Annotated in this window: 47 protein-coding genes and 3 tRNA genes; 16 read left to right on the forward strand and 34 right to left on the reverse strand. The window is 52.4% G+C overall.

Going from position 1 to position 57,671, the window contains the following annotated elements; translation table 11 throughout:
• Positions 1-225, forward strand: a 225-nt coding sequence (locus QMN38_RS18200) for a hypothetical protein (protein ID WP_323605544.1), incomplete at its 5' end; no start/stop codon positions are given.
• A gap of 362 nt (positions 226-587) precedes the next feature.
• On the opposite strand, the gene QMN38_RS18205 is transcribed toward QMN38_RS18200, so the two are convergent.
• From QMN38_RS18205 to syd, 8 genes are all read right to left on the reverse strand, one after another.
• Positions 588-1,730, reverse strand: a complete 1,143-nt coding sequence (locus tag QMN38_RS18205; protein WP_271449523.1) for a glycerate kinase — start codon at positions 1,728-1,730, stop codon at positions 588-590.
• Positions 1,731-1,808: 78 nt separating this feature from the next.
• The gene (gudD, locus tag QMN38_RS18210) at positions 1,809-3,149 is read right to left on the reverse strand and encodes a glucarate dehydratase (protein ID WP_202037889.1); all 1,341 of its coding nucleotides are present in this window, start codon (positions 3,147-3,149) and stop codon (positions 1,809-1,811) included.
• A 20-nt stretch (positions 3,150-3,169) separates the two neighbouring features.
• The gene (locus tag QMN38_RS18215) at positions 3,170-4,510 is read right to left on the reverse strand and encodes an enolase C-terminal domain-like protein (RefSeq protein WP_271456121.1); all 1,341 of its coding nucleotides are present in this window, start codon (positions 4,508-4,510) and stop codon (positions 3,170-3,172) included.
• Positions 4,511-4,512: 2 nt separating this feature from the next.
• Complete coding sequence (gudP, locus tag QMN38_RS18220; RefSeq protein WP_271441044.1) at positions 4,513-5,865, reverse strand: galactarate/glucarate/glycerate transporter GudP; 1,353 nt, start codon at positions 5,863-5,865, stop codon at positions 4,513-4,515.
• Positions 5,866-6,207: 342 nt separating this feature from the next.
• Complete coding sequence (locus QMN38_RS18225; RefSeq protein WP_271441045.1) at positions 6,208-6,657, reverse strand: flavodoxin; 450 nt, start codon at positions 6,655-6,657, stop codon at positions 6,208-6,210.
• 19 nt (positions 6,658-6,676) lie between these two features.
• Positions 6,677-7,459, reverse strand: a complete 783-nt coding sequence (gene truC, locus QMN38_RS18230; protein WP_271441046.1) for a tRNA pseudouridine(65) synthase TruC — start codon at positions 7,457-7,459, stop codon at positions 6,677-6,679.
• A complete protein-coding gene (locus QMN38_RS18235; RefSeq protein WP_149692202.1) occupies positions 7,459-7,788 on the reverse strand; it encodes a YqcC family protein in 330 nt (109 codons plus the stop codon). Before QMN38_RS18235 ends, truC begins: the two co-directional genes overlap by 1 nt.
• A 634-nt stretch (positions 7,789-8,422) precedes the next feature.
• Positions 8,423-8,968, reverse strand: coding sequence for a SecY-interacting protein (gene syd, locus QMN38_RS18240; protein ID WP_271441047.1), 546 nt, complete (start codon positions 8,966-8,968; stop codon positions 8,423-8,425).
• 68 nt (positions 8,969-9,036) lie between these two features.
• Here syd and queF point away from each other — a divergent pair, with 68 nt between their 5' ends.
• The 5 genes from queF (at position 9,037) to xni (ending at position 15,559) form a co-directional block, all read left to right on the forward strand.
• A complete protein-coding gene (gene queF / locus QMN38_RS18245) occupies positions 9,037-9,885 on the forward strand; it encodes an NADPH-dependent 7-cyano-7-deazaguanine reductase QueF (protein ID WP_323605546.1) in 849 nt (282 codons plus the stop codon).
• Between the two features lie 113 nt (positions 9,886-9,998).
• Entirely contained in the window at positions 9,999-11,363 is a 1,365-nt protein-coding gene (gene ppnN, locus QMN38_RS18250; protein ID WP_005130941.1) for a nucleotide 5'-monophosphate nucleosidase PpnN, read from the forward strand.
• 560 nt (positions 11,364-11,923) lie between these two features.
• Complete coding sequence (locus QMN38_RS18255; RefSeq protein WP_005130942.1) at positions 11,924-13,213, forward strand: HAAAP family serine/threonine permease; 1,290 nt, start codon at positions 11,924-11,926, stop codon at positions 13,211-13,213.
• Positions 13,214-13,266: 53 nt separating this feature from the next.
• Positions 13,267-14,634 (forward strand): L-serine ammonia-lyase, encoded by a 1,368-nt coding sequence (locus QMN38_RS18260; RefSeq protein ID WP_271441049.1) that lies wholly within the window; start codon positions 13,267-13,269, stop codon positions 14,632-14,634.
• A gap of 169 nt (positions 14,635-14,803) precedes the next feature.
• Positions 14,804-15,559, forward strand: a complete 756-nt coding sequence (xni, locus tag QMN38_RS18265) for a flap endonuclease Xni (RefSeq protein ID WP_271441050.1) — start codon at positions 14,804-14,806, stop codon at positions 15,557-15,559.
• Between the two features lie 94 nt (positions 15,560-15,653).
• Here the strand turns inward: xni and fucO are convergent, their stop codons facing one another.
• The 7 genes from fucO to QMN38_RS18300 form a co-directional block, all read right to left on the reverse strand.
• The gene (gene fucO / locus QMN38_RS18270) at positions 15,654-16,802 is read right to left on the reverse strand and encodes a lactaldehyde reductase (RefSeq protein WP_048213086.1); all 1,149 of its coding nucleotides are present in this window, start codon (positions 16,800-16,802) and stop codon (positions 15,654-15,656) included.
• Between the two features lie 27 nt (positions 16,803-16,829).
• Positions 16,830-17,477: an L-fuculose-phosphate aldolase gene (fucA, locus tag QMN38_RS18275; RefSeq protein WP_005130946.1), complete on the reverse strand. Its 648-nt coding sequence runs from the start codon at positions 17,475-17,477 to the stop codon at positions 16,830-16,832.
• 142 nt (positions 17,478-17,619) lie between these two features.
• Entirely contained in the window at positions 17,620-18,618 is a 999-nt protein-coding gene (locus tag QMN38_RS18280) for a LacI family DNA-binding transcriptional regulator (RefSeq protein WP_271449520.1), read from the reverse strand.
• A gap of 66 nt (positions 18,619-18,684) precedes the next feature.
• Positions 18,685-20,265: an FGGY-family carbohydrate kinase gene (locus QMN38_RS18285; protein WP_323605548.1), complete on the reverse strand. Its 1,581-nt coding sequence runs from the start codon at positions 20,263-20,265 to the stop codon at positions 18,685-18,687.
• Between the two features lie 53 nt (positions 20,266-20,318).
• On the reverse strand, positions 20,319-21,269 hold the full coding sequence (locus tag QMN38_RS18290; protein ID WP_061068495.1) for an ABC transporter substrate-binding protein: 951 nt from the start codon (positions 21,267-21,269) through the stop codon (positions 20,319-20,321).
• 73 nt (positions 21,270-21,342) lie between these two features.
• Positions 21,343-22,326, reverse strand: a complete 984-nt coding sequence (locus QMN38_RS18295; RefSeq protein WP_271449519.1) for an ABC transporter permease — start codon at positions 22,324-22,326, stop codon at positions 21,343-21,345.
• A 3-nt stretch (positions 22,327-22,329) separates the two neighbouring features.
• Complete coding sequence (locus tag QMN38_RS18300; RefSeq protein ID WP_271441054.1) at positions 22,330-23,829, reverse strand: sugar ABC transporter ATP-binding protein; 1,500 nt, start codon at positions 23,827-23,829, stop codon at positions 22,330-22,332.
• 464 nt (positions 23,830-24,293) lie between these two features.
• Between QMN38_RS18300 and fucI the strand changes: the two genes are divergently transcribed.
• From fucI to fucR, 4 genes are all read left to right on the forward strand, one after another.
• The gene (gene fucI / locus QMN38_RS18305; RefSeq protein ID WP_061068497.1) at positions 24,294-26,069 is read left to right on the forward strand and encodes an L-fucose isomerase; all 1,776 of its coding nucleotides are present in this window, start codon (positions 24,294-24,296) and stop codon (positions 26,067-26,069) included.
• A gap of 104 nt (positions 26,070-26,173) precedes the next feature.
• Complete coding sequence (fucK, locus tag QMN38_RS18310) at positions 26,174-27,592, forward strand: L-fuculokinase (RefSeq protein ID WP_323605549.1); 1,419 nt, start codon at positions 26,174-26,176, stop codon at positions 27,590-27,592.
• 1 nt (position 27,593) lies between these two features.
• The gene (gene fucU / locus QMN38_RS18315; protein WP_271454872.1) at positions 27,594-28,016 is read left to right on the forward strand and encodes an L-fucose mutarotase; all 423 of its coding nucleotides are present in this window, start codon (positions 27,594-27,596) and stop codon (positions 28,014-28,016) included.
• A 58-nt stretch (positions 28,017-28,074) separates the two neighbouring features.
• Positions 28,075-28,803, forward strand: a complete 729-nt coding sequence (fucR, locus tag QMN38_RS18320) for an L-fucose operon activator (protein ID WP_323605550.1) — start codon at positions 28,075-28,077, stop codon at positions 28,801-28,803.
• 31 nt (positions 28,804-28,834) lie between these two features.
• On the opposite strand, the gene rlmM is transcribed toward fucR, so the two are convergent.
• The 4 genes from rlmM to QMN38_RS18340 form a co-directional block, all read right to left on the reverse strand.
• Entirely contained in the window at positions 28,835-29,935 is a 1,101-nt protein-coding gene (rlmM, locus tag QMN38_RS18325; RefSeq protein ID WP_271441058.1) for a 23S rRNA (cytidine(2498)-2'-O)-methyltransferase RlmM, read from the reverse strand.
• On the reverse strand, positions 29,928-30,323 hold the full coding sequence (locus QMN38_RS18330; protein ID WP_005130969.1) for a DUF423 domain-containing protein: 396 nt from the start codon (positions 30,321-30,323) through the stop codon (positions 29,928-29,930). Before QMN38_RS18330 ends, rlmM begins: the two co-directional genes overlap by 8 nt.
• An 18-nt stretch (positions 30,324-30,341) precedes the next feature.
• The gene (gene gcvA / locus QMN38_RS18335) at positions 30,342-31,259 is read right to left on the reverse strand and encodes a glycine cleavage system transcriptional regulator GcvA (protein WP_101741626.1); all 918 of its coding nucleotides are present in this window, start codon (positions 31,257-31,259) and stop codon (positions 30,342-30,344) included.
• A gap of 362 nt (positions 31,260-31,621) precedes the next feature.
• The gene (locus QMN38_RS18340; protein ID WP_202037874.1) at positions 31,622-31,849 is read right to left on the reverse strand and encodes a YgdI/YgdR family lipoprotein; all 228 of its coding nucleotides are present in this window, start codon (positions 31,847-31,849) and stop codon (positions 31,622-31,624) included.
• Between the two features lie 192 nt (positions 31,850-32,041).
• Here QMN38_RS18340 and csdA point away from each other — a divergent pair, with 192 nt between their 5' ends.
• Both csdA and csdE read left to right on the forward strand, forming a co-directional pair.
• The gene (csdA, locus tag QMN38_RS18345; RefSeq protein ID WP_323605552.1) at positions 32,042-33,247 is read left to right on the forward strand and encodes a cysteine desulfurase CsdA; all 1,206 of its coding nucleotides are present in this window, start codon (positions 32,042-32,044) and stop codon (positions 33,245-33,247) included.
• On the forward strand, positions 33,247-33,690 hold the full coding sequence (csdE, locus tag QMN38_RS18350) for a cysteine desulfurase sulfur acceptor subunit CsdE (protein WP_271441060.1): 444 nt from the start codon (positions 33,247-33,249) through the stop codon (positions 33,688-33,690). Before csdA ends, csdE begins: the two co-directional genes overlap by 1 nt.
• A 68-nt stretch (positions 33,691-33,758) precedes the next feature.
• Here csdE and tcdA read toward each other — a convergent pair whose 3' ends face one another.
• Both tcdA and mltA read right to left on the reverse strand, forming a co-directional pair.
• A complete protein-coding gene (gene tcdA, locus QMN38_RS18355) occupies positions 33,759-34,565 on the reverse strand; it encodes a tRNA cyclic N6-threonylcarbamoyladenosine(37) synthase TcdA (protein WP_271441061.1) in 807 nt (268 codons plus the stop codon).
• A 108-nt stretch (positions 34,566-34,673) separates the two neighbouring features.
• On the reverse strand, positions 34,674-35,771 hold the full coding sequence (gene mltA / locus QMN38_RS18360; RefSeq protein ID WP_048213098.1) for a murein transglycosylase A: 1,098 nt from the start codon (positions 35,769-35,771) through the stop codon (positions 34,674-34,676).
• A 205-nt stretch (positions 35,772-35,976) separates the two neighbouring features.
• Here mltA and QMN38_RS18365 point away from each other — a divergent pair.
• From QMN38_RS18365 to QMN38_RS18375, 3 genes are all read left to right on the forward strand, one after another.
• Positions 35,977-36,053 (forward strand) — tRNA-Met (locus tag QMN38_RS18365).
• 34 nt (positions 36,054-36,087) lie between these two features.
• Positions 36,088-36,164, forward strand: a tRNA-Met gene (locus QMN38_RS18370).
• A 33-nt stretch (positions 36,165-36,197) separates the two neighbouring features.
• A tRNA-Met gene (locus tag QMN38_RS18375) sits at positions 36,198-36,274 on the forward strand.
• 75 nt (positions 36,275-36,349) lie between these two features.
• Here QMN38_RS18375 and amiC read toward each other — a convergent pair.
• On the reverse strand, positions 36,350-37,603 hold the full coding sequence (amiC, locus tag QMN38_RS18380) for an N-acetylmuramoyl-L-alanine amidase AmiC (RefSeq protein WP_137382705.1): 1,254 nt from the start codon (positions 37,601-37,603) through the stop codon (positions 36,350-36,352).
• A gap of 234 nt (positions 37,604-37,837) precedes the next feature.
• Between amiC and argA the strand changes: the two genes are divergently transcribed.
• Complete coding sequence (argA, locus tag QMN38_RS18385) at positions 37,838-39,169, forward strand: amino-acid N-acetyltransferase (protein WP_323605556.1); 1,332 nt, start codon at positions 37,838-37,840, stop codon at positions 39,167-39,169.
• Positions 39,170-39,254: 85 nt separating this feature from the next.
• On the opposite strand, the gene recD is transcribed toward argA, so the two are convergent.
• The 12 genes from recD to rppH form a co-directional block, all read right to left on the reverse strand.
• Positions 39,255-41,090, reverse strand: a complete 1,836-nt coding sequence (gene recD / locus QMN38_RS18390) for an exodeoxyribonuclease V subunit alpha (protein ID WP_323605557.1) — start codon at positions 41,088-41,090, stop codon at positions 39,255-39,257.
• The gene (gene recB / locus QMN38_RS18395) at positions 41,087-44,632 is read right to left on the reverse strand and encodes an exodeoxyribonuclease V subunit beta (protein WP_323605558.1); all 3,546 of its coding nucleotides are present in this window, start codon (positions 44,630-44,632) and stop codon (positions 41,087-41,089) included. The genes recD and recB overlap by 4 nt, the downstream gene beginning before the upstream one ends.
• Positions 44,625-47,513, reverse strand: coding sequence for a pitrilysin (gene ptrA, locus QMN38_RS18400; RefSeq protein WP_323605560.1), 2,889 nt, complete (start codon positions 47,511-47,513; stop codon positions 44,625-44,627). The genes recB and ptrA overlap by 8 nt, the downstream gene beginning before the upstream one ends.
• 178 nt (positions 47,514-47,691) lie before the next feature.
• Positions 47,692-51,060 (reverse strand): exodeoxyribonuclease V subunit gamma, encoded by a 3,369-nt coding sequence (recC, locus tag QMN38_RS18405; RefSeq protein WP_271456132.1) that lies wholly within the window; start codon positions 51,058-51,060, stop codon positions 47,692-47,694.
• Positions 51,061-51,072: 12 nt separating this feature from the next.
• Entirely contained in the window at positions 51,073-51,396 is a 324-nt protein-coding gene (locus QMN38_RS18410; RefSeq protein WP_137382699.1) for a prepilin-type N-terminal cleavage/methylation domain-containing protein, read from the reverse strand.
• Positions 51,381-51,788 carry a DUF2509 family protein gene (locus tag QMN38_RS18415; RefSeq protein ID WP_271449498.1) on the reverse strand — a complete coding sequence of 136 codons (408 nt, stop codon included), beginning with the start codon at positions 51,786-51,788 and terminating at the stop codon, positions 51,381-51,383. The genes QMN38_RS18410 and QMN38_RS18415 overlap by 16 nt, the downstream gene beginning before the upstream one ends.
• Complete coding sequence (locus QMN38_RS18420; protein ID WP_271456134.1) at positions 51,785-52,348, reverse strand: prepilin peptidase-dependent protein; 564 nt, start codon at positions 52,346-52,348, stop codon at positions 51,785-51,787. The genes QMN38_RS18415 and QMN38_RS18420 overlap by 4 nt, the downstream gene beginning before the upstream one ends.
• Positions 52,339-52,809, reverse strand: coding sequence for a prepilin peptidase-dependent protein (locus tag QMN38_RS18425; protein ID WP_323605562.1), 471 nt, complete (start codon positions 52,807-52,809; stop codon positions 52,339-52,341). Before QMN38_RS18425 ends, QMN38_RS18420 begins: the two co-directional genes overlap by 10 nt.
• A 183-nt stretch (positions 52,810-52,992) precedes the next feature.
• Complete coding sequence (gene thyA, locus QMN38_RS18430) at positions 52,993-53,787, reverse strand: thymidylate synthase (RefSeq protein WP_005123418.1); 795 nt, start codon at positions 53,785-53,787, stop codon at positions 52,993-52,995.
• 6 nt (positions 53,788-53,793) lie between these two features.
• Positions 53,794-54,669 (reverse strand): prolipoprotein diacylglyceryl transferase, encoded by an 876-nt coding sequence (gene lgt / locus QMN38_RS18435; RefSeq protein WP_048213109.1) that lies wholly within the window; start codon positions 54,667-54,669, stop codon positions 53,794-53,796.
• Between the two features lie 190 nt (positions 54,670-54,859).
• Entirely contained in the window at positions 54,860-57,106 is a 2,247-nt protein-coding gene (ptsP, locus tag QMN38_RS18440) for a phosphoenolpyruvate--protein phosphotransferase (RefSeq protein WP_323605563.1), read from the reverse strand.
• Between the two features lie 12 nt (positions 57,107-57,118).
• Positions 57,119-57,649 (reverse strand): RNA pyrophosphohydrolase, encoded by a 531-nt coding sequence (gene rppH / locus QMN38_RS18445; protein WP_003825602.1) that lies wholly within the window; start codon positions 57,647-57,649, stop codon positions 57,119-57,121.
• Positions 57,650-57,671 lie beyond the last annotated feature (22 nt).

Here is a 57,671-nt window from a genome sequence, read left to right on the forward strand (position 1 = left end):
ACCGTAGGCCCGATAAGCGCCGCACATCGGGCACATCGCCGGAGGCGGCATCAGCGTCTTTTCCGGCCTACAGGTTTCGCTGTATACCACAGGCCCGATAAGCGTCGCGCCATCGGGCACATCGCCGGATGCGGCGTAAACGCCTTATCCGGCCTACAGGTTTCGCTGTATACCACAGGCCCGATAAGCGTCGCGCCATCGGGCACATCGCTGGAGGCGGCGTAACCGCCTTTTCCGGCCTACAGGTTTTGCTGTTTACCGTAGGCCCGATAAGCGCCGCACATCGGGCACATCGCCGGAGGCGGCATCAGCGTCTTTTCCGGCCTACAGGTTTTGCTGTTTACCACAGGCCCGATAAGCGTCGCGCCATCAGGCACATCGCCGGAGGCGGCGTAACCGCCTTTTCCGGCCTACAGGTTTTGCTGTTTACCACAGATCCGATAAGCGCCGCACATCGGGCACATCGCCGGAGGCGGCGTAACCGCCTTTTCCGGCCTACAGGTTTTGCTGTTTACCACAGATCCGATAAGCGCCGCGCATCGGGCACATCGCCGGAGGCGGCGTCAGCGCTTTTTCCGGCCAACAACTCAGCGTAATTGCTGCCCTGCTTTAAGCGTTGCGGCCACGTTTCGTGCTGTCATCCGCACATTTTCACTCGCATTATCCAGCGCCTCATCCAGCGTGCAAATGGTATAAATCACGCTAAAAACGGCATCAATTCCATGCTCATGTACCACACCAACATCTGGCGTCAGGCTGCCTGCAATACCAATGACAGGCTTATTATATCGCTTTGCAACGTTCGCTACGCCAACCGGGACTTTGCCATGGATCGTCTGACTGTCAATACGCCCTTCCCCGGTCACAACTAAATCTGCATCCGCAACGCAGTCATCAAGGTGTAACGCATCCGTCACGATCTCGATACCACGGCGTAGCTGCGCGCCGCAAAACGCATACAGTGCAGCCCCCATGCCGCCAGCCGCGCCACCGCCCGCCAGTTCCAGCACGTTAACGTCCAGATCGCGGGCAATCAGTTGCGCATAGTGCGTCAGCGCATTATCCAGACGGGTAATCATCTCTGGCGTTGCCCCTTTTTGCGGACCAAATACTGCAGAAGCGCCCTCTTTACCGGTCAGCGGATTCGTGACATCGCAGGCCACTTCAATACGACAGGTAGCAAGGCGCTTATCTAACGCTGAAATATCTATCCTGGTGAGCGATTCCAGGCCGATCCCGCCTTGTGCAATCTGGTTATTCTGCGCATCCAGCAATTTGGCGCCCAGAGCCTGCACCATACCGGCACCACCATCATTAGTCGCGCTACCGCCAATCCCAATGATGATATGTTCTACACCCGCATTCAGCGCATGGCGAATCAACTCTCCGGTCCCCCATGAGGTGGTTTTCAGCGGGTCGCGCAACCCTGCCGGAACCCGCTCTAACCCACTGGCGGCCGCCATCTCGATAAACGCTGAGCGCTCATCTCCCGATAACCCATAAAATGCCCGTACCTTACTTCCCAGGGGACCCGTAACATCAACATGCACAAGGTGGCCCGCCGTAGCGGCAACCATCGCCTCGACCGTTCCTTCACCACCATCAGCAACCGGTATCTTTACGTAATCCGCATCAGGCCAGATCTCACGAAAACCCTGCTCAATGGCAGTTGCCACCTCAAGCGCACTCAAACTCTCTTTATAAGAATCCGGTGCAATTACTATTTTCATAAGCCGTCCTTACGCATGTTGATTCTGTTAATCATACACCTGGAGATGTGCCGGTTCCTGTCAGAACCGGCATAACGCTTAGCGCACCATGCATGGGCGTTTATTATCAAAGGTCCAGTTCGGGATCAGGTACTGCATTCCCATCGCGTCATCACGCGCCCCCAGGCCGTGCTGCTGGTACAGCTCGTGTGCTTTCATCACCTGATCCATATCCAGTTCTACACCCAGACCCGGCTTCGCTGGCACCTGTACCATGCCGCCTTTAATGTCGAACGGCTCTTTGGTCAGGCGTTGGTTACCTTCCTGCCAGATCCAGTGGGTATCAATGGCCGTAATTTTACCCGGTGCCGCTGCCGCGACATGAGTGAACATCGCCAGCGAAATATCAAAGTGGTTGTTAGAGTGTGAGCCCCAGGTAAGGCCAAACTCATGACACATCTGCGCCACGCGAACAGAGCCCTGCATAGTCCAGAAATGCGGGTCAGCCAGCGGAATATCCACAGACTGCAACGACAGCGTGTGCCCCATCTGACGCCAGTCGGTAGCGATCATATTGGTCGCCGTCGGCAGACCCGTAGCGCGGCGGAATTCCGCCATCACTTCACGCCCAGAGAACCCCTGCTCCGCGCCGCATGGATCTTCAGCATAAGCCAGCGATCCTTTCAGATACTTACCGATCTTGATCGCTTCATTCAACGACCAGGCACCGTTAGGATCGAGCGTTACGCGGGCCTGCGGGAAACGCTTCGCCAACGCGACGATAGATTCCGCTTCCTCTTCCCCTGCCAACACGCCACCTTTCAGTTTAAAGTCGTTAAAACCATATTTCTCATACGCTGCTTCAGCCAGGCGCACTACCGCATCCGGGGTCATGGCCTCTTCATGGCGCAGGCGATACCAGTCGCACTTCTCATCCGGCTGACTCTGATACGGCAGCGGCGTCGCTTTACGGTTGCCGACGAAGAACAGATACCCCAACATTTCCACTTCGCTACGCTGCTGACCATCACCTAACAGAGACGCGACATTCACCCCCAGGTGCTGGCCTAACAGATCCAACATTGCCGCTTCGATCCCGGTAACCACATGAATAGTGGTACGTAAATCGAAGGTCTGCAAACCACGCCCACCGGCATCCCGATCGGCAAAGGTATTGCGTACCGTATTCAGTACGTTTTTGTATTCACCTAACGTTTTGCCCACCACCAGCGGAATCGCATCTTCCAGAGTCTGACGAATTTTCTCGCCGCCGGGAATTTCGCCCACCCCGGTATGACCGGAATTATCTTTGATAATCACAATATTACGCGTGAAGAACGGGGCATGTGCGCCGCTCAGGTTCATCAGCATGCTGTCGTGGCCCGCAACCGGGATCACCTGCATAGCGGTCACTACTGGGGTAGAAAATTGTGCGCTCATTATCGTGTCCTTATTCAAAATCAGTGACGGCCGAAAACGGGACGTTTACGGTCAAAAGTCCATCCGGGGATCAGATACTGCATCGGTGCTGCATCATTACGCGCACCGCCGGGCAATGCCTTATAGGCTTCATGCGCTTTCTGTACCTGATCCCAGTCCAGTTCCACACCCAGACCGGGTGCATCTGGAACCGCAATTTTTCCGTTCTTTATTTCCAGCGGATTCTTCGTCAGACGGCAATCGCCCTCCTGCCAAATCCAGTGTGTGTCGATGGCTGTCGGATTGCCCGGCGCTGCCGCACCGACGTGAGTAAACATTGCCAGCGAAATATCAAAGTGGTTATTGGAATGGCATCCCCAGGTCAGGCCCCAGTCATCGCACAACTGTGCCACGCGCACTGCACCAGAAAGCGTCCAGAAGTGCGGATCGGCCAGCGGAATATCGACAGCATTCAGCATTACCGCGTGGCCCATTTCGCGCCAGTTGGTAGCAATCATGTTGGTCGCCACCGGCAAACCGGTCGCGCGGCGGAACTCAGTCATCACTTCACGCCCGGAAAATCCCTGTTCAGCGCCGCACGGATCTTCGGCGTAGGTCAGAACATCATTTAGCCCTTTGCACAAGGCGATCGCTTCATCCAGTAGCCAGGCACCGTTAGGGTCCACCGTAATACGTGCCTCCGGGAAGCATGCTTTCAGCGCACGGGCGGTTTCAATTTCTTGCTCACCCGGCAACACACCGCCCTTCAGTTTGAAATCTTTAAAGCCATAACGATCCTGTGACGCCTGCGCCAGACGCACCACCGCATCGCTGGTCATCGCTTGCTGGTGACGTAAGTGATACCACTCATGTTTACCCGGCGTACTTTCCAGATACGGCAGATCGGTTTTGGTGCGATCGCCTACATAGAACAGATAACCGAGCACGGTCACTGCATCACGCTGCTTACCCGGACCTAACAGCTCGCAGACCGGTACATTCAGCGCTTTGCCCAGCAGATCCAGCAGCGCGGCTTCCAGCGCCGCCACCGCATTGACGCGCAGCTCAAATGTCCAGGCACCATTGCCGAAGGTATCAAAGTCAGCAGCCTGATTGCCTTTATGCACCTGCTGGACCACCTTATTCAGGCGGGCTACTTCCTGGCCTAACACCTGCGGAATAGCGTCCACCAGCGTTTGATAGATCACTTCTCCGCCCGGCGCTTCACCCACACCGGTGTGTCCGGCGTTATCAGTAAGGACCACGATATTGCGGGTAAACCAAGCGTTATGCGCGCCACCAATATTGAGCAGCATGCTGTCATGACCAGCCACCGGAATGACTTTCATGTCGGTAATAACGGGACTCGATTGTGTTGTCATCATCATTGTCCTGCGACAGGTTTCAGTTCGATACGTTTAATATCGCCGACCAGCACCAGATAACTCACCACGGCAATCAGCGCATGCACTCCAACGTAAATCAAGGCACCATTAAACGACCCCGTCGTGCCCACAATGTAGCCGATAGCAATCGGTGTCACGATGCCGGAGATATTACCGAACATGTTGAACAGACCGCCGCTCAGGCCGCTAATCTCTTTAGGAGCCGTGTCCGCCATTACCGCCCAGCCCAGTGCACCAATACCTTTACCGAAGAAGGCCAGCGCCATAAAGCCGATAATCATCCATTCAACGTTGACGTAGTTACAGAACACCATCACCATTGACAGCAACATACCCAACACGATTGGCGTTTTACGGGCGATATTTAGCGAACCGGTGCGACGCATCAGCCAGTCGGAAATAATGCCGCCGAGCACGCCACCTGCGAATCCGCAAATAGCCGGGACCGACGCCACAAATCCCGCTTTCAGAATCGACATACCGCGCGCCTGTACCAGATAGACCGGGAACCAGGTGATAAAGAAGTAGGTCAGCGCGTTAATACAGTACTGGCCGATGTAGATACCGATCATCATGCGGGAACCCAACAACTGCTTGATTTGCCCCCATTTCACGCTGAACGGAACTTTAGCTTTAGCTGCTGCCTGATCCATGTTGATCAGTGCGCCACCTTCGGCAATGTAGTCCAGCTCTTTTTGGTTTACACCCGGATGCTGGTTCGGTTCGTGAATCACTTTCAGCCAGACAAAGCTGATGATGATCCCGAGTCCACCCATAAAGAAGAATACGTGTGACCAGCCCACTTCGTGGGTCAGCCAACCCATGATTGGCGCGAAGATAACAGTGGCGAAGTATTGCGCGGAGTTAAAAATTGCCACCGCGGTCCCCCTCTCCTGCGCCGGGAACCAGGCCGCAACAATGCGACTGTTGCCAGGGAACGAGGGTGACTCAGCTAAGCCCACGAGGAAACGCAAGGTAAACAGTGCGACGATGATTCCGAAGCCGCTAAAGATATCGACGAAGCCTTGCAGCAAGGTAAACATGGACCAGATAAAGATGGACCAGAAATAAACGCGCTTTGAACCAAAGCGGTCAAGCAACCAGCCGCCGGGGATCTGGCCGATAACATAGGCCCATGAAAAAGCAGAAAATACATACCCCATCCCGACCGCATCCAGACCAATGTCTTTGGCCATTTCTGAACCGGCAATGGATAAAGTGGCGCGATCGCCGTAGTTGAAGGATGTGACGATAAACAACATCACCACTATCCAGTAGCGAGCGTTAGTGCGTTTTTCCGCGCTGCTCGCCGCCTGACTTAATGAACTCATTGTTGCACTCCTGAATCTTGGCTTTCGCCAGTTCATTCTGTACAGCACCTGTAGGGTGATCAGAATGAGAGGTTAGTGTGTGGCAGTTTTGGTACAGCTCGGGGCCGTTTTATTCTGACTCGCTGCCTTTCCGGGAACTGACGGGAAAAGTATATGAAGGAGTGCCTCTTTCCCTCACCGTGCAGGAACACAACATTAGGGAGGCAGTAAGAAGTTGTTTGGGGCATAAGCCCAAAGCAGTGGAAGTTAGTTCACGTAATTGGGGTTTTATTGCCGGGTGGCGGCTTCGCCTGACCCGGCCTACGGTTCAAATGGGGGTTGCATGCCCGTGCGGGCGAGAGGTTATTTAAGCAAGGTTCCCCAGTTTTCTACCCAGGGATTAGATTCGCTTTCCGGTTCCGGATGTTCACCGGCATCAATCAGCAACATCTCACCCACTCGCTGGGCGCTCTGTTCTTGCAAAAGCGCATCAAACTGCTTACCGCCGCCGCAGAAATTGGCATATGAACTGTCACCGAGCGCAATAATGCCGTAGTGAACGTCAGGCTGGTAACCCAGTTGGTCTTTAATTCCCTGAAACAGCGGCACGATGCTGTCCGGCAGATCACCTTGTCCCGTCGTCGACGTTACGACCAGGATGTACTTGTCTTTGTATTTTTCCCAGTCAGCCAGTTCCGGATCTTCATAAACCGTGGCTTTATGCCCCTGATTTGCGAGGATAGCTTCGGCCTCTTCGGCAACCAGCAGCGCGTTTCCATACATTGTGCCGACAAAAATACCAATTTCCGCCATAACCTTTATCTCCAAGGACTTAAGAATCTGTCTGCTCATCCTGACCTGACAGCCCGCTGAACTCAACCCTTTCATTCTCAGGGAGAAGCCCACACCAGCCAAACTGTGATAGCGCTTGCATCCAGACGTTATCCAACCCGGCACGAATAACCAGTGGTTCACCGGTGAAGGGGTGCGTAAGTTCAAGCTGGCTGGCATGCAGCATCAGGCGCTGGCAGCCAAAATGCTCTGCGGCGCTGCGGTTTTGTCGCAAATCACCGTGCTTACTATCGCCAATAATCGGATGACGCAAATGCGCCAGGTGACGTCTGAGCTGATGTTTACGGCCAGTTTTAGGATCCAGCTCCACCAGCCCGTAACGGGTGGTTGGATAGCGACCGGTTGCCACGGGCATTTCTACCGTAGCCAGCCCGCGATAGTGGGTTACCGCAGGCTGTGGGCCTTTGTCGTCACGGGCAAATTTATCGGCAATCTTGTCCAGCTCTTCCACCAACGGATAATCCAGCACGGCGTCGTCCATCAGCCAGCCGCGCACAATGGCATGGTAGCGTTTTTGGATTTGATGCTGCTCAAACTGCTGTGCCAGCCGTCGTCCGGCCTCGCTGGACAGCCCCATCAACAGCACACCGGATGTTGGTCTGTCGAGTCGGTGGGCGGTAAAAACGTGCTGGCCAATCTGGTCACGCACGGTTTGCATTACCACCACTTTCTCATCGCGGTCGAGCCAGCTACGATGAACCAGCCAGCCCGAAGGTTTGTTGACTGCAACCAGCCATTGATCTTGATAGAGAATTTCCAGCATCAGGCGTCATCACGGGTAAATAGCGCATCCAGATCCTGCAGTGCAATCAGGATCACATCGCGCTGCGGATGATCGGCTGCCAGCGCCATTTCATAATATGGCGCAATAGCGAACGCTTCCGGAAGTGGCTGCGCATTATCAAGCAGCGCATGCATACGGGGAATCAACACCCACTGCAGCCATTCAACTGGCTCCATGGTATCCATACAAAAAGGCTGCGTGCTGGAAAACAGATGCGCTTCTGGCTCATCCATCCGCCAGTGATTATGTTCACGCAGCAGTGCTTCAAGCGCATGCAACTGCTCGCGCACACGGTCATGAGTCGTCATGAAATTAACCTCAATGATGAAAAATCTGGCGCGAAGAATAGCACTAGTAGAAGGGAAATAAAAAAAGGGAGCACTGTAAAAACAGTGCTCCCGGTTCGTTTCGCAGCATTCCAGCTACTTTTGGTGCTCCCTGCTCATCCGTGACAACTTTTCCTGTGGTCTTGCGACCTCGTTCATCCTGAACATTTGCATCCTGCTCACACCGCCCCCGATGTGAAAACTTCATCCTGAAGTGTCCCTGGCCATCCTGACCCGCCGAACATCCTGACCGGCTCTCGTTCTCCATCCTGGAGGTGTCCTTTAACGCTTCCCGCGTTTTCCTCTTTGCTTCATCCTGAAACCTGTCCTTGCAGCACCGTCCTGGTGTGTCCTGCCGAAGTGTCATCATCCTGATGTTCACTTCGTTGTGCGACTCCTTGTCGACGGAGATAGAATCGCCTGTTTCGCATTGTCTTACAAGACACTTACAGACATACCCTAATGATTATTTTCGTATGAAAGTTGACAATAAAACATTAACCGATTGAATTATAAATATTTAATATTATATCGGCCGATGAAGTCTTTACTGATCACCTGGCAATCTCCTACAGGGTTTGTAAGAGATCTCTCACACGCCCTAGGGCAAACTGGATTACAGAACAGGCTTAAGTTGAGTAAGAAATTCCGCAAGTGAGGCCGCCAGAACCGTTCGTTTACGGGTTCCCAGCGTTTCCTTGCAGACTTCCCCAGACAAGTTGCACACTGAAATAACATCAAGTTCATTGTCCAGTGTGGCAATAAAAAGCGTTGGAGAGAGCTTAAGGCGTTTTTGCGTAACCAGGTGGCCGATCAGGTTTTCCTGTACGCGTCTGAAGTCATCTTCAGACCAGGTTTGCAGAAGAGTAAGTTTTTCGTCCGCAAATTGTGCGTGCATGTCCCCGGCAAACTGGGTGGTATAAAACGCATGAACAGCGGGTTGTACCACAATATCAAAGGCACGTTCAACCGCGTTTACATTCGGCTCGCCTACAAAAGGCTGCGGTTGCCAGTACACCGCATCGTTCGTGGAGGAGATGATGCACGGAGACGGTACGCCATACAGCTCTTCACTCAGCGGCCAGCTGCTGTTTTTTTCATGCCATGCATCGCAATAACGCGTCGTAAAGGCTGTCAACGCCTGTGCGGTCAATTCGTCCACTGATTTCTCTCTTCACAAAAGCCAGGATACACTTGTCGCATAGTGTATCTGGTTTATGACGGTGAAACATGTCTTCTTATGAAAATCATCGGGCGCTTGACGGCCTGACTCTCGGAAAATCAACGGATTACCGAGATATTTACGACGCCAGCCTGCTGCAGGGTGTTCCGCGCAGCCTGAACCGCGACCCGCTGGATCTAAAAGCCGATAATCTGCCTTTTCACGGCGCGGATATCTGGACGCTGTATGAACTGTCATGGCTGAATGCCAACGGCTTACCGCAGGTTGCGGTCGGCCATGTAGAGCTGGATTACACCAGCGTTAATCTGATTGAATCAAAAAGTTTTAAGCTGTATCTGAACAGTTTTAATCAGACGCGTTTTGACTCATGGGAACACGTCCGTCAAACTCTGGAACACGATCTACGCACCTGCGCGCAGGGTGATGTCAGCGTGGCGATCTATCGTCTTGATGAACAGGAAGGGCAGCCGATAGCCCACTTCAATGGCACCTGTATCGACAATCAGGATATCGTCATTGATAACTACCAGTTCAGCACCGACTATCTGGAAAACGCCGTGAGCGGCGACAAGGCAGTAGAAGAGACGCTGGTCAGCCATCTGCTGAAATCCAACTGTCTGATCACCCATCAGCCTGACTGGGGTTCCATACAAATTCAGTATCGTGGACGCAAAATCGACAGGGAAAAGTTGCTACGCTATCTGGTCTCCTTCCGCCACCATAATGAATTTCACGAGCAGTGTGTGGAACGTATTTTCAATGACCTTCTGCGTTTCTGTCAGCCAGAGAAACTGAGCGTATATGCACGCTACACGCGACGCGGCGGCCTCGATATCAACCCATGGCGCACCAACACAGATTTCACCCCCGCAACAGGCAGACTGGTGCGTCAGTAATCTTTTTTCTCAATTTTGCGTGTCGGATTCCGCGCGCAAGGTTGTGAAAGGTCATAAGCCAGGGCTATTGTAATCAGTAGAGGATGATATCTCTCGTCCCGTAAGGAGTTTACTTGATTACACATATTAGCCCGCTTGGCTCAATGGACATGTTGTCGCAGCTGGAAGTCGATATGCTTAAACGCACGGCCAGCAGCGACCTGTATCAACTGTTTCGTAACTGTTCGCTTGCCGTTCTGAACTCCGGCAGTTTGACCGACAACAGCAAAGAGCTGCTGTCTCGTTTCGAAAGTTTCGACATTAACGTGCTGCGCCGTGAACGCGGTGTGAAGCTGGAACTGATCAACCCACCTGAAGACGCGTTTGTCGATGGGCGCATCATTCGCGCGCTGCAGGCCAACCTGTTTGCCGTCCTGCGCGACATTCTTTTCGTCAATGGCCAGATCCATAACGCGGGTCGTTTTCAGCATCTGGATCTCGAAAGCTCGGTTCACATCACCAACCTGGTGTTCTCCATTCTGCGTAATGCCCGGGCACTTCACGTCGGTGAAGCGCCGAACATGGTCGTCTGCTGGGGCGGTCACTCAATCAACGAGAACGAGTACTTGTATGCGCGTCGCGTGGGCACTCAGTTAGGCCTGCGTGAACTGAACATCTGCACCGGGTGTGGTCCGGGTGCGATGGAAGCACCAATGAAAGGTGCCGCGGTCGGCCACGCTCAGCAGCGCTACAAAGACAGCCGCTTTATCGGTATGACCGAGCCGTCAATTATCGCTGCGGAACCACCAAACCCGCTGGTTAACGAACTCATCATCATGCCGGACATTGAAAAACGTCTGGAAGCGTTCGTCCGTATCGCTCACGGCATTATCATCTTCCCCGGCGGCGTAGGAACGGCAGAAGAGCTGCTGTACCTGCTGGGTATCCTGATGAATCCGGCGAACAAAGATCAGGTTCTGCCATTGATCCTGACCGGGCCAAAAGAGAGCGCAGATTACTTCCGCGTACTGGATGAGTTTATCGTGCACACGCTGGGAGAAGAGGCGCGCCGTCACTATCGAATTATCATTGACGATGCAGCGGAAGTCGCTCGTCTGATGAAAAAAGCGATGCCGCTGGTGAAAGAGAACCGCCGGGACACCGGTGATGCCTACAGCTTTAACTGGTCAATTCGTATCGCGCCTGATTTGCAGATGCCGTTCGAACCGTCCCACGAAAACATGGCGAATCTGAAACTGTATCCAGACCAGCCTGTGGAAGTGCTGGCTGCAGACCTGCGTCGCGCATTCTCCGGTATTGTCGCGGGGAACGTGAAAGAAGTCGGCATTCGCGCCATTGAAGAGTTTGGCCCGTACAAAATCCACGGCGACCCTGAGATGATGCGCCGCATGGACGATCTCCTGCAGGGCTTTGTTGCACAACATCGTATGAAGTTGCCGGGCACTGCGTATATCCCTTGCTACGAAATCTGCGCATAACCTTCAACACCGGGTAGCTGATGCTACCCCGGTGACAGTTTTGTCCATATCAAAGCCGGATTTGGCGCATCAGCCAACCGGCTTTTTTAGTGATACCAGTCACATAGCTCACGCAATAACATAAATATCAATTATCTTTCGTCTGACAAGCCCCGAAACGCAAACGATTACCTTCCAAAGGAAACCGTGATTTATCACCGCAAATTATAATTAGTCGTCAGAATTCACTAAAAATAACAGTTTTTATAGCGCAACCCTCGTATCTTCGCGCCCTGCCTTTCATGCCATATGTCGTTAATGTTAGCCTTCACGCCCGTAAATTCGCTTTGACTATTTTTTAACAGATTAATGGTCCAAATTTATCCACATAAAAGGTGGATTATTGCATTTGAGATCACGATCACTGATACATTCATTACTTAAATGTATCTTTCCGCCCGAAAATTATTACGGCGAAAAATTATATAAAAATCGCTAAACGAATTTCGTTTTACAGTCGGGTATTTTTTCATTGGATTGAACCCAAACCCGACTTTTTAAGCTTCCTCCAGGAGAAACAGATGGAAAACACTCAAACCAGCACTATCGTTACGGGCCAGACCCGCAGCGCATGGCGCAAGACAGACACCATGTGGATGCTGGGCCTTTACGGCACGGCGATTGGCGCGGGTGTATTATTCCTGCCAATTAACGCAGGCGTTGGCGGTATGATCCCGCTGATCATCATGGCCATTCTTGCCTTCCCAATGACCTTCTTTGCTCACCGTGGTCTGACCCGCTTCGTGTTGTCCGGTAAAAATCCGGGTGAAGACATCACTGAAGTTGTAGAAGAGCACTTTGGCGTTGGCGCAGGTAAACTGATTACTCTGCTCTACTTCTTCGCTATCTACCCCATTCTGCTGGTTTACAGCGTTGCAATCACCAACACCGTTGAAAGCTTCCTGACTCACCAGTTGGCGATTACGCCGCCGCCGCGTGCAATCCTCTCTCTGATTCTGATTGTCGGCATGATGACCATCGTGCGCTTCGGTGAGCAGATGATCGTGAAGGCGATGAGCATCCTGGTATTCCCGTTTGTTGCGGCACTGATGCTGCTGGCACTGTACCTGATCCCGCAGTGGAGCGGTGCGATTCTGGAAACCTTGTCTTTTGACTCTGCGGCAACCACCGGCAACGGCCTGCTGCTGACCCTGTGGCTGGCAATTCCGGTAATGGTGTTCTCCTTCAACCACTCCCCGATCATCTCCTCCTTCGCCGTGGCGAAGCGTGAAGAGTACGGTGATGAAGCAGAGAAGAAATGCTCCAAGATTCTGGCATTCGCTCACATCATGATGGTACTGACCGTTATGTTCTTCGTCTTCAGCTGCGTATTCAGCCTGACTCCGGCGGATCTGGCTGCAGCTAAAGAGCAGAACATCTCTATCCTGTCTTACCTGGCGAACCACTTTAACGCACCGATTATTGCCTGGATGGCACCGATCATCGCGATTATTGCTATCACCAAGTCCTTCCTCGGCCACTACCTGGGTGCGCGTGAAGGTTTCAACGGTATGGTAATTAAGTCTCTGCGTGGCAAAGGCAAGTCCATCGAAATCAATAAACTGAACAAAATCACTGCACTGTTCATGCTGGTAACCACCTGGATTGTGGCGACGCTGAACCCGAGCATCCTCGGCATGATTGAGACCCTGGGTGGCCCGATCATCGCGATGATTCTGTTCCTGATGCCGATGTATGCGATTCAGAAAGTACCGGCAATGCGTAAATACAGCGGCCATATCAGCAACGTGTTCGTTGTGATTATGGGCCTGATCGCTATCTCCGCTATTTTCTACTCTCTGTTCAGTTAATTCCCCTGCGCCGCTCTTCGGGGCGGCGCACCTCGATACACAATGGACGCCTCATGATTAGCGTATTCGATATTTTCAAAATCGGCATTGGCCCTTCCAGCTCCCATACTGTTGGCCCGATGAAAGCAGGCAAACAATTCACGGATGACCTGATTGCACGCGGAATTCTCACTGACGTAACCCGCGTAGTGGTTGATGTCTATGGCTCTCTGTCCCTGACCGGGAAAGGTCACCATACCGACATCGCGATTATTATGGGCCTGGCGGGTAATCTGCCGGATACCGTAGACATTGATGCTATCCCGTCCTTTATCCAGGATGTGAATACCCATGGACGCTTGTTGCTGGCAGACGGTCAACATGAGGTCGAATTCCCGGTTGATAAGTGCATGAATTTCCATACGGACAATCTGTCCCTGCACGAAAACGGGATGCGCATTACCGCGCTGGCTGGCGAAAAAGCCATATACAGCCAGACGTACTATTCCATCGGCGGTGGATTTATCGTTGATGAAGAACACTTTGGTTTGCCGAATAACAATCCGGTAAGCGTGCCGTATCCGTATAAATCCGCAGCCGATTTACAACGACACTGTCAGGAAACCGGCCTGTCACTTTCCGGCCTGATGATGCAGAACGAGCTAGCTCTGCACAGCAAAGAAGAGCTGGAACAGCACTTTGCAAACGTCTGGGAAGTGATGCGTAGTGGAATTGAACGCGGTATCACCACCGAAGGTGTTCTGCCGGGCAAACTGCGCGTTCCGCGTCGTGCGGCAGCACTGCGTCGTATGCTGGTTAGCAGTGACAAAACCACGACTGACCCGATGGCAGTTGTAGATTGGATCAACATGTTTGCGCTGGCCGTGAACGAAGAGAACGCTGCCGGTGGACGTGTAGTTACCGCCCCGACGAACGGCGCATGCGGGATTGTTCCTGCGGTGTTGGCGTACTATGACAAGTTTATCCGCGAAGTGAACGCTAACTCACTGGCACGCTATATGCTGGTCGCGAGCGCTATCGGTTCCCTGTACAAGATGAATGCCTCAATTTCGGGTGCTGAAGTCGGCTGTCAGGGTGAAGTCGGTGTAGCGTGTTCTATGGCGGCAGCGGGCCTGGCAGAACTGCTGGGCGGTAGCCCGACGCAGGTATGTATCGCCGCAGAAATCGGTATGGAACACAACCTGGGTCTGACCTGCGACCCGGTTGCCGGACAAGTTCAGGTTCCGTGCATTGAGCGTAACGCCATTGCATCGGTGAAAGCGGTGAACGCGGCTCGTATGGCGCTGCGCCGCACCAGTGAGCCTCGTGTATGCCTCGATAAAGTTATCGAGACCATGTACGAGACAGGTAAAGATATGAACGCCAAATACCGCGAAACCTCTCGTGGTGGTCTGGCGATGAAGATTGTCACCTGCGATTAATGCTCAGCACATTTTAGGATCTGTAGGCCGGATAAGGCGCTCGCCGCATCCGGCTTTTATTGCCTGATGGCGCTGCGCTTATCAGGCCTACGGATAGCACTATTTCACAATGCTCGTCTCCACTCGTCGTGAATGTTACCCTACAGACTAATTTGTTAGGGAGAACACCGTGGCCGTCCATCTGCTCATTGTCGATGCACTCAATCTCATTCGTCGCATTCACGCCGTCCAGGGGTCGCCCTGTGTGGAGACATGCCAGCACGCACTCGATCAGTTGATTGTGCACAGCCAACCCACGCACGCCGTGGCGGTATTCGATGATGAGGCACGTAACAGCGGTTGGCGTCACCAACGGCTGCCTGACTACAAAGCAGGTCGTCCACCGATGCCCGACGAATTGCATCACGAAATGCCCGCCCTACGCGCCGCATTTGAACAGCGCGGCGTCTGTTGTTGGGTCTCGAGCGGGAATGAAGCCGATGATTTAGCCGCAACGCTGGCGGTGAAAGTCACCCAGGCGGGACATCAGGCCACCATCGTTTCGACAGACAAAGGTTATTGCCAGTTGCTCTCCCCAACATTACGCATTCGCGACTATTTCCAGAAGCGCTGGCTGGACGCGCCATTCATTGAGAAAGAATTCGGCGTAATGCCTCAGCAGTTGCCGGACTACTGGGGACTGGCCGGGATCAGCAGCTCAAAAGTGCCGGGCGTTGCAGGTATTGGTCCCAAGAGCGCAACGCAGCTACTCGTGCAGTTTCAGCATCTGGAAGGGATTTACGCACATCTGGAAGACGTGCCGGAAAAGTGGCGTAAGAAACTCGAAATACATAAAGAGATGGCGTTTCTGTGCCGTGATATCGCGCGGCTGCAAACGGACTTACATATTGACGGAAACCTCCAGCAGCTACGGCTGGCACGGTAGTTCTTTGGCGATAGCTCTGTTGCCGGATGGCGGTGTAAACACCTTATCCGGCCTACAAATCAATCACACTGTAGGCCGGATAAACGCCTGGTGATTACCAGGCAGTATGGTAAAGCTCGACGATATCGGCAATGCTTGCTTCACGCGGGTTACCGCCAGTGCAAACATCGTCAAATGCCGCCTGCGCCAGCGCAGGAATATCTTCCTTACGTACCCCAACATCACGTAAGTGCGGCGGGATCCCCACATCGCGGTTAAGCGCAAACACAGCATCTACCGCTGCCTTACGCGCCTCTTCCAGCGTCAAACCTTCCACTTTCACCCCCATCACCCGGGCGATATCGCGGAATTTCTCTCCGGTGTATTCGGCGTTATAGTGCATCACGTGCGGTAACAAAATGGCATTGGCGACGCCGTGTGGAGTGTTATAAAAGGCCCCCAGCGGGTGCGCCATCCCATGCACGAGTCCCAAACCGACGTTTGAAAATCCCATCCCGGCAACGTACTGACCCAGCGCCATTGCCTCACCGGACTGGCTGTCGCCATTAACAGAGCCGCGCAACGCCCCGGCAATGATCTCAATGGCTTTGATGTGCAACGCGTCAGTGAGTGCCCACGCCGCCCGCGTAATATAACCTTCAATAGCATGGGTCAACGCATCGACCCCGGTCGCCGCTTTTAACGCGGCAGGCATACCGTCCATCATATCGGCATCAATAAACGCCACCTGCGGGATGTCATGCGGATCGACACAGACAAATTTACGCCGATTTTCTTCATCCGTGATCACGTAGTTAATGGTCACTTCCGCCGCCGTCCCTGCCGTCGTAGGGATTGCCATCACCGGTACGCTCGCAGCACGTGTTGGCGATAACCCTTCAAGGCTGCGGACATCGGCAAACTCAGGGTTATTGTGGATAATGCCAATCGCTTTGCAGGTATCTTGCGGGGAGCCGCCGCCTATCGCTATCAGATAATCAGCACCACTTTGCTGAAAGACTCCCAATCCCTCCTTCACCACTGCAATTGTAGGATTCGGGATCACGCCGGAATAGATTTCCCACGGCAAACCGGCGGCATCCATACGGGATGTCACCTTATCGACAACGCCGCACTGTACCAGGTTTGCATCGGTGACAATCAAAGCCTTGCGATAACCCCGACGGATGACCTCGTCCGTTAATGCCCCAACAGCTCCCCGGCCAAACCATGCCGTTTCATTCAGAATCATTCTGTTCGCCATCGTATTTCTCCTTTTCGCTATGCGAAATTACTCTTCAATTCGTAATCCGTAAGATTTGAATTTCTCCAGCACAATGGCGATCTCTTCGTCATCCAGCACCGGCACCGGGTCGACAATCGCCAGGGTGCTCAGATACAGGCGGGCCAAAACTTCCACTTCATGCGCCAGCCATAGTGCTTTTTCCAGATTCGCTTCACAGGCAATCAACCCATGGTGCTGCAACAGCGTTGCCTTACGGCTTTTCAACGCGACGCTCACATGCTCTGACAGCTCTCGTGTACCAAACGTCGCATACGGCGCACACGGGATAGAGTTCCCCCCAGCCGCGGCAATCATGTAATGGATTGCCGGAATAGGACGGTTCAAAATTGACACGGCGGTGCAATGAATCGCATGGTTATGAACGACCGCATTGGCATCCGGACGCGTCTGATAAGCTGCCAGGTGAAAACGCCATTCACTGGAAGGTAATTGTCCTTTATCATATTTGCCGTCGTTATCTACGAACACGATCATGTTTTCAGTGAGTCTTTCGTAAGGGATACCGCTGGGTGTGATCAGCATTCCATTTTCATATCGCGCACTCACATTTCCGGCGGTTCCCTGGTTCAACCCAAGACGGGTCATTTCCAGGCAGGTTTCGATGATTTCACGTGATAAACGCATTCTTTCCATAATGATTCTCCGGGTACAGTTGCCCCTCGTCTTTATTGCGAAAAAATGCTGCCGCAGAGTAAGACGGGTCAGGTTTCAGATATGAGCAGCCACTGAACATATTTATTCAGATTCAGTTGGCCGATTTAGTTAGTGCGACGAATTATTGTTGTCTTACTCGCTTAATTAGTTTCATCTCAACTTTTACAGTTTCTTTAATTGGCTGGTCATCAATAGCACTCATCATCATAGCGAAGGCTTTTTCCGCCCAGACATTTTCATCCTGCTGCATTGACCAGACATTATTAGCGAGGAATCCCAGCATCGGATGTTCATCAAATGTCCCGATATTAATATCCGGTGGAATCACGCCAAAACGATTGCGAAGAGCAATGACGGCACCTTCCAGCACAGGTAATGATGAGGCAATAAACGCCTGCGGACAGCCCTGTTCGTTGATCAGTTTCTCCATCAACCGGTAGCCACCATCCGGCGTATTATCCGGACCTTCACGCACCCAGTCACGGTGAGCAATTCCATTATTGTTCAATGCGTTAAGATAACCTTTCAAACGATCACCAATACTGGGCAATCCGGTATCCCCGACTAAAAACCAGATCGGAGATTTTCCTGCATCAAACAAACTTTGCGTCAGCTTTTCACCACCTAAAATGTTATGACTTTCAACCAGTGCGTTATCGGTATACTTAAAATCCCTGTCGAGTAGCACCATCGGTTTTCTGACCTGACGCAAATGGTGTTGCTGATTCTCTAAGGTTGAGGGAACAATAAAAAGGCCATCAACATTACGAGCTATTAACGCTTTCGTTAATTTGTTTTCATAATCAACATCATCGTAGGTACAACTAATCGTTAATTGATATCCAGAGCGACGGCAACGTTGTTCAAGTTTTTCGGCAAGTGTGGCAAAAAAGACGTTAGATATATTGGGCACAATCAGCCCCAACGTATCTGTTTTATTCAGTTTCAGGCTGCGGGCTGAATGGTTTATGACATAACCATACCGTTCAACGTATTCATTAATACGCGTTTGGGTTTTGACACTGATACGATATTGCTCAGCCTTCCCGTTCAGCACCAGCCGCACTGTCGTCACCGATAAATTCAGATCGCTGGCTATCTGTTCTACTGTTTTAGCCATTTATATGTCCCAGTTCACATCCAAAAACGTCAATTCACAATCATAAAAGTATTTTAAACTTTTGTCTTACTGCATAACTTGGTTAAGCGCTTGCTGTTGATCCCACATCATCAGATATACCTGGAATTTACGGTCATAGAAGTCCTGTCGTGCCGGATTCGCTTTAATCACCCCGCCTGGGCGAACCATCGCCCGGCAGGCGGAGGGAACATCTGCCCACCCCCCGCAGGCTACCGCACCAGTAATAGCCGCACCTAACGTCACGGCATCTTCTTCCTGCAAAAGGTGAATATCGCATCCGGTGGCGTCTGCATACTCTCGCAACCACAGTGGATTATGTGTTGCACCACCACACAGCGTCAGTCGAGAAATGGTATGACCGTTTTCGCGCATCACTTCCATAATGTGTCGGGTGCCGCAGGCAATCGCCTGTAATGTCGCCAGATACAGACGAGCAACCTGCATCTCGCCTCGTTCAAGCGTCAAACCGCAAACGCTGCCTCGGGCATCAGGTCGCGCACGCGGGGAACGGTTACCGTGATGATCGGCCAGTACATGCAGATAACGACCAGGCTCTGACTCCTGTGCTTCCAATGCAGCCACCCATTCATTAACTAACACTATCGGATGACAACCTCGTGCCTCAGCCTTGTGATACAACTCAGCGCTGGCACCTGACTCCTGAAGCGTCCAGTCAACCAGCGCCCCGGCAGCGCTTTGTCCCCCTTCCGTCAGCCAGTAACCCGGCAGCATGGCGGACCAGTACGGCCCCCATACTCCCGGTGTATGAATTTCCTGCTCGCTGCACAACATATGGCAATTTGATGTTCCGCTGATCAACGCCAATGTTCCCGCAGGCTCGACACCAGCAAGCGCCACGCCCCCCGCATGCGCATCGATCATGCCACTGGCGACTACCACCGCAGTCGTCAGTCCCAGCGCTTGTGCCGCATCGGGGCTGAGCGTCCCAACGGCCGCGCCAGGGGGCAGGATCCGCGACGGAATTTTGCTCAACAAATCCGTTAATTCAACCGCATCCAGCAGGGAGTGGCTAAAGCGTTGTTCATGTGCCAGATAGTTCCATTTACAGGTTAAAGTACACAGACCTGCAACATCACAAGCGGTGGCTTGCCAGACCAAAAAATCCGCCAGATCGTAGAAGCGGTGTGCTCGCTGCCAGGTCGCAGGGAAATGGTTTTTTAGCCACAGCACTTTGGGCAGTTCCATTTCGACACTGACTTCACCCCCGACATAGCGCAACGCGGGGTCCTGTGTCGCGTTAATACGCTGTGTCTCCTGCACCGCACGATGATCCATCCACATGATGATGTTGTGATCTGACGGTTCACCAGGTGAAACCGCCAGACCCTGCCCCTGTTCATCCAGAGCCACTAACGAACAGGTGGCATCAAACCCCAACGAGCGGATCTCCTCAACGCAAACCCCGGCTGACGACACTGCCTCCTTCACGGCATGGCAAACCTGCTGCCAGATTTCGGCAGATGACTGCTCTACCCGCTCAGGGCCAGGTCGAAACTGCGAGATAGGGAATGTCGCAAAAGCCAGCCGTTTGCCACTGGCATCAAAAACACCCGCCCTGACACTGGCAGAACCGACATCCACTCCGAGGAAATATCCACTGCTCATAGTAGCTCCCTGACGCTGGCTAATAATGGGGCGAATGCACCGCCCCCGCGGTCTTATTTTTTACCGAATGGGTGCAACAGCTTGTCGATTTCCGGTGTATCAATGTTCTGCGCATTCACAAATTTCACCGGAATATCAATTTCTTTCGGTACTGACTGACCTGACACGGCCGCATTCAGCGTCTTAATACCCTGATAGCCAATCTGGTACGCGTCCTGTACAACAAAGCCCTGGATTACACCAGATTTCAGGAAGGCAATGATTGCTTCAGTGCTATCAAAACCAATCACCTTCACTTTACCTTTCAGGTTTTGGCTATCAATGGCGTTCGCCACACCCAGCGTTGAGCCTTCATTGGTGCCGTAGATCCCGGCAATATCGGGGTTTGCCTGGATCATATCGATGGTTTTATCCATCGCTTTTTGCGGATCGCCATCGCTGTACTGAACCGGCAGCACTTTGATATCCGGATATTTTTCCTTCATTCTGGCCACAAAACCTTCCGAACGTTCAATTGCGGAAGAGGTTCCAGCCACGTGCGCAATAATGCCGACTTTCCCTTTGCTACCCACCTGTGCAGCGAGAGCATCTGCCGCTTCAGCCCCTGCTTTACGGTTATTCGTTGCCACAAAGCTGACAGGAATGTCAGAATTTACGCCTGAGTCAAACGTCACCACCTTGATGCCGCGTGAATTCGCTGTTTCCACTAATGGTGCAAGCGCATTGGCGTCTAATGCTGCCAACAGCAATCCATTAGGCTTTTGCGCCATTGCGTTTTCAACCAACTGAATCTGCTCAGCAATCTGAGTTTCATCAGCAGGCCCAACATAGCTGGTCTTATCGCCCAACTCTTTCGCTGCTGCTTCGGTACCCATTTTTACGGTCTGCCAGAATTCATGCTGGAAACCTTTACTGACCACAGGAAGGTTCATATCTTTAGCCAGTGCGCTGGATGTCATGCAGGCCAGCAGGGATAACGCATAGACAAAATTCCTGGTTCTCATTGTTTTACTCCGTTCTGAGTGAGTCACCCTAAACGTCAGGGTTATGTTGTCCCGAGACTTCCGGGTGCGTAAATCAACGAATTTTTTTGCGTAACGTGTCGAGATAAACCGCGGCGATAACGACTACGCCCATGGCCACCATTTGCCAGAACTGCGAGACACCCATCAGGTTCAGACCGTTTTTCAACACGCTCATAATGAATGCGCCGATAATGGTGCCGCCAATAGTGCCAATCCCCCCCATCAGGCTCGTGCCGCCAATGACCACCGCAGCAATGGCTTCCAGTTCATAGCCCACGCCGACGGTCGGCTGGCCCGAGTTAAGGCGAGAAGCCAGAATGACCCCAGCAATCCCGGTCAGCAGACCACAAAATGCGTAGACAAAAATTTTCACGCGCTGGACTTTAATCCCGGAAAGATGTGCAGCAACCTCATTACTCCCCACGGCATAGACATAACGACCAATCACCGTTTTCTTGAGGATATAGGCGGCGATCAGTGCGACGACCACGAGGTAAAAAACGGGATAAGGCAGCACATCGAACAAGCGTCCCTGCGCCAGCATCTTGAAGGTGGGATAATCAGCAAAGTAAATTGCCCGGCCGTCAGTCATTACCATATTGATCCCCCGGACAGACATCATCAGACCCAGGGTGGCAATAAAGGGCGGAATAGTCATTTTAGTGACCAGCAAGCCATTGATATAGCCGCATAATCCACCAGCGAGTACGCCAGCCAGAATGCATATTGGCAAAGGCAAACCCAGGGTGGCGCAAATGCCTACTGCGACGCCAGAAAAGGCCACTACCGAACCGAGAGAAAGGTCAATTCCTGAGGTGATAATGACGAAAGTAACACCAATTGCCATGATGCCAATCACTGAGGTTTGCAGGGCAATTGTCATAATGTTTTCGGTGTTAAAGAAGAAAGGTGATCCAAAACTAAAAAATATCACCAGAATAATCAGACTCAAAAGCGGAGCCAGGCGCATTAAAAGCTCTTTGTTAATTTTTATTTTCTTATTATTGCTGTCTGAAGAGGTTACAGAGATAGTCATAAATTAGTCCTCTAACGTCGCATATTGCATGATTTTTTCTTGTGTGGCGTCATCAGAAGCTAACTCTCCGGTAATACGCCCATTACGCATAACTAAAATGCGATCGCACATACCCAGCACTTCCGGTAATTCAGAGGAAATCATGATAATTGATTTCCCTTTTGCCACCAGTCGATTCATTAATTCATAAATTTCAAGCTTGGCCCCCACATCAATACCGCGCGTGGGTTCATCAAAGATGAGAATGTCGGTGTCCTTGCATACCCATCTGGCAATAATAATTTTTTGCTGATTACCGCCGCTTAAATTCAACGCAGCCTGTTCCAGATGCGGCGTCTTAATACGCAGTGCTTTCACCTGCTCTTCGCTGGTTTGCTGACAGCGTTTGCTATCCACGTTGCCATATCGGTTAGAATACTCGGGGTAATTTCCTAGCATAATATTGCGTTCAACGGACAATCCTAATGCCAGGCCCTCTTTTTTTCTGTCCTCGGTTAAGTAGCTAATACCCTGCTGGATAGCATCAGGAATATCCTTGATTACCGTCTCTTTACCGTTCAGCTTGATGGTTCCACTGTCGATGGGATCGGCACCAAAGATCGCCCGCGCAAGCTCAGTACGCCCGGCCCCCATCAGCCCGGCAAAACCTAAGATTTCCCCCTGATGCAAGGTAAAATCGATATTGTTCAGTACGCCTTTGCGCGTCAGACCACTGACTTCCAGCACCGGTTTACGCTGGGGTTGCGGCTCCCGGCGGGGATAAATATTGCCAAGGTCGCGCCCAACCATCATGGCAATCAGGTCGCTGATTTTGACCGAGTCATAATCCACTGTGGCAATAAACTGCCCATCCCGCATGACGGTAGCGCGATCGGCAATCAGCGCCAACTCTTCCAGTCGGTGCGAGATATAAACGATGCCCGTTCCCTGTTCTTTAAGTAAGCGTGTAACCCGGAATAAACTGTCAATTTCAGTTTCCGTCAACGCTGCCGTTGGTTCATCCATAATAAGAATCTTGGCATTCACCGATATCGCTTTCGCAATCTCAACCATTTGTTGCTGAGCAACAGTAAGATCGGCAACCAGCGTGTCTGGGGAGATATTCAGGTTTAATTTTTGCAAAATATCGATAGCAGCCTGTCGCTGTTGTTTCTCATCCAGACGCCAGCGGTTATTTTTGCAAAACTCCCTGCCAATAAATATATTGTCTTCGACCGTCAGTTCAGGAAAAAGATTAAACTCCTGATGAATAATGGTGATACCTACGTTTTGTGCACTCAATGGGTTTGCAAACGAAACGGGTTGGCCCTCAAAAATAATATCCCCTTCATCAGGTTGATATACACCGGATAAAATTTTCATCAGGGTAGACTTTCCCGCGCCATTCTCCCCCAGCAGCGCATGAACCTCACCTTTGCGTAAAGTAAAATCCACATTACTCAACGCTAATACGCCGGGAAAGCGTTTCGTAATATGACTCATCTGTAAAAATGTTTCAGACATTGCTGCTTTCCTCAATATACAGAAACTGTAATCAGTGAATCAGGCGAAAAACAGCGTTGCCAGGAAGCCATCGTCACCGTTAATGCGAATGTGCCTACAAGATCATGTGCGTTTTATCAACGATGCTAACTCGAGTTAGCGATTGCCTTTTAAAGCTATTTTAGCTGCCAAAAATAGCCAAATCATTTGGTCTAAAACTGTGACACTGAACAGACAATTTATTTTATCTTATTAATTTAAAAAGAATTTAATGAAAAAATCTGTATTTGTTTATTTGACGCAGATCGAATTTTAACCACTTCTCGTGAGGTTTCTCACAGTTCCATAACAAAAAAGTTGTGCAAAAAACTCTCTAATACCTAAGCTAACTCGAGTTAGCAAAAATGGGTAATTCAGCCAACTGCGACAGTGGTGTCCAACATCCGCTTTTGCAGCACGGCATAAAGTGAGATGAGGAACCTCGAATGAAAAAAAATAGTTTACCGAAAATCGGTATTCGTCCGGTGATTGATGGGCGTCGTATGGGTGTACGCGAGTCGCTCGAAGAACAAACCATGAACATGGCAAAAGCCACTGCCGCACTGATTTCCGAGAAACTTCGTCATGCCTGCGGGGCACAGATCGAGTGCGTTATCGCAGACACCTGTATTGCCGGATTGGCTGAATCTGCCGCCTGTGAAGAAAAATTCAGTAGCCTGAACGTCGGCGTGACAATTACCGTCACGCCATGTTGGTGCTACGGCAGCGAAACTATCGATATGGACCCCATGCGCCCGAAAGCCATCTGGGGTTTCAACGGGACGGAGCGTCCGGGTGCCGTGTATCTGGCTGCAGCCCTGGCTGCACATAATCAAAAAGGGCTTCCCGCCTTCTCTATTTACGGTCATGACGTGCAGGATGCAGGTGATACCACTATCCCTGCCGATGTTGAAGAAAAACTGCTGCGTTTCACCCGGGCAGGTTTAGCCGTTGCCAGCATGAAAGGCAAAAGCTATCTGTCCGTCGGCGGCGTTTCAATGGGAATTGCAGGCTCTATTGTCGACCATAACTTCTTTGAATCCTGGCTGGGAATGAAGGTTCAACCTGTTGATATGACCGAATTACGTCGTCGTATTGACCAGAAAATCTATGACGAAGCGGAACTGGAAATTGCCCTGGCGTGGGCGGATAAACATTTCCGTTATGGCGAGGATCAGAACGCACAACAGTATAAGCGAAATGAAGAACAGAGCCGTGCAGTGCTGAAAGAGAGCCTGCTGATGGCAATGTGCATCCGCGACATGATGCAGGGTAACCAGAAACTGGCAGAGAAAGGCCGGGTTGAAGAGTCGATGGGGTACAACGCGATTGCCGCCGGCTTCCAGGGCCAGCGCCACTGGACGGATCAATATCCAAACGGTGACACCGCCGAAGCGTTGCTGAATAGCTCATTTGACTGGAATGGCGTGCGCGAACCGTATGTCGTCGCCACCGAGAACGACAGCCTGAACGGTGTCGCAATGTTGTTTGGCCACCAGCTCACCGGCACAGCGCAGGTCTTTGCTGATGTACGGACCTACTGGTCACCGGAAGCAGTAGAACGCGTCACAGGTAAACCGCTGACCGGTCTTGCTGAGCACGGCATTATTCACCTGATTAACTCCGGCTCTGCGGCACTGGATGGTTCCTGCAAACAGCGTGACAGCGAAGGCCAGCCCACCATGAAACCACATTGGGAGATCTCACAGCAGGAAGCCGATGATTGCCTGGCGGCGACCGAATGGTGTCCGGCGATCCACGAGTATTTCCGCGGCGGCGGCTACTCTTCCCGTTTTCTTACCGAAGGTGGCGTACCGTTCACCATGACCCGCATCAATATCATCAAAGGCCTGGGCCCGGTGCTACAAATTGCGGAAGGCTGGAGTGTGGAATTACCGAAGGAGGTGCATGCTCAGCTTGATGCTCGAACCAACTCTACCTGGCCAACAACCTGGTTTGCGCCGCGCTTAACCGGCAAAGGTCCGTTCAGCGATGTCTATTCCGTCATGGCTAACTGGGGTGCCAACCACGGAGTACTGACGATTGGTCACGTTGGTGCGGACTTTATTACGCTCGCCGCCATGCTGCGTATCCCAGTGTGTATGCACAACGTGGAAGAAGAGAAGATCTATCGCCCTTCCGCATGGGCAGCCCACGGCATGGACAGCGAAGGCCAGGATTATCGCGCCTGCCAAAACTACGGCCCGCTGTATAAACGTTAATGCGATTCAGCCCGGTGGCGCAAGCTTACCGGGCCTACGGTTGCACAACGTGTAGGCCGGATAAGGCGTTTACGCCGCCATCCGGCACCGTCTCGGGAGTGATTATGAAGAATGACGTCATCCTGGTTCTCGACTGCGGCGCGACCAACGTGCGAGCCATTGCGGTTAACCGCCAGGGAAAAATTGTCGCCCGCGCCTCAACCCCGAACGCCAGTGATACCGCCGTCGAGAACGCTGGCTGGCATCAGTGGTCCCTCGACGCCATTGTGCAGCGCTTTGCCGATTGCTGCCAACAACTCACCGCGGAACTGACCGCCTGTAACATTCGAGGGATAACGGTCACTACATTTGGCGTTGATGGCGCGCTGGTTGATGCGTATGGCAAACTGCTTTATCCGGTTATCAGTTGGAAATGTCCACGTACCGCCGCCGTCATGGCTTCTATCAGCCAACGGATATCACCTCAGAAATTACAGGATATATCAGGCGTTGGCGCGTTCAGTTTCAACACGCTGTACAAGCTGGTATGGCTTAAAGAGAATCACCCACAATTGCTGGAACAGGCACACGCCTGGTTATTTATTTCATCACTGCTCAACCATCGCCTCACCGGTGAGTTCACCACAGATATCACCATGGCCGGTACCAGCCAGATGCTGGATATTCATCAGCGCGATTTCAGTGCTGATATTTTGCAGGCTACCGGGATACCACGCCGACTGTTTCCACGTTTAGTTGAAGCGGGAGAGCAGATCGGAACGTTGAAAAATGACGCGGCAAAGCAACTTGGGCTCACAGCGGGGATTCCGGTTATCTCTGCCGGCCACGACACGCAGTTTGCGCTCTTTGGCGCAGGCGCACAGCCAGATGAACCCGTGCTCTCTTCCGGTACATGGGAAATACTGATGGTACGCAGCGCACAGGTGAATACGGCCTTACTCAGCGACTATGTGGGTTCTACTTGTGAACTGGACAGTCGGTCGGGACTCTATAACCCCGGTATGCAGTGGCTGGCATCCGGCGTGCTTGAGTGGGTACGTAAGTTGCTGTGGACACCCGACACCCCCTGGCAAACGCTCATTGATGAAGCGCAGGCCGTCCCGGCGGGCGCTGAAGGTATAACCATGCACTGCGACCTGCTTGCCAGTCCACGTGCAGGCTGGCAGGGCGTCACACTCAACAGTACCCGCGGACACTTTTACCGCGCTGCGCTGGAAGGATTGACGGCCCAGTTGCAGCACAATCTACACACACTAGAAACCATCGGTCATTTCAACGCGACAGAGCTACTTCTGGTTGGTGGAGGAAGTCGTAATGCACTATGGAATCAGATAAAAGCGAACGTTCTGGGTATTCCCATCAAAGTGCTGGATGATGCCGAAACGACGGTTGCCGGTGCTGCGATGTTTGCCTGGTCCGGTATCGGCGAATTTGCCTCTCCGGAGCAGGCTCGTGCGCAGGTGGACTATCAATATCGTTACTTCTACCCACAAACAGAACCCGTATTCACAGGAGTCGAGTGACATGCTCAAAACGATTTCCCCCTTAATTTCCCCTGACCTGTTAAAGGTACTGGCTGAAATGGGTCACGGTGATGAGATTATCTTTTCCGACGCCCACTTTCCGGCCCACAGTATGGGCCCGCAGGTTATCCGGGCCGATGGCCTGCAGGTCAGCGACCTGTTGCGGGCGATTATTCCGCTGTTTGAACTGGACAGTTACGCCTCACCACTGGTGATGATGGCCGCCGTCGAAGGAGACTCCCTCGACCCCGACGTAGAAGCGCGATATCGGCAGGCATTGTCATTACAAACACCTTGCCCGGACATCACGCGCATTGACCGTTATGCATTTTATGAACGCGCACAAAAAGTATTCGCAATCGTTATTACAGGGGAGCGGGCAAAGTACGGAAATATCCTGTTAAAAAAAGGGGTAACGCCATAATCTCTTACCTGAATGCCCGGCAGGTACGGGCATTCATCGCATGATGGGGGGAGAAAACATGAAAGCAGCACGCCTGCAAGCGATCCTGGATCTGTTGAGCAACCATAAAAGTCTGACGACTGAAACTTTATCCTCACAGCTTAATGTCAGTAAAGAAACTATCCGTCGCGATCTTACACAACTGCAGGCACAGGGTAAGGTACTGCGTAATCACGGGCGCGCCAAAGTGATACATCGGGTAAACCAGGACTGCGGCGAGCCGTTTCATATCAGACTGAAAAGCCATTATTCCCACAAAGCAGATATCGCCAGAGACGCGTTAACGTGGATAGAAGAAGGCATGGTGATCGCGCTGGATGCCAGTTCTACTTGCTGGTACCTGGCTCGTCTGTTGCCAGACATTAACATTCACGTATTTACGAATAGCCAACCGATTTGCCTCGAATTGGGAAAACGTGAAAATATTCAGCTGATCAGTTCCGGTGGTCGACTTGAGCGTAAATACGGTTGCTACGTTAATCCATCGCTCATCTCACAGCTAAAGTCACTTGATATCGATCTGTTTATCTTTTCCTGCGAGGGGATCGACCACGGCGGTACACTCTGGGATTCAAATGCGATTAACGCCGATTTTAAATCCATCCTGCTTAAGCGTGCGGCGCAGTCATTATTATTGATTGATAAGAGTAAATTTAATCGCTCGGGTGAGGCGCAGATTGGGCATCTGGAAAATGTGACGCATATTATTTCAGATACAGAAATGATTGAAACAATCCAGGCCGGATGAGGCGTTCACGCCGCCATCCGGCAAATAAGTATTATCGTTCGTCGCGGCGACCACCGACGGCAGCCCACAGACGACGCACGTGCACGGTGACTTCTTCACGGTCGTGATAAAGCTGACGCGCCTGAATCTGCGCATTCACGCCATGCTCATCGAGCTGTGCCTGAATATAAGCCAGGTTTTGCGACACTTCCTCGTAGCGCTTTTTCATCGGCAACTTAAGGTTAAAAATCGTCTCGCGGCACCAGCCGTTCACCAGCCATTGCGCCATCAGCGCTGCAACTTTGGCCGGTTTCTCCACCATATCGCAGACCATCCACGAGATGTTGTTACGATTCGGTCGATACTTAAATCCATCTTCCCGCAGCCAGGTGACCTGCCCGGTATCCATCAGGCTTTGCGCCATCGGACCATTATCCACCGAGTACACCCACATATTGCGTTTAACCAGTTGGTAGGTCCAACCGCCAGGACATGCGCCTAAATCAACGGCATACATTCCATTGGCCAGACGCTCATCCCACTCATCGGCAGGAATAAACACATGCAGCGCCTCTTCCAGCTTCAGCGTTGAACGGCTCGGCGCATCAGCCGGGAATTTCAGTCGCGGAATGCCCATATAGAACGGCGAGTTATTATCAGGCCAGGAGTAGCCCGTGTAGCAACAGCCAGGTGCAATAAAGAAGACGTGCACTACCGGACGTTTTGGCGTTTCATACTTTGCCAGCACACCCGCTTCACGCAGCGCAGCGCGCAGCGGTACGGTAAATTTGCGGCAAAATTTCACCAGCTCTTTGCTTTCATTCGTGTCGGCAACTTCGACACGCAAATCGCCGCCTTTCTCCACCACGCCCTGCAGCATACCGACGATCGGTGTGATGCGATCTTCCGGCGGCAAATATTGCAGTAGCTCGCCAACAACAAACATTTGGCGAGCAAAAATCAGCGAGCTAAACGGCAACTCTTTAACGAGCTTTTCCGCATCTTCCTGCTGATAGCATTCAAAGATGACATAACCCGCATTTTCTTTGACGCGGGCGAAACCAAAGATTTCGCGACGCCCTGCTTTATCCGTAATTTCTGCGGCGCACTCTTTTTCAAAACCCGGGCGACACAACAATACAACCTTATTCATGGCTTACGCCCTTACGTTTCAATCGAATAGCGCCCACTAACATCAGTGCCCAGCCTACAAGGAAGCTAAAACCACCGACAGGGGTAACAAACGCCCACAGGCGTAAATGAGAAAGCGCGAGGCAATACAGACTGCCGCTAAACAGCACGGTCCCTAATGCCAGAAACACGCTACTCCAGTAAAACCAAATGCTAATACGTCGCTGCATGGCGACGGCCAGACCAAAAATAGCCAGCGTATGAAATGCCTGATACTCAAGGCCAGTCTGGATCCACCCCATTTCAACAACGCCGAGGGTTTTACTCAGAACATGTGCCCCAAAGGCTCCCAGAGCTACAAAGATAAAGCCACTGATGGCGGCAAAAATCAGCATAAAACGGCTGGTCATGTTAATACCCTACGTAAATTATTGTTCATAACGAAAGCGGAATTTTTCTTGTTCCGTGGCCGCTTTCGCCAGTATCCACTGACGGAAGGCGGCTATTTTACCCAGTTCTGCCTGACTGTCATGACAAACCAGATAAAATGCGTTTTTGCTGACCAGAACATCATTAAAAGGACAAACCAGACGTCCGGCTTCAATTTCGGACTGCGCCATAACGTTATTGGCCAACGCAACGCCCTGCCCATGGATAGCGGCCTGTAGCACCATGGCGCTATGGCTGAAGATAGGTCCCTGCTGTACGTTGATATGATTCAGCCCGAGCTGGCGCGTATAAGCTTGCCAGTCACGCCGCGATGCATCGTGCAACAATGTGTGTTTTGCCAGATCATCCGGCGTCTTCAGTGGCTTATCACCGGTAAGTAGCAGCGGCGAGCAGACCGGCAATAAATATTCTGCGTACAATTTTTCAACGCGCAGGCCCGGCCAGTTGCCTCGTCCGTAGAAAATAGCCACATCGACATCGTCGGCCAGTTTGTCTTCCTGACGGTCCACGGCCTGGATCCTGACATCGATTCCCGGATAAGCTGAGTTAAAGCTAGAGAGTCTGGGCACCAGCCATTGAATCGCAAAACTGGGCAATAAACTGACGGTAAGCGCGCCTTTTGCACTGCGTGCCTGAAGTTTACGCGTCGCATCGGTTAATTGCGAAAAAATCTCTTTGATGTCGAGGAAATAGCTTTGACCTTCTTCCGTCAACAACAACGATCGATTGCGCCGACGAAACAGCTTCAGCCCCAAAAAATCCTCAAGTGACTTGATTTGGTGACTTACTGCGGCCTGCGTCACAAAAAGTTCTTCTGCTGCGCGCGTAAAGCTTAAATGGCGCGCGGCAGCATCAAAAACACGTAACGCATTTAAGGGTGGTAATCGTTTTGACATGACTTTTAGGCTTTGATGTTAAATGAATTTAACAATTACCTAACAGGCTGTAACCTATTAGTTTTTTTAATCTGAGCCATTATAAATTGTCCGTTGAGGTTCTACCAGCAAATACCTATAGTGGCGGCACTTCCTGAAGCCGGAACGAAAAGTTTTATCGGAATGCGTGTTCTGGTGGGCTTTTGGCTTACGGTTGTGATGTTGTGTTGTTGTGTTTGCAATTGGTCTGCGATTCAGACCATGGTAGCAAAGCTACCCTTTTTCACTTCCTGTACATTTACCCTGTCTGTCCATAGTGATTAATGTAGCACCGCCAAATTGCGGTGCTTTTTTTTGTCCGTGTGTCTGCCAATGACGACCGGCTATTTCTCCAGTTCGACCATCTCTTTCACATCGGTACGGTTAATCTGCTGTTTGTTGCCGTTAGCGTCTTTATACGAAATCATTCCTGTCTCATTATCGGTCTTTGGCTTACCGTCAGACACGATTGTCCGGCCATCGTTGGTGTGCATCACGTAATTCGGACCGGAACAGGCGCTCAGGGCAAAAGTCAGCATACAGGCAGAGATTATGGCGGCAGTCTTTTTCATATTCTTCTCCTCACAGCAATTTATGCCAGATAAAGCGAATTCCATAACAGGCAAAATTATTCGCCTAACACTATTTAGCATAAGACACTGCACAGACTTCGCCGGGATATCCAGAGGATTCCGATGGTTAGCGCAACCCTTGTGTCTGCGCCCTTTTTGCGCCACGATCGGTTTACTGAACTGAGGAATACCATGAACGCTTTTAACCCCACGCAGTTTCGCGCACAATTTCCCGCACTCAACGATGCAGGTGTCTATCTCGACAGCGCCGCGACGGCATTGAAGCCGCAGGCAGTGATTGAGGCGACCCATCAGTTTTATAGTCTGAGCGCCGGGAACGTCCATCGCAGCCAGTTTGCTGAAGCCCAGCGTCTGACCGCGCGCTATGAGGCCGCGCGGGAAAAAGTCGCGCGTCTCATCAATGCTCCCGATGACAAGACGGTGGTCTGGACCCGCGGTACGACGGAGGCTATCAACATGGTTGCCCAAAGTTATGCGCGTCCGCGCTTACAACCGGGCGACGAGATTATCGTAAGCGTAGCGGAGCATCATGCCAACCTGGTTCCCTGGCTGATGGTGGCGGAGCAAACGGGGGCTAAAGTCATCAAGCTTCCGCTCAATGCCCATTTGCTGCCTGACACTGAATGTCTGGCGGACCTCATCACCCCCCGCAGTCGCATTCTGGCTCTCGGTCAGATGTCGAACGTCACCGGTGGCTGCCCTGACTTAGTCCGCGCAATTACGCTTGCTCATGCAGCAGGCATGGTGGTGATGGTGGATGGCGCTCAGGGAGTGGTACATTTCCCGGCTGACGTCCAGCAGTTAGATATTGATTTCTATGCTTTTTCTGGTCACAAATTATATGGTCCGACGGGCATTGGTGCATTATATGGTAAGCCAGAACTGTTGGAAGCCATGTCACCGTGGCTCGGCGGCGGTAAAATGATTAGCGAAGTCAGCTTTGACGGTTTCACCACACAAGCGGCACCGTGGAAGCTTGAGGCAGGCACGCCAAACGTTGCGGGCGTCATTGGATTAAGTGCGGCACTTGAATGGCTTGCGGATATTGATATCGTGCAAGCCGAAAACTGGAGCCGCAGTCTGGCAACGCTGGCGGAAGATGCGCTGGCGAAACGGCCGGGATTTCGCTCCTTCCGTTGCCAGGACTCAAGCCTGTTAGCCTTTGATTTTATAGGTGTGCACCACAGCGATATGGTGACGCTGCTGGCTGAGTATGGCATTGCGCTGCGCGCCGGACAGCACTGTGCGCAACCGTTACTGGCCGAGTTGGGGGTATCCGGGACGCTGCGCGCCTCATTTGCACCTTATAATACCCGAAGCGATGTTGATGCGTTGGTCACTGCCGTTGACCGCGCACTGGAAATATTGGTGGACTAATGACAAGCCCTCTGTTCGCCGGACACCCGTTTGGCACAATCGTAACGGAAGAGACGTTACGGAATACTTTTATCCCGCTCACTCAGTGGGAAGATAAATATCGTCAACTTATTCTACTGGGTAAGCAACTTCCGGCCCTTTCGGATGATCTGAAGGCGCAGGCAAAAGAGATTGCCGGATGTGAAAACCGCGTTTGGCTGGGATACAGTCTGCATGAGAATGGCACACTTCACTTCTTCGGTGATAGCGAAGGCCGAATTGTGCGCGGCCTGCTGGCGGTCCTACTCACGGCTATCGAAGGTAAAACTACTGCGGAGTTACAGGCACGTTCGCCGATGGCGTTATTTGATGAGTTGGGCTTAAGCGCACAACTGAGCGCGTCACGTAGTCAGGGGCTGAATGCGCTCGTTGAGGCAGCTCAGGATGCCGGATGGCAACGTTGATGCGTCTTATCTGGCCGACAACGCCGCACAAAGCGTAGGTCGGATAAGCGCAGCGCCATCCGACACAATCAGGGCTGGCGCGCTGCCTTCGCCATCATCTTCTTCAGCGCGTGGGACACGGCCACAAAACCAAAAGTCGCCGTCACCATGGTGGCAGCGCCAAACCCGGATGCACAATCCATACGCTTCGGCCCTTCCGCCGTGGCCTTCATTGCACACACAGACCCATCGGCCTGCGGGTAAACTAACGCCTCCGTCGAAAACACACAATCCACACCCAACTTGCCTTTGCTGTTTTTCACTACCCCAAAATCACTTTTCAGCCGCTCACGTAGCTTCGCCGCCAGTGGGTCCTGGATGGTTTTTGCCAAATCAACCACCTGAATCTGCGTGGGATCAATCTGTCCCCCCGCGCCTCCGGTGGTCACCAGCGGAACTTTATTACGTCGGCAATATGCGATCAGTGCCGCTTTTGGGCGCACACTATCAATTGCATCAATAACATACGAGAATCCTGCGCTCATATATTCGGCAACGTTATCCGGCGTGACAAAATCATCAACCACGGTCACCCGACACTCCGGGTTAATCTGACGTATACGTTCGGCCATCACCTCGGCTTTCGCCAGGCCGACGTTATCACGCAAAGCATGGATTTGACGGTTAGTATTAGTGACGCACACATCATCCATATCGATGAGAGTAATCGCGCCAATACCGGTACGCGCCAGCGCTTCCGCCGCCCACGACCCCACGCCGCCAATTCCAACGACACAAACGTGCGATTGGGCAAACAGCTGCAGCGCATTTTCGCCATACAGGCGTGCCGTACCGCCAAAACGCTGGCGCCAGGTATCACTGATAACTACAGACATAAAACCTCAAATTCATTAATACCGAGCAGTATGACTGCCGGATGGCGCTTCGCTTATCCGGCCTACATTATTGAGCAGGCCTGATAAAGCGCAGCCGTCATCAGGAAATTAACCGCTAAATACGTTACCCGCGTTGGCCGCTGTTTTCAGCACCCACACGCGTCCGTAGTGATTATACCACCCTGCACGGTGTCCGGCGTCTGCACCAATACCCTGATAGATGTCGAAGTGCTGGCCTTTAATCGCCCCACCGACATCTAACGCGACCATCAGACGTAATTCATACTGACCGGTGAATTTCCCGTTATTGTCCAGCAGAGGAACTTCCGCCAGTAACGTCGTACCTGCCGGGATAATACTGCGGTCTGACGCCACGGATGCGCGACCAATCAGCGGTACCGCGCTGGCCCCTTTTACCGGTGCAAAAGATTGCGGCTTAAAGAAGACAAACGATGGGTTCTGCTCCAGCAGCTCACGCACTTCGGCTTCACTGTGCGTCTCACCCCAATGGCGAATGGCCTGCATCGACATATCTTCTTTCTTCACTTCACCGCGATCGATCAGCACCTTACCGATACTGCGATAAGCGTGGCCATTTTTCCCGGAATAGCTAAAGAAGTTAAGCGGGCTGCCATCACCAAAATCAATATATCCGCTGCCCTGAACATCCATGATGAAGTTATCCATCAGAGAGTTGCTGTACGCCAGAATGTAATTGTCGCTGAGCGCGCCTGCATAGATCTCAGCACGAGAGGGTAAGCGCCCACGTTTTGGCGGCATGCGATAGATAGGATACTGAAACTCGCCCTGGCGCGTATGCCGCGCCTGGATAACCGGCGTGTAGTAACCGGTAAACTGGACGTTACCATAATTGTCCGCCCCTTCCATTTGCCAGGCATCAATACCAAACTGGCGCATACTGCGCGTATCACCGCCCGCACGTAGCCACTGCTGGATAGCGTTGTAGACGTTGCTCTGGTTACCGTACAAACGCGGGGAAGCGCTGCGAATTTGATTAACCTGCTCGGCGAAATCACCGGCGTTAATTGGCGCGCCAACCGCATCAGGTTGGTTCACCAGTGAGAAAGGCTGGGTAAATTTCCCGTCTTTATACTGCTGCCCACGATCGGTGGGTTTTGAGGAACACGCGGCGAGCATCGCGACTACAGCTCCCGCCAGAAGATATTTTGCCCAACGTCCTTTCATTGTTCTCGTCTTATGTTGCCTGAATGCGAGATGAAGATAACAAACCCCCGAAGCTAATGAAATGCGTATACATACCCCAACGCAAATTTTGAGCAAAAAATAATCCAGAATGCGTTGTTTTTGTTCATTTTCAGCCTAAAAACGTGATCAAGGTGAAAAAAGGGTTGCATGAAAATGCGAGCAGAGTATAGTGCGCATCCACGGACGCGGGGTGGAGCAGCCTGGTAGCTCGTCGGGCTCATAACCCGAAGGTCGTCAGTTCAAATCTGGCCCCCGCAACCAATTAAAATTTGATGAAGTACAAGCAGTACGGTGACGCGGGGTGGAGCAGCCTGGTAGCTCGTCGGGCTCATAACCCGAAGGTCGTCGGTTCAAATCCGGCCCCCGCAACCAATCAAATTTGATAAAATATAAGCAGTACGGTGACGCGGGGTGGAGCAGCCTGGTAGCTCGTCGGGCTCATAACCCGAAGGTCGTCGGTTCAAATCCGGCCCCCGCAACCAACACATTAAACACCTTAACGGGTGTTTTTTTGTATCTGTCGCCCATAAAAAAAAGCGCTTCTCAGCGCTTTTTTGTTATCCCCTTCTCGCCAGCGTCGCCCCATCAGCAAAGTAAGCTTTAATCCCGGCCAGAATCGACTCTGCCACTTCCTGCTGGAAGGTCGCCGTTTTGAGCTTGCGTTCTTCTTCAACGTTACTGATGAATGCCGTTTCTACGAGAATGGACGGAATATCCGGCGCTTTCAACACGGCAAACCCGGCCTGTTCAACCTGATTTTTATGCAGATTATTAATCTTACCGAGTTTATTCAGCACCGCTTTTCCGAACTTCAGGCTGTCGGCAATAGTCAGCGATTGCACCATATCAAACATGGTGTGGTCGACGTAGCGATCACCGCTTTTGCTGACGCCACCAATTAAATCCGAGGCGTTCTGGGTTTGTGCCAGATATTTTGCCGCTGTACTGGTCGCACCTTTGGTTGAGAGTGCAAACACCGACGAACCACTGGGTTGGCGACTGGTAAACGCATCTGCATGAATAGAAACAAACAGGTCAGCACGCTGTTTCTGGGCTTTCGCCACGCGCACTTTTAACGGAATGAAGATATCTTCATTACGCGTCATATAGACCTTCATGTTGCCTTCTTTCTCTATAAGTGCTCGCAGGCGACGGGCTATCTGCAATACCACATCTTTTTCACGTGTCTTGTATTTCCCCACGGCACCGGAGTCTTCTCCACCGTGGCCAGGGTCAAGCATAATAACAATCGGACGATCGCGTCCCGCTTTACCCGGCTGTGGGCCGCTTTGCGCAGGTGGCACCTGTTTATCCAGATCGCCTTTGTTGTAATCTTCAAGCAATGCCAGCAGCGGATCCTGGACATCCTGAGCATTGGCAGGATAGAGATCCATCACCAAACGTTCTTTGAAGCCTGCAACTGGCGCTAATGCAAAGAGTTGAGGTTTCACATTTTGTTTCAGTTCAAACACCATACGCACGGTCTGCGGGTCAAACTGCCCGACGCGTGCGGATTTAATGTAGGGATCGTCTGGGCGGATCTGCGTCCCAATGCCCTTCAGCACCGAGTTCAAATTAACGCCTTCAATATCTACAACCACACGCTCAGGATTACTCAGGGCAAACTGTTTGTATTTCAGCAGACGGTTGGATTCCACCGTAACGCGGGTATAACTGGACGCGGGCCAGATACGTACGGCAACGACCTGACTCACGGCAGCCAAACCGACCTGGCTGACGCTTAAAAGCCACATAGCACCCGCACCTTGCAGTAAACGGCGGCGACTGATTGCTGAGTTGGATCCCGACATGCTTCTCCCGAGCAAAAGAAATCTATATTGAGGTAATACGTAAAACGTCCGAATTGACCGGAAACTTTAGCGAATGACGCATAATCTGTCATCAATAAAAGGGTAAACATTGTTTTTATATTCACGGTATTACTGAAGAAAATCTTCGGCTGGGGTAAAAATTACGCTTGCACACAGGGCAGAAACAGAATAAAAATACATTAATTACGAATAATCATGCAATGAGGGTGTGCCGTGGTGAAGGAACGTAGAACCGAACTGGTACAGGGATTCCGCCATTCTGTTCCCTATATCAATACCCATCGGGGAAAAACGTTTGTCATTATGCTGGGCGGCGAAGCCATCGAGCATGAAAACTTTTCCAGTATCGTCAATGACATTGGTCTCCTTCATAGCCTCGGCATTCGCCTTGTCGTAGTCTATGGCGCACGGCCGCAGATTGATGCCAATCTGGCCGCGCATCACCATGAACCGGTGTATCACAAAAATACGCGCGTTACCGACGCCAAAACCCTGGAGCTGGTCAAGCAGGCTGCGGGTTTGCTTCAGCTTGATATTACCGCCCGCCTGTCGATGAGTCTGAACAATACGCCTTTGCAGGGCGCACACATCAATGTGGTCAGCGGTAATTTTATTATCTCGCAACCGTTGGGTGTGGATGACGGTGTGGATTACTGCCATAGCGGACGTATTCGTCGAATTGATGAAGAAGCAATTCACCGTCAACTGGACAGCGGTGCTATTGTTCTGCTGGGCCCGGTCGCCGTTTCCGTGACCGGCGAGAGCTTTAACTTGACGTCCGAAGAGGTCGCCACCCAGTTGGCGATCAAACTGAAAGCAGAGAAAATGATCGGTTTTTGCTCCTCTCAAGGGGTGACTAACGATAATGGCGATATTGTTTCCGAACTCTTTCCCAACGAAGCGCAAGCGCGTGTTGAGTCACAGGAAGAGAAAGGTGATTACAGCTCCGGTACGGTGCGTTTCCTGCGCGGTGCCGTTAAAGCCTGCCGTAGCGGCGTGCGCCGTTGTCACCTGATTAGCTATCAGGAAGATGGCGCGTTGTTACAAGAACTGTTCTCCCGCGATGGGATCGGTACGCAAATCGTGATGGAAAGCGCCGAGCAGATCCGTCGCGCCACCATTAACGATATTGGCGGCATTCTGGAATTGATTCGTCCTTTGGAGCAGCAAGGTATTCTGGTGCGTCGTTCCCGTGAACAACTGGAAATGGAGATCGACAAGTTCACCATAATTCAGCGCGATAATCTGACCATTGCCTGTGCCGCCCTGTACCCTTTTCCGGAGGAGAAGATTGGTGAAATGGCGTGCGTGGCAGTACATCCGGACTACCGTAGCTCATCACGCGGCGAAGTTTTGCTGGAGCGGATTGCAGTGCAGGCCAGACAAATGGGGCTCAGCAAGCTGTTCGTGTTGACGACGCGCAGCATTCACTGGTTCCAGGAGCGCGGCTTCACGCCGGTCGATATCGATCTGCTGCCGGAAAGCAAAAAAGAGATGTACAACTATCAGCGGCGGTCAAAAGTATTGATGTCGGATCTGGGATAGTAGTCATTGCCGGATGCGGCATAAATGCCTTATCCGGCCTACCTCGCTGGCACCGTAGGCCTGATAAGAAGCGTTAGCGTCGCCATCAGGCACACTGCAGGCCGTCATTAAATAATGCTGACAATCCGCTGCGGCGTTCAGTGCGCGTAGCAATGGCGCTACTCAAAATCCGCTCATCGGCATACAGCGACAAGCGGCGGCGGGCACGGGTCACTGCGGTATACACCAACTCTCGGGTAACAACTGGCGAATGCTGGCTGGGCAAAATCAACGCCGCATGGTCGAACTCAGAACCCTGTGATTTGTGTACTGTCATCGCCCAGGTCGTTTCATGCTCCGGCAAACGGCCAGGCAGCACCGACTTGATAGAGCCATCCGGTAATGCAAACCACACGCGTAAACCATCACCACGATCGAGCGCGATGCCGATATCACCGTTAAACAGCCCCAGCGAACTGTCATTACGCGCAATCATTATCGGTCGCCCTTCATACCAGCGAGAGTGTGCAAATCGGTAAATTTTACGTTTTTGCACCATCGCCAGCTCAATGCGCTCATTCAATCCGCCAACGCCAAATGGACCTTCGCGCAGTGCACACAGCAACTGATAATCATTGAAGGCCTGAATAATGGTGTCCGGCGTAGCCCCTTCACGCAGTAAATCCAGGTAGCGACCATACCCCGTCAGGGCTTCATCCAGCATCGCGGTGTAATCTTCGCTGCTATTAAGCGTACGCTTTTCGATATCACCGAATCCCTGTTGGAAAACGGTTTTAACCGCGGCCTTGTCACCCCGATTAATGGCCGCAGCCAGTTGACCGATGCCAGAATCACTGCCAAAACGGTAACTCTTTTGCAGCAAGCATAAACTGTCACGCAAAGACGCGGCCTGAGTTCCGGTTCCCGCTGGAATGGGACTACCGGTCAGCCGACTGAGTTGTTTGGCACGTTCCGGGGTAAATCCGTCATTCACAAATGCACAAATGTCTCCCAGCACGGCCCCCGCCTCGACAGAAGCAAGCTGGTCACGATCGCCAAGAAAAATCACCCGTCCGTGCGGCGGTAGTGCATCGATAAGGCGCGACATCATGGGCAAATCAATCATGGAAGCTTCGTCCACCACCAGCACGTCCAGATGCAGCGGATTACCCGCATGATGGCGCAGACGCTGGCTACCTGGCTGTGCGCCTAACAACCGGTGCAGCGTGCTGGCATCATCAGGAATACGTTTCTTTTGCTCATCGGTCAGCGGTAACTCACGCAGTGCCGCCCCCAGCGATGCCGTCAGACGTGCTGCCGCTTTTCCCGTCGGTGCTGCCAGACGGATGCGACAACGCTCCCCCTCCGCCATCTGAATCAATGCTGCCAGCAGTCTGGCTACCGTTGTCGTTTTACCGGTGCCTGGTCCCCCGGAGATCACCGATATACGGCGGGTCAGCGCCACAGCAGCCGCTACTTTTTGCCAGTTCACGCCTTCCGATGGCGGGAAGAGCGCTTCCAGCGTGCAGATCAACCGAGGCTCATCCACCTCAATGGCCTGGTTTACCTCACTGAAAAAACGGGCCACCGTGCGTTCGTTATTCCACATACGGTTCAAATACAGGCGATTGTCATATAACACCAGCGGTGTTGGCTGTTCGCCGTGGCTTACCGCAGCGGAGGCCAGCAGGCATTCCGACCAATCTTCCGGTTCACCGGCCTCGCACAGCCAGGCGCTCAACAGTGGATGGGCATCTTCGCGTAAAGATAGTCGGGAAAGCGGTAAGCAAACGTGCCCCTCGCCCGCGTCACGGCTGAGCAGAGCCGCCGCCAGCGTAACGGCAGGGTTGTCATTTCCTGCAACCGCCAGCGCAAACTGTGCATCCAAAGGACGGAGCTGTTTTTGCTCTACGGCCTCCAGCAATCGTTTCTGGATTGTCATTGCATCTCCTCCAGAGCCGCACCGGCAAACATCTCGTCCATCAACGCGATCAATTCCCCATTGGGTCGGGTGGCGAAAATTCCCTGCTGCGGATCGTCGCCGTCAACGCCACGCAGGAAAAGATAGATAACGCCGCCAAAATGGCGTTCATAGTCATAATCAGCGATGCGATGGCGCAGATAACGGTGCAGCGCCAGGGTATACAACTGATACTGCAGATCGTAGCGGTGCGCCTGCATGGCTGAGGCCATTGCCTGCTGGGTATACGCAGAACTGTCTTCACCCAGCCAGTTTGACTTGTAGTCGAGCAGGTAATACCGCCCCTGGTGGCGGAACACCAGGTCAATAAACCCTTTCAGCATGCCGCGTACCTGCATAAAGTCCAGCGGCGGGCAGCCAGCCGAAAGAGGATCGTATTTACGGAGCACTGCATCGAGCTGGTCGGCCACCAGCGGTTGCGAAATCGGCAGGTAAAACTCCATCTCCACCTGTTTTTCACGCGCAGAAAGATCGCTCAAACTCACACCGGTTTCATTGAGCGGCGCATGCAAAATAGTATCCAGCCACTGCGTCAGAACGGGCTCCCAGTGCGCGTCATATCCGCCAAGCGCAAGCTTTTCTTGTACCCACATTGGCTCAACCGGCTGGGTGAAATCCAGATCTTCAAACAAGCTATGCAAAAATGTCCCCGGTGACGCGCCGCGAGGAAACTGGTGTGGCGTAAGGCCCGATTCCTCAATGGTTTCACCAACACCTGCCGCGTCGATATCCAGGCGTGGGATCAGATCCTGTGCAATACCATGCCCACGCTGTTGCAGACCGGAATAGCTGGTAACACGCCAACTGTCACCAGGCGTTCGTTGCAGCATTTTTGCATTCAACGTAGAACTGGCAGGCTGTACAACCTGCCAGCGCTCTCCATCCGGTTCTTTCGGCGTCAGGCAGGCGATATCCTCACCGCACAGCGCCTCAATAGCGCTACGCAGACCTGCGGCATCCATTGGTTCACCCCGTTGCAACAGGCGACCAAGAGCACTTTGATGCACATCGGTATCACCTTTCTTATCGCTCCGACGGCGGACCAACGGTGCCACGCCAAGACTACAGTGCCAGACCGAGCGGGTGAGCGCGACGTAAAGCAAGCGCAAGTCTTCTGCCAGACGTTCAGCCTCTGCCAGTTCAACGCTTTCATCCGCTTCGCTGAGATCCAGCACGGCTTCAAACGAACTGCGATCGTGATAGAACGCCTGATCCTGGACGCGAAAATTCGTGATAAACGGCAGCCAGACGAGTGGATATTCCAGCCCTTTCGATTTATGGATAGTGACGATTTTGACCAGATGCTTATCACTTTCCAGCCTGAGCTGCTGGCTGGACGCATTGCTGTCGGGCTCCAGAATATGTTGCGATAACCAGCGTACCAGCGCATGCTCGCTTTCCAGTTGCGCCCCCGCCTCCTGCAACAGCTCGCTGATATGCAAAATGTCGGTCAGACGGCGTTCGCCCCCTGCCGTTGCCAACAGGTTTTCCGCAATATGGCGAGCGGACATCAGCGCGCGCAGCATGGGCATCACGCCGCGTCGATTCCAGATCTGTCGGTAGCTATCAAATTCCTCAACAACCGCATCCCAGGCTTTTTCGTCAGTATTCAGCGCTTCAATATCCTGCGCATTCAATCCCATCATTGAGGTTGCCAACGCACTACGCAGCGTATTTTCACGCTCCGGCGTCATCACTGCCTGCAGAACCCACAGCAGTTCTTGGGCTTCCAGCGTATCAAAGACGCTGTCACGGTTAGAAAGATACACCGATGGGATGGCCAGTTGCGTCAACGCATCGCGTACCAGCGCCGCCTCCTGACGGCTGCGCACCAGTACGCTAATATCAGACGCACGTACCGGCCTGGACGTTTTACCGCTGACCAGCAACGCTTCGCCAGAGTGCCCGGCTTTAAGCCAATCGCGAATTTGTGTCGCACACACCTGGGCCATAAAGTTCTGATAATCACCCACACCGCAACTGTCCCCTTCCATCAGCCACATACTCATCGCCGGCTGCGTTTCACCGTGTAAAACAAACTGAAGCGCCTGGTTTTTTTCTGCAGATTTTACCGGGCTAAAGGGGATTTCGCGGAACATAAAGGCGTCGTCCATCTGACTGAAAAGCGTATTCACGCTATTGACCATGCCAGGGGCCGAACGCCAGTTGGTATCAAGCGTATAGTGCGCGCTGACTTCGCTACGCGCCTTCATGTAGGTAAAAATATCCGCGCCACGAAAGGCGTAAATAGCCTGTTTCGGATCGCCTATCAGCAACAATGCTGTATCCGGTTGATGCTGCCAGATACGGCGGAAAATACGGTATTGCTGCGGGTCGGTATCCTGGAATTCATCAATCATCGCCACCGGGAAACGGGTACGAATGGCCGCCGCCAGCGCATCGCCGCTTTCGCTACGCAGCGCCGCGTCCAGGCGACTGAGCATATCGTCAAAACCAAGCTCACCGCGTCGGCGTTTCTCCTGTGCGACCGCCTCGCGGATTTCCGACAATGCCCGGGTGATCACCAGATCGCGGATTGTCAGCGGTTCACTCAGCAGTTCATCAATCGCGACAAACAGCGGATGTTGAGGGGTTACACCACCAGCTTTGGTGCGGTCTTCCAGAAAACGCTGAGAGAATTTCTCCAGTGCGTCAGGAAGCTGGTAGCTTCGGGTTTCTTCCTGTGCCCAGGCGCTGATCTTTTCGATCCACTTTCCCTGATTACCACGATTAAATTTACGTCTGTCGATCCCGGATGCTTCCAGTAAACCGTCCAGTTCAGCAACGGAATCTCGCCATTGCTGCTTAATCTGGTCGATACGCGTCAGAATTTTTTCGTGCCGGGCTGCCAGCGTTTCATCGGCTGGCGGTGGCGCTTTAATCACCGGGGATTCACCCTGCAGGTAGCGATCGATATCCCTCAGCAGCGCCTGTGGACCTTTCCACGTTTCAAAAACAACCTGTGCAATGTCGCGAGACAGCGGGTAACAATGTCGACGCCAGAAGTCTGCGCAGGCCTGATAGCGCAGCAGCGACTCATCCTCAATCAACTGCTGTTCAAACAACATGCCTGACTCAAAGGCATTCAGACTAAGCATGCGCTGACAAAAGCCGTGGATGGTAAACACCGCGGCTTCATCCATCTGCCTTTCAGCCAATAACAACCACTGTGCGGCCTGCTTTTTATCGGCGATTTCTTCCAACAAACGAGCGTAGAGCGGGTTATCCGTGGTTTCACGCAGGCAGGCGATGCGTAGTTCATGGATATTGCTACGAATTCGACCACGCAGCTCTTCTGTAGCGGCTTCAGTGAAAGTAACCACAAGCAGCTCTTCGACAGTCAGAGGACGAGGAAAGGCGGCAGGGCCGCCCAGTCCAAGCAGTAAACGTAAATACAGGGCGGCGATGGTAAAGGTCTTACCGGTGCCTGCGGAGGCTTCAATCAGACGCTCGCCCGTCAGGGGCAAGCGTAGGGGATCAAGGGGCTCAGCGGCATCATTCATTCTTTTCACTCATCAGGGGTAAGGTTTGCTGCAACGCGCTGACGGTCTGCCACACTTTCCAGCCTTCCGGGTGCACATATTCTGCTTTCCCATTCTGGCTACCGGAAACCTGTGACAGTATCGCCATGCCTTGCGGCTCAACCACCGCCTGATGGAAGAAGTCGGCAAGCTTTTGCGGCGTCAGCAGTTTAATCTGAGCCACGATTTTATCACGTGAATCGAAGCGCATATTGCCGCGATCGAAATCTTTGCTTAACTGAGAGGCTTCGGCCCCCAAAGTTTGCGGAGCCTGCAGCATTTGCGCGATGATCGCCTGCTGAATTTGTGCAAACTCATCAGCGTTCATCGCCCGCAGCTTCGCTTCCGCCGTCGGGAAAAATGCCTTATAGCGTTCCCAGAGATAGGACGGTTGCTTGTCACTGCTTTGCAACAGGAAGCCCATTCCCCACTGGCGGCCAACGCTCATTGGGAAAGCAAAGACGGCATAACCTAATTGCTCTTCAGTACGCAGTTGATTGTAGAACCACGGTTGAACAATCTGTCCTAACATCGCGCTGTAAGCCGAGCTGGTGTACTCGTCATAGCCGGTGGGTACAAACACCGCCGCCAGCGCTGAATCCGTACTACTGCCCGCTTTTTCAAAGATGACTGACTGCTTCTTGTCTACCACAACATCTTTGTTTCGGCACCACTGTGAGCCATTCGCACCAAGCTGCTTCTGGATATCCCGAGCCATGGTTTTTGCCTGAGTTTCACTCATATTGCCGATCACCAGGAATTCGGGACGCGCACCGGCTTTTAAGGTGTCACGGTAGGCCATCACTTCTTTCAACGTAATAGATGGCAACAGCTCACGCCGTTCATCACGTGAAAAGTACGGTACCTGGGACAGCATCTGAACCGGCATGATCGCCTGATCGTAGGCTTTGCCTTTCTCCGCAGAGTCCATCATCTGGGCATACCAGGATTTCGCCTGTTCCAGCTGTTCATCTGTTGAGGTGTAACTGAAATAACCGCTCAGCAGCGCCTGAAAAAGCTGTGGCAAACGCTGAGTATAGCCATTGGCATTGAGCATCAGCCCGTTATTAGCGTTAGTAGAAAAACCAATACCACCCACTGCGGCCTGGTTACTTAACTGGTCGAGTGCAATACCCGCCAGATAATCGTTCAGAGCGAATAAGACCTGGTTTCTGGCACTGTCCATCGCTTTCGGGTTACGCAGTATCACACTGACATCAACCTTTGGCTCGCTGGCAAAATATTGACTCGGGGCATACACCACGCGTAAATCAGGTTCATCAACGATCAGCTCCGGATGAGCATATTTTTTATCCGTCTTAATCAGCGTGAAATCATCCGGAATATACGGGTTCAGCTCCGGCAACGACAGAGCAATGCCCTGCGCTTTTTGCTGCCAGTCGGCGAATGTTTTCTCGCTGATTTTATCTACCTGATAAGGCGCATCGACAAAATAAGCGGTTTTATTGTGTGGCTCTTTCTCACTGATATACCAGATACGCGCATTCTGCGGCGTCATCATCGCTAGCCGTTGCTCAACGGCTTTGCCATCGTACCGGTCGGCAATATTCACTGCATCGAGCGTATGCTCGACAGGCACGCGGATCATGGTATCGGCCAACCATTCCACATAGTCCATATCACGGGTGATAGAGGGGTAACGGAAGTCGAGATCCAGCACGTGCGCCAGCTCATCAAAATAGCGTTTATCGACACCTTTTTCACGTAACAAATTGATATAACTAAATATTGCGGCGACAACCTCATCTCGATTTGCCAGCCCTTTGTCGGTTAACGTCGCGGAAATCGCTAACACACCGCTGTTGCCATTAACGACAGGATCGGAGTCCGCACGAATGCCCTCAACTAATCCCCGCTTTTGCAACCAGTCAGACAACGTTCCCGGGCTGCGATTACCAATCAGGTAGGTCACCAGCTCATCGGTTTTGCTGCGGAACTGTGCGCTGTTGTTATCGATACGAAACTCAACGCGCAGCACTTTACGCGGCATCGCGGGAACATAGTGGATGATGACGCCCTTTTGCGCGTCGGTGACAACCGGGACGGTTATTTCCGGTTTTTCGATATTTCTGTTTGGCACGCGTCCAAAGGTGTCAGCAGCTATCTTCGCCAACTCTGGCAACGGTTTATTGCTGTAAATCACCGCCTTCATCAGGTTAGCGGAGTAGTACTTTTCATGGAATGTCAGTAACGCTTTCAACACCGGGTTACCCGGCTTATCGCTCAACGTTTCCAGATTTCCGCCGGAGAAGCGCGAACCAGGGTGCGCCGGGTTGATCGTCTCCGCACTCACCTGTGCCATACGCATACCGTCTCGGGTACGCGCCAGCGTCAGCTCAGAATTAACGGCATTTCGCTCGCGATCGGCATATTTTTTATCCAGCAACGGATCGGCAATCGCATCCGCCAGACGATCTACCGCCCCGACCAGCGCGTCATTTTCGACTTCAAGATAGAAAGCGGTGCGGTAAGGCGCAGTGCTGGCATTATGGCTACCGCCGTGCATTTTCAGAAACTCGGCCAGGCTGTCCGGCTGTGGGTATTTTTTCGACCCCATCAGACACATGTGTTCAAGGTAATGTGCCAGCCCCTGATGATCGTCCGGATCTTCCAGCGAGCCGACAGGCACCACCAGTGCAGAGAGGGATTTCACGGCCTGAGGATCGGATACCAACAACACGACCATGCCATTATCAAGGCGCACGGCCTGATACTGGCGGGTATCTTTATCGCTTTTACGGATGGTTTCAGCTAAAGGCTGCCAACCGGTATCTGCCTGACTTACGGGCGCCCAAAAGGCGACGAACAACAGTAATGCGCTGAACCAGGTGCTGCGGGGCATTCACAAACCTCATCATTAACGTATTCACCTGTTCACTGCAAACAACGCATTTAGCGTGGTCTGAACAGGGCAAGACTCTGTGCTGAACGCGTCAGCCTCTTCTCTTTGTAAGAATCAGTCCGTGACAGAAAGCGCATCATAGTGGAAGCCATCAAATTGCGCAATTTTTATACAATCGTCACGACTGATTAAATCGAAAAATCGGTAACAGATAGCGCTGAGACTGTAAAACAATAGTCTCCAGAGTTTCAGGTTCCAGTTGACGCCACAGGCGTTGATACCAGATATCATCACCTTCACCACGTACCATCATATTGCCTTCATAGGCCTGCAAAAACTTACTGCGCGCTTTTTGCAACGTATCATCGTCATCTAACATGGCATCATTTACGGCGTCATAACAGGTTTTTATCCACGCCCCACCACTTTCCGGTAATACCAGTAGCGGTGATGACATGCCTTCCCGATATCCCTCAATAAGTTGCGACAGATACTGTAACGCCTGTTCAACTTCCAGCGGAGGGAAACGCCACTCACCGTCTTTACGCAAGAACAACCGGCTTTCTCCCGTGCCGCCACTGGCACAATAGACAAGATGTTCCAGCCAAAGTTGCACACCCTGCGAAACGCTTATCAGAGATGGGCGCCAGCGCAACAATCCGTCTTCCTGTACCTGCGGGAGCCAACCCGTAATTTGTACGCCATTACAGGTCAGATCAATTTCCATGCTTTGGCTGGGCTGACGACAGGCAATAATGCGCTCAGCCAGCGACTGCATCTCCTGGTGCTGTGTATCCCAGAGAATCTCGCCAAATGCACCATAGGGAAGCGACCCCGCAGCGCGGAAGCGGCGGAACAAACGTTCTGCATCGTGTTCTTCGACCAGCGTGTTAAGCAACTGCTGATTAAGCTGATAGCGGCTAAGCCCTTCAAGGATAAAGGGTTCAGTTTCCGGGATCTCGCTCTCTTCAGAGCGGAAATTTACCCTCAGGCGCATCTGGAAAAACGCCCGCACCGGATGAGCCCAAAAGCGTTGTAGCGTTTCCAGCGTCAGGGTTTCAGGCATTTCAAAGGGGAGCGGCTGGACAAAATCCGTGTGCGCTTTACCTGACAGGCTTGCCGCAGGCAACCACTCGCGCGCATAACTTTGCTGCTCACCAGGCAGATAGTTTTGAGCATCAAAGGGCATACGGGTATGTAAACGGGTAATGTGCGCTTTTACTTTCGCTTCACTTTGATCGCTAGTGAGTAATTCATCGCCCGGCAAATAGTGGCTTTGCCCAATGTAATCCATAAGTTCCTGCACCAGCACCGACGGGAAGCGCTCACTGTTATCCTGGATTGAGCGGCCGATATAGCTGATATAGAGCGTTTGCTGCGCCGAAATCAGCGCTTCCAGGAACAGATAGCGGTCATCATCACGGCGGCTTCGGTCACCACGCCTCGGTTTTTGGCTCATCAGATCAAAGCCCAGCGGCGCAAGCTGGCGCGGATAAACGCCATCGTTCATACCAAGCAGACACACCACCTTGAAAGGAATGGAGCGCATCGGCATCAGCGTACAGATATTGACAGGCCCGGCCAGGAAACGCTGGCTGATTCGTTCCTGATCGAGTCGCTGTGCCAGCTCATCACGCAACAACGAAAGCGGTATGGCACCGTCATACTCGGCTCCCAAACCTTCGCCAATAATGGCCTGCCACTGCTGTTCAATCAGCGTCATCGCGGCTTCGGTATCAGCATCCGGCAGGAAGAAATCATTCAGCATTTCGCGACAAACAGGCAGCCACGCCGCCAACGGACGCTCTACTGCCAGCTCCCGGCGCCAGAGATTAAGCTGCATCAGCAGCGAGGCCAAATGCCCGACTAACTCGGCAATCAAACCACTGGACTCATCATAGGGCAATACCGACTGCCACTCCCCCTGTGCGCTTTCCATCGCATAGCCCAGCAGCATACGTGTTAAACCAAATTGCCAGGTATGCTGGCCAGTTGGAGGAAGCGCGAGTTCGCGCACGTTGTCGTCGTCAATGCCCCAGCGAATTCCAGACTCATTGACCCACAAACGAAGATAGCGCAACCCTTCTTCATTGATGTTGAAACGCGCAGCCAGCACGGGCACATCCAGTAATGCCAGCACATCCTCCGAGACAAAGCGGCTGTCCGGTAGCGAAAGCAGGCTAATAAACGCCTGTAAGACAGGATGAGACTGACGCGCCCGGCGATCGGAAATAGCATACGGCAGGTAACGGTCGGCCGGTGCACTGCCAAAGACAGCCTGAATAAATGGACTGTAGCTGTCGATATCCGCCACCATCACGATGATGTCGCGCGGCGTCAGCGTTGGGTCCGCTTCCAGCATTGCCAGCAACCGGTCGTGGAGTATTTCCACTTCGCGTTGTGGGCTATGACAGACATGGAACGTCACACTAGTATCATTCGGCTCAAGCAACCGTTTATTGTCGCTACGTGAATACTCCTCCAGACTGACTCCCGCCACAGCCCGACTGTCCAGCTCAAGAATATCTGACTGAATATTATGCAAAAGGTTATCAGGGATGATATCGACAAACGCATCCAGCTCCTGGCTGTTTTCCAGTTCCGAAAGCAGATATATGTAGTCACGTCCGAGTTTTCCCCATGAGGCCAACATCGGATTCCCCACATCCTGCTCACCATCGCTGTTAAACAGTCCTTCAGCATTCTGACTATCGCGAAACAGCGGTAAATGTCGTTCTTCAAAGCTATGCCGACGCTGACGCGCCAACAGTTTAGCCAGATAAGCGGGGTCTTTAATATCTCCCCAGTAGTAACGACAGGGATTGGTAAAAAGCAGATGAATATCAATGTGCTTACCCAGCGCTTGTAATGCCTGCAGATACACGGGCGGTAGCGCGGAGATACCACAGATAAAGACGCGCGAGGGCAAGCCTTGTGGGCAGTCAGACGTACTTTCCAGGGTCTGAATAAACCGCTGATATAAATTGGCACGATGCCAGCGTGGCTGTCCCAGTTCAGCCGTGTATTCCACCAGTGCTTTCCACAATGGCGCTTGCCAGGCCTGAGCATCCCCTAATCCTTCCACCTGCTGCCCCGCCTCCCACTGCGTCAGCCATTCAGGACGGTAGACTAAATACTGGTCGAACAAATCCGCGGCGCGTGATGAAAGCTGAAACAGCTTACGTTTGTCTGTGTCGTCGGTGAGATAGTGGCGTAACAGTGCGAACTCATCGTTATTCAGCAATTGGGGGAGCAGCGTCATCAGCTTCCAGCTCATGCTCTGTTTGCTGAATGCGCTTTCTTTTGGGATATCCGGCAATACGCGCACAAACATATCCCAGATAAAACTCGCTGGCAGCGGGAAATCAATGTTAGCGGCAATACCAAACTTCTGTGCCAGAGTCATTTGCAACCACTGCGCCATACCGGTGCTTTGAACCAGGATCATCTCGGGCTCAAAGGGGTCGTCCAGCCGCTCGCGCTCAACGATATATTCCATCAACGCTTCCAGCACATCCAGACGATTGGAGTGGTAGACCCTTAACATAGCGACTCCTGACTACTGACGATTTGGGCAGTGCAGTCGTGTCATCTGACCCTGCCTGCCCAGAGGGGAAGTAATTTTAACATTGATGCTGACACATCCCGCTACCGTTGTCTGCATTCGGTTAATTTGCCAGTTTAAAGGTGGTGAAAACACATGCAACTGTGTTTGCTGCCAGGCGTGATGCCACAATTGTTGATACTGGCTTCTGACTAAAAAGCTCTTCATCAGCGCCCGCTGATATCCCGAAAGCGCGGTCACGATCATAATCATCAGCACCATTGCCAACATCACTTCCGGCAGGCTAAAACCACGCTGTCTGTTCAGGGTATCAGACATAGCGCCAGCACCTTTAACGGGCAGAAATCGCTCCAGCCATGCGCTGAGAATTCGATAGTACCCTCGATAATCATCCCCTGACGCCATAACGATATACCTTCATATTGCGCAATAAGCAGCACAAGATCGTCGTCGAGCACACGCAGGCAGACTGTCGCCCCCTGCGTGGTATAGCGTCGACACTGCGTTGCCATCTGCAAACTCCAGGGCTGCATACGTGCCCATTCCATGGCGGATTGCACCACTGCCTGATGTTGTAGCGACTGGCTTTCCGTTGCCACCCGCGACGCAAAACTCGCCTCCTGTCGGCTCACGCCTTGCAGCAACAGACTGCCGAGTACCAGGAGTAAAAGCACCATTGCAAGCGATGAAACACCTCGCTCACGGTTCACAGATTGAATCCTGTGACGCCATAGAATGCCTCAATGACCTTTTGAGGATCGGCGTTGCTTCTCCCGCGCAGGTGCAACGAAAGCACTGGCGCAAATCCGTTAATATTCAGGCGCTCCACCTGAAATACCTCAATCTGAATAGAATTCGGATCGGTCATTTTCTCCCAACCTTTTCCCACGCAGGTTGTTGCACCACGCAAGGTTTCCAGCACCTTATCTTGAACACGAAACCCAACGACATCGGCCTCCTTTGCCGGAGTATCTTCCCAGACACCGTTGCTGTTGGCATCCCAGCGTGCAATCACACAGTCTCCCGCGGCTGATATCATCAGCCCTTCTCCGATACAGTTTCCCCGACAATAGCCAGCCCGCTGGAGATGCTTCGCCACGGTATAGATCCGCTGCCAAAGCTCATCTTCAAGCACTAGCTGACGAGAGTTATGCAAAATCTCTCGCTGCAGCGCAGGTAAAAATCGCGCAGCGCTGAGGAGTAAAATGCTGCTTATCACCATAGCGATAAGCACCTCAAGCAGTGAAAAGCCACGTTCACTTACCGACATTGATCCGCCTCACCGCGTTCGCAAAGCCTGATTCGTCCCCAACCAGACACCACCACACGCCATTCACCTGCAGTATTCTTCAGATAGATATGCCCGGCCCATGCGGTATTACGTAGGCCGAAAAAAGCCAGTGACGGCGTTATCTCTGCCATCTCGACATCAGCCCAGAGTGGCGTAAATATCAACGGTGAAACAGGCTGACACGAAGTTTGTGACGTCGCTGAGCTTGCCAGACACCATGTCCCCCCTTCGCGGAGCACGTTGATGACGTGATCACGATTGCGCCAGTTAGCATCTTCACGCAATTGCAGCAGGTAATCCCGCACCTGGCTGGCTGTTTGCCATAACCGCTGCTGTTGTTGCCAGCGCTGCCAACCGTACAACCCCGATGCGCCAAGCGCCGCGACAATCAGTATTGCAATCAGGGTTTCGAGAAGCGTGTAGCCTTGTTGTTTTTTCATGCCGCCAGTATGGCGTGAGAGAAATTAATAACGAGGGGGAAATTCAGCTTCTTCGGCAAGCTACGGAGAATATTTATCGCATTGCATCACGTTGCAAAACTTCAGGAATCAGCGCCGCAGAATGGAATGTAAGGTAAAAAAAACCGACGCGTAAGGCGCCGGTTGTGACAGGATTAACCCCGATCAGATAGCGACCGGTGCTTTAATGCCTGGGTGCGGATCGTAACCCTCAATTTCGAAGTCGTCGAAACGATAGTCGAAAATTGAATCGGGTTTACGTTTGATAACCAACTTCGGCAACGCGCGTGGCTCACGGCTAAGCTGCAGATGTGTCTGATCCATATGGTTGCTGTACAGGTGCGTGTCGCCGCCTGTCCAGACAAAATCACCGACTTCAAGATCGCACTGCTGCGCCATCATGTGAACCAGTAAGGCGTAGCTGGCGATGTTGAACGGCAGACCGAGGAACACATCGCATGACCGCTGATACAGTTGGCAAGAGAGTTTGCCATCCGCCACGTAGAACTGGAAAAACGCATGACACGGTGCCAACGCCATCTTATCCAGTTCGCCTACGTTCCACGCGGAAACGATAATACGACGGGAATCCGGGTCGTTTTTCAACTGGTTCAGCACCGTCGTGATCTGGTCAATATGGCGGCCATCCGGTGTTGGCCATGCACGCCACTGTTTGCCATACACCGGACCTAAATTACCGTTCTCATCAGCCCATTCATCCCAGATTGAGACGTTGTTTTCATGCAGGTAGGCAACGTTGGTGTCGCCCTGCAAAAACCACAACAGCTCATGGATGATCGAGCGTAAATGGCAGCGTTTAGTCGTAACCAGAGGAAACCCTTCCTGCAGATTAAAACGCATCTGATGGCCAAAAATGGAAAGCGTTCCGGTTCCGGTACGGTCGTTTTTCTGTGTGCCTTCATCCAGCACTTTTTGCATCAGTTCTAAATACTGTTTCATGGTTCCTCAGGAAACGTGTTGCTGCGGGCTGCGACGGTAAGCCCAAACCATCATAATAATACCTGCGACAATCATCGGGATAGACAGGATCTGCCCCATGCTGATGTACTGGACCCATGTGCCGGTAAACTGCGCATCCGGCTGGCGGAAGAATTCGACGATAATACGAAACGCGCCATAGCCAATCAGGAACAGACCGGAAACCGAGCCCATCGGACGAGGTTTGCGAATAAACAGGTTAAGAATGATAAACAGCACAACCCCTTCCAGCGCCATCTCATAAAGCTGTGAGGCATGGCGAGGCAAAGAACCGTATGTGTCAAAAATAGACTGCCACTGTGGGTTGGTTTGCAGCAATAAAATATCTTCAGTACGGGAGCCAGGGAACAACATGGCATACTTGAAGTTCGGGTCGACGCGCCCCCACAGTTCACCGTTAATAAAGTTACCCAGACGACCTGCGCCCAAACCAAACGGAATCAGTGGAGCAATAAAATCAGAGACCTGAAAGAATGTACGCTTGGTGCGTTTGGCGAAGATAATCATCACCAGGATCACCCCGATAAGCCCGCCATGGAAGGACATGCCCCCATCCCAGACGCGGAACAGATACAGCGGATTATCAAGGAACAGCGGGAAGTTATAGAACAGCACGTAGCCAATACGCCCGCCGAGGAAGACCCCGAGGAAGCCTGCATAAAGTAAGTTTTCTACTTCGTTTTTGGTCCAGCCACTGCCTGGACGATTAGCCCGGCGCGTTGCCAGCCACATCGCGAAAATAAACCCCACCAGGTACATCATGCCGTACCAGTGAAGCGCGACGGGTCCAATTGAGAAAATGACCGGATCGAAATCCGGAAAATGCAGATAGCTACTGGTCATCTGTCACCACAAGTTCTTGTTATTTCGCTGAAGTCAGACAGCAATTGATAAGCGCGCCTGCATAATGCAGGCGCTCCAAAGGTGCGAATGATAGCACAAGGGGATCGCAGCGGATGCCGGGAAGATGTAAAAGATCTGTATAGGTAATCTTTACCCCCCGTATTGCCTGATGGCGCTACGCTTATCAGGCCTACAATCCTCCGCGAATCAATCCCCCCATGCCACGGCGCTCCATAAAGGCCGCCACCTGATGACGTACTTCCGTCGCCAGTTGCGCTTCCAGGCTGCGCTGCGCCAGCGTTTGCGCTTCGTCAAAATCGATATGGCGCAGCAGGTATTTCACACGTGCTACAGAACGCCCGTTCATCGATAAATGACGGAAACCAAGCCCAATAAGGATGGTGACACACATCGGGTCGCCCGCCATTTCACCACACAATCGCAAATCGATGCCGCTTTTCTCCGCTTCCTGCGCAATCATCGCCAGCGCACGTAACATCCCCGGATGCAGGCTGTCATAAATGCTGGCAACGCGCGTGTTGTTCCGATCGACAGCCAAAATATACTGGGTCAGGTCGTTGGTCCCGACCGAGATAAAATCGATCCTGTTTGCCAAATGCGGCAACATAAACACCATCGACGGGACTTCCAGCATGATGCCAATGCGTGGTTTTGGGATCTCGTAGCCGATCATCTCTTCCACTTCGCGTCCGGCACGTTCTATCAGGCGTCGCGCTTCATCCACTTCATCAATACTGGTCACCATCGGCAGTAAAATGCTCAGGTTTCCGGTTGCCGCATTCGCACGCAGCATGGCGCGAACCTGGATCAAAAAGATCTCCGGTTGATCGAGCGTTATGCGGATACCCCGCCAGCCAAGGCATGGATTCTCTTCGCTGATGGGCATGTACGGCAGTTGTTTATCGGCCCCGACATCCAGCGTACGCAGAGTTACGGGCTTATCGTTAAACATCTGCAGCATGCCCTGATACTGCGCAACTTGCTCTTCTTCAGATGGAAAGCCGCTTTGCAGCATGAACGGGATTTCAGTACGATACAGCCCGATACCGTCAATTCGGCTACCTAACTTCTCTTCATGTTCCGGACTTAGCCCCGCGTTGAGCATCACCTTCACGCGCTCGCCGCTTTTCAACTGCGCCGGTTGATTAACATCATCTTCCGCCAGGCGGCTCAGTTCGATCTCTTCACTAATGAGACGCTGATATTCCTGGATTAATACCGGCTCCGGATCAACCAACAGTTCGCCACGATAACCGTCCACCACCAACGTGCGGCGGTGCAACACAGACGGCTGGATATCAGCCCCCATTACGGTCGGGATCCCCAGCGCACGAACCATAATCGCCGCGTGAGAGTTGGCGGCACCATCCCTGACGACAACCCCTACCAACCGGTCCTGGGGAAGTTCCGCCAGCGTAGTGGCAGACAGCTCATCCGCCACCAGCACGAAACGTTCCGGCCAGGCATTCGGTCCCTGAACAGAGTCATCAAGATGGAACAGCAGACGCTGCCCCAAGGCGCGCAAATCCCCGGCGCGTTCTTTAAGATAGTTATCGCTTAGCGCGGCAAACTGTTCGGCAAACTTCTCAATGATCGTCTTAACCGCCCACTCGGCCACCGAGCCGTTATCAACTTCTGCAAACAACTCGCGGCGCAGACGGGTATCGGAGAGCAGGTGCGAATAGAGATCAAAAATTGCCGCTGTCTCTTTCTGTGCCCCGGCAGCAAAACGCTTACTGTAGCGGCGAAATTCATTCGCGGCTTCTTCCAGTGCGCCAGTCAGACGTTCACGCTCAAGCGCCGGATCTAACGTTGAAGCCTGATACACCTGCTCCATCAGCGGCAGCGTGGCATCCTGCCAGCCTTCAGCGATCGCCACACCGGGTGCGGCAGGCAACGCGCGGATACGCGTTTGCCGGTATTGCCCAAATAGCGCGGTTAACTGCGACTGAGACAGAATAGCGGCCATTTGTGTGGCAAGCGTAACCAGAAAAGATTCTTCGCTTTCGTCGTACTGGCGCAACTCACGTTGCTGTACCACCAGGACACCTAATAACTGGCGCCGCTGAATGATCGGTACACCTAAGAACGCACGAAAACGTTCCTCTTTCACCGAAGGAATATATTTAAAGCTGGGGTGTTTTTGCGCATCGGCGAGGTTGATAGGTTCCGCCAGCCTGCCAACCAGGCCAACGATCCCTTCATCAAACGCCAGTGCAACAGTGCGACCGCGTGGTTTTTTAAGTCCTCGGGTCGCCATCAGGTAATAACAGCGTCGGTCGTGATCGGCCAGGTAGACCGAGCAGACCTCTGTATCCATCGCAAGACAGATGTCAGTAACCAGAATATTCAACGCCTCATTAAGACGTGGGGCACTGGCCACCTTTTCGACTATTTCGCGCAGGCGGGTGAGCATAATTTGCGTAGCTTAACCTCTTTTACGTCTGTACGCAGGTGCGCTTTGCGGCTTAGGAGTGCTCTCCTGAAGCGCCATCACAACACTTGCGAATTCTTTCATCACCCTGCGATAGACATCGCGTTTAAATGACACCACCTGTCGAACCGGATACCAGTAACTCACCCAGCGCCAGCCGTCGAACTCAGGTGTACTGCTGGTTTGCATATTGATTTCAGCATCGCTGCTGACCAACTGCAGAAGAAACCATTTTTGTTTCTGGCCGATACAAACCGGCTTTGTGTCCCAACGCACCAAACGTTTCGGTAACTTGTAACGCAACCAGTTACGAGTAGAAGCAAGGATCCGTACATCTTTACGACTCAGACCGACTTCTTCAAAGAGTTCCCGGTACATCGCCTGCTCTGCTGTCTCTCCTGCATTTATCCCGCCTTGCGGGAATTGCCAGGAGTGCTGACCAAATCGCCGGGCCCACATGACCTGCCCCTGGCGGTTACAAATTACTATCCCTACATTCGGGCGGTAGCCATCGTCATCAATCACCGGACTACCTCAACATAAACCT

Source organism: Citrobacter sp. R-1.5.2, assembly GCF_035064245.1.
Classification (GTDB): domain Bacteria; phylum Pseudomonadota; class Gammaproteobacteria; order Enterobacterales; family Enterobacteriaceae; genus Citrobacter.

Coding starts and splice junctions, on each gene's coding strand:
- QMN38_RS18330 (WP_005130969.1), bottom strand. CDS start 30,323: ATGACCAGCCGTTTTATGCTGATTTTTGCCGCCATCAGTGGCTTTATC.
- QMN38_RS18340 (WP_202037874.1), bottom strand. CDS start 31,849: ATGAAAAAGACTGCCGCCATAATCTCTGCCTGTATGCTGACTTTTGCC.
- fucA (WP_005130946.1), bottom strand. CDS start 17,477: ATGGAAAGAATGCGTTTATCACGTGAAATCATCGAAACCTGCCTGGAA.
- recC (WP_271456132.1), bottom strand. CDS start 51,060: ATGTTAAGGGTCTACCACTCCAATCGTCTGGATGTGCTGGAAGCGTTG.
- gudD (WP_202037889.1), bottom strand. CDS start 3,149: ATGAGCGCACAATTTTCTACCCCAGTAGTGACCGCTATGCAGGTGATC.
- fucK (WP_323605549.1), top strand. CDS start 26,174: ATGAAGAATGACGTCATCCTGGTTCTCGACTGCGGCGCGACCAACGTG.
- truC (WP_271441046.1), bottom strand. CDS start 7,459: ATGCTGGAAATTCTCTATCAAGATCAATGGCTGGTTGCAGTCAACAAA.
- QMN38_RS18295 (WP_271449519.1), bottom strand. CDS start 22,326: ATGACTATCTCTGTAACCTCTTCAGACAGCAATAATAAGAAAATAAAA.
- csdE (WP_271441060.1), top strand. CDS start 33,247: ATGACAAGCCCTCTGTTCGCCGGACACCCGTTTGGCACAATCGTAACG.
- QMN38_RS18225 (WP_271441045.1), bottom strand. CDS start 6,657: ATGGCGGAAATTGGTATTTTTGTCGGCACAATGTATGGAAACGCGCTG.
- rlmM (WP_271441058.1), bottom strand. CDS start 29,935: ATGAATAAGGTTGTATTGTTGTGTCGCCCGGGTTTTGAAAAAGAGTGC.
- QMN38_RS18410 (WP_137382699.1), bottom strand. CDS start 51,396: ATGTCTGATACCCTGAACAGACAGCGTGGTTTTAGCCTGCCGGAAGTG.
- QMN38_RS18280 (WP_271449520.1), bottom strand. CDS start 18,618: ATGGCTAAAACAGTAGAACAGATAGCCAGCGATCTGAATTTATCGGTG.
- recB (WP_323605558.1), bottom strand. CDS start 44,632: ATGAATGATGCCGCTGAGCCCCTTGATCCCCTACGCTTGCCCCTGACG.
- recD (WP_323605557.1), bottom strand. CDS start 41,090: ATGACAATCCAGAAACGATTGCTGGAGGCCGTAGAGCAAAAACAGCTC.
- QMN38_RS18425 (WP_323605562.1), bottom strand. CDS start 52,809: ATGAAAAAACAACAAGGCTACACGCTTCTCGAAACCCTGATTGCAATA.
- QMN38_RS18260 (WP_271441049.1), top strand. CDS start 13,267: ATGATTAGCGTATTCGATATTTTCAAAATCGGCATTGGCCCTTCCAGC.
- amiC (WP_137382705.1), bottom strand. CDS start 37,603: ATGTCGGGATCCAACTCAGCAATCAGTCGCCGCCGTTTACTGCAAGGT.
- QMN38_RS18255 (WP_005130942.1), top strand. CDS start 11,924: ATGGAAAACACTCAAACCAGCACTATCGTTACGGGCCAGACCCGCAGC.
- ptsP (WP_323605563.1), bottom strand. CDS start 57,106: ATGCTCACCCGCCTGCGCGAAATAGTCGAAAAGGTGGCCAGTGCCCCA.
- mltA (WP_048213098.1), bottom strand. CDS start 35,771: ATGAAAGGACGTTGGGCAAAATATCTTCTGGCGGGAGCTGTAGTCGCG.
- fucO (WP_048213086.1), bottom strand. CDS start 16,802: ATGGCGAACAGAATGATTCTGAATGAAACGGCATGGTTTGGCCGGGGA.
- queF (WP_323605546.1), top strand. CDS start 9,037: ATGTCTTCTTATGAAAATCATCGGGCGCTTGACGGCCTGACTCTCGGA.
- gudP (WP_271441044.1), bottom strand. CDS start 5,865: ATGAGTTCATTAAGTCAGGCGGCGAGCAGCGCGGAAAAACGCACTAAC.
- QMN38_RS18300 (WP_271441054.1), bottom strand. CDS start 23,829: ATGTCTGAAACATTTTTACAGATGAGTCATATTACGAAACGCTTTCCC.
- QMN38_RS18235 (WP_149692202.1), bottom strand. CDS start 7,788: ATGACGACTCATGACCGTGTGCGCGAGCAGTTGCATGCGCTTGAAGCA.
- fucR (WP_323605550.1), top strand. CDS start 28,075: ATGAAAGCAGCACGCCTGCAAGCGATCCTGGATCTGTTGAGCAACCAT.
- fucI (WP_061068497.1), top strand. CDS start 24,294: ATGAAAAAAAATAGTTTACCGAAAATCGGTATTCGTCCGGTGATTGAT.
- QMN38_RS18285 (WP_323605548.1), bottom strand. CDS start 20,265: ATGAGCAGTGGATATTTCCTCGGAGTGGATGTCGGTTCTGCCAGTGTC.
- QMN38_RS18205 (WP_271449523.1), bottom strand. CDS start 1,730: ATGAAAATAGTAATTGCACCGGATTCTTATAAAGAGAGTTTGAGTGCG.
- fucU (WP_271454872.1), top strand. CDS start 27,594: ATGCTCAAAACGATTTCCCCCTTAATTTCCCCTGACCTGTTAAAGGTA.
- thyA (WP_005123418.1), bottom strand. CDS start 53,787: ATGAAACAGTATTTAGAACTGATGCAAAAAGTGCTGGATGAAGGCACA.
- csdA (WP_323605552.1), top strand. CDS start 32,042: ATGAACGCTTTTAACCCCACGCAGTTTCGCGCACAATTTCCCGCACTC.
- QMN38_RS18215 (WP_271456121.1), bottom strand. CDS start 4,510: ATGACAACACAATCGAGTCCCGTTATTACCGACATGAAAGTCATTCCG.
- gcvA (WP_101741626.1), bottom strand. CDS start 31,259: ATGTCAAAACGATTACCACCCTTAAATGCGTTACGTGTTTTTGATGCT.
- lgt (WP_048213109.1), bottom strand. CDS start 54,669: ATGACCAGTAGCTATCTGCATTTTCCGGATTTCGATCCGGTCATTTTC.
- ptrA (WP_323605560.1), bottom strand. CDS start 47,513: ATGCCCCGCAGCACCTGGTTCAGCGCATTACTGTTGTTCGTCGCCTTT.
- QMN38_RS18420 (WP_271456134.1), bottom strand. CDS start 52,348: ATGTCGGTAAGTGAACGTGGCTTTTCACTGCTTGAGGTGCTTATCGCT.
- QMN38_RS18290 (WP_061068495.1), bottom strand. CDS start 21,269: ATGAGAACCAGGAATTTTGTCTATGCGTTATCCCTGCTGGCCTGCATG.
- tcdA (WP_271441061.1), bottom strand. CDS start 34,565: ATGTCTGTAGTTATCAGTGATACCTGGCGCCAGCGTTTTGGCGGTACG.